General features: G+C 70.0%; 57 protein-coding genes and 1 pseudogene (1 of these 58 cut by a window edge). 32 read left to right on the forward strand and 26 right to left on the reverse strand.

From position 1 onward, the window contains the following. Positions 1-114: 114 nt before the first annotated feature. On the reverse strand, positions 115-705 hold the full coding sequence (locus EBN03_RS22845) for a DUF3159 domain-containing protein (protein ID WP_233608576.1): 591 nt from the start codon (positions 703-705) through the stop codon (positions 115-117). A 329-nt stretch (positions 706-1,034) separates the two neighbouring features. Between EBN03_RS22845 and EBN03_RS22850 the strand changes: the two genes are divergently transcribed. Beyond that, the gene (locus EBN03_RS22850) at positions 1,035-1,751 is read left to right on the forward strand and encodes an alpha/beta fold hydrolase (protein ID WP_122190149.1); all 717 of its coding nucleotides are present in this window, start codon (positions 1,035-1,037) and stop codon (positions 1,749-1,751) included. A gap of 75 nt (positions 1,752-1,826) precedes the next feature. Here the strand turns inward: EBN03_RS22850 and EBN03_RS22855 are convergent, their stop codons facing one another. Both EBN03_RS22855 and dut read right to left on the reverse strand, forming a co-directional pair. Continuing rightward, positions 1,827-2,735, reverse strand: a complete 909-nt coding sequence (locus EBN03_RS22855; RefSeq protein ID WP_122190150.1) for a DUF3710 domain-containing protein — start codon at positions 2,733-2,735, stop codon at positions 1,827-1,829. 3 nt (positions 2,736-2,738) lie between these two features. Next, positions 2,739-3,239, reverse strand: a complete 501-nt coding sequence (dut, locus tag EBN03_RS22860) for a dUTP diphosphatase (protein WP_407671223.1) — start codon at positions 3,237-3,239, stop codon at positions 2,739-2,741. Between the two features lie 177 nt (positions 3,240-3,416). On the opposite strand from dut, the gene EBN03_RS22865 reads away from it, so the two are divergent. After that, positions 3,417-3,935: a DUF3093 domain-containing protein gene (locus EBN03_RS22865; protein ID WP_122190151.1), complete on the forward strand. Its 519-nt coding sequence runs from the start codon at positions 3,417-3,419 to the stop codon at positions 3,933-3,935. 167 nt (positions 3,936-4,102) lie between these two features. On the opposite strand, the gene EBN03_RS22870 is transcribed toward EBN03_RS22865, so the two are convergent. Next, positions 4,103-4,405 carry a DUF4193 domain-containing protein gene (locus EBN03_RS22870; RefSeq protein ID WP_122190152.1) on the reverse strand — a complete coding sequence of 101 codons (303 nt, stop codon included), beginning with the start codon at positions 4,403-4,405 and terminating at the stop codon, positions 4,103-4,105. A 469-nt stretch (positions 4,406-4,874) separates the two neighbouring features. Between EBN03_RS22870 and cei the strand changes: the two genes are divergently transcribed. Beyond that, entirely contained in the window at positions 4,875-5,552 is a 678-nt protein-coding gene (cei, locus tag EBN03_RS22875; RefSeq protein ID WP_122190283.1) for an envelope integrity protein Cei, read from the forward strand. Positions 5,553-5,555: 3 nt separating this feature from the next. Here cei and EBN03_RS22880 read toward each other — a convergent pair whose 3' ends face one another. Then, the gene (locus EBN03_RS22880; RefSeq protein WP_122190153.1) at positions 5,556-6,479 is read right to left on the reverse strand and encodes an inositol monophosphatase family protein; all 924 of its coding nucleotides are present in this window, start codon (positions 6,477-6,479) and stop codon (positions 5,556-5,558) included. A 139-nt stretch (positions 6,480-6,618) separates the two neighbouring features. Here EBN03_RS22880 and ppgK point away from each other — a divergent pair, with 139 nt between their 5' ends. From ppgK to EBN03_RS22915, 7 genes are all read left to right on the forward strand, one after another. Further along, the gene (gene ppgK / locus EBN03_RS22885; RefSeq protein ID WP_122190154.1) at positions 6,619-7,377 is read left to right on the forward strand and encodes a polyphosphate--glucose phosphotransferase; all 759 of its coding nucleotides are present in this window, start codon (positions 6,619-6,621) and stop codon (positions 7,375-7,377) included. Positions 7,378-7,531: 154 nt separating this feature from the next. Then, a complete protein-coding gene (locus EBN03_RS22890; protein WP_122190155.1) occupies positions 7,532-8,932 on the forward strand; it encodes an RNA polymerase sigma factor in 1,401 nt (466 codons plus the stop codon). Between the two features lie 171 nt (positions 8,933-9,103). After that, entirely contained in the window at positions 9,104-9,895 is a 792-nt protein-coding gene (locus EBN03_RS22895) for an MHYT domain-containing protein (RefSeq protein ID WP_122190156.1), read from the forward strand. A gap of 27 nt (positions 9,896-9,922) precedes the next feature. Further along, positions 9,923-10,729 (forward strand): MHYT domain-containing protein, encoded by an 807-nt coding sequence (locus tag EBN03_RS22900; RefSeq protein ID WP_122190157.1) that lies wholly within the window; start codon positions 9,923-9,925, stop codon positions 10,727-10,729. A 66-nt stretch (positions 10,730-10,795) separates the two neighbouring features. Beyond that, complete coding sequence (locus tag EBN03_RS22905; protein WP_199742928.1) at positions 10,796-12,385, forward strand: Na+/H+ antiporter; 1,590 nt, start codon at positions 10,796-10,798, stop codon at positions 12,383-12,385. Between the two features lie 331 nt (positions 12,386-12,716). Beyond that, positions 12,717-13,484 (forward strand): MHYT domain-containing protein, encoded by a 768-nt coding sequence (locus EBN03_RS22910; RefSeq protein ID WP_122190159.1) that lies wholly within the window; start codon positions 12,717-12,719, stop codon positions 13,482-13,484. A gap of 22 nt (positions 13,485-13,506) precedes the next feature. After that, the gene (locus tag EBN03_RS22915; protein ID WP_122190160.1) at positions 13,507-14,250 is read left to right on the forward strand and encodes a rhomboid-like protein; all 744 of its coding nucleotides are present in this window, start codon (positions 13,507-13,509) and stop codon (positions 14,248-14,250) included. A gap of 10 nt (positions 14,251-14,260) precedes the next feature. Here the strand turns inward: EBN03_RS22915 and EBN03_RS22920 are convergent, their stop codons facing one another. Further along, positions 14,261-14,638: a DUF952 domain-containing protein gene (locus EBN03_RS22920; protein ID WP_122190161.1), complete on the reverse strand. Its 378-nt coding sequence runs from the start codon at positions 14,636-14,638 to the stop codon at positions 14,261-14,263. A 447-nt stretch (positions 14,639-15,085) separates the two neighbouring features. Between EBN03_RS22920 and EBN03_RS35200 the strand changes: the two genes are divergently transcribed. Then, a complete protein-coding gene (locus EBN03_RS35200; RefSeq protein WP_033087939.1) occupies positions 15,086-15,280 on the forward strand; it encodes a DUF7455 domain-containing protein in 195 nt (64 codons plus the stop codon). An 87-nt stretch (positions 15,281-15,367) separates the two neighbouring features. Here the strand turns inward: EBN03_RS35200 and EBN03_RS22930 are convergent, their stop codons facing one another. Continuing rightward, entirely contained in the window at positions 15,368-16,126 is a 759-nt protein-coding gene (locus EBN03_RS22930; protein ID WP_122190162.1) for a TetR/AcrR family transcriptional regulator C-terminal domain-containing protein, read from the reverse strand. Between the two features lie 118 nt (positions 16,127-16,244). On the opposite strand from EBN03_RS22930, the gene EBN03_RS22935 reads away from it, so the two are divergent. Together EBN03_RS22935 and EBN03_RS22940 are read left to right on the forward strand one after the other, a co-directional pair. Next, positions 16,245-17,981 (forward strand): DEAD/DEAH box helicase, encoded by a 1,737-nt coding sequence (locus tag EBN03_RS22935; RefSeq protein ID WP_122190284.1) that lies wholly within the window; start codon positions 16,245-16,247, stop codon positions 17,979-17,981. Further along, positions 17,982-18,569: a hypothetical protein gene (locus EBN03_RS22940; protein WP_122190163.1), complete on the forward strand. Its 588-nt coding sequence runs from the start codon at positions 17,982-17,984 to the stop codon at positions 18,567-18,569. On the opposite strand, the gene EBN03_RS22945 is transcribed toward EBN03_RS22940, so the two are convergent. Beyond that, positions 18,535-20,241, reverse strand: a complete 1,707-nt coding sequence (locus EBN03_RS22945; protein ID WP_122190164.1) for a DEAD/DEAH box helicase — start codon at positions 20,239-20,241, stop codon at positions 18,535-18,537. The genes EBN03_RS22940 and EBN03_RS22945 overlap by 35 nt on opposite strands. Positions 20,242-20,330: 89 nt before the next feature. Continuing rightward, positions 20,331-21,380 (reverse strand): alpha/beta fold hydrolase, encoded by a 1,050-nt coding sequence (locus tag EBN03_RS22950; protein WP_122190165.1) that lies wholly within the window; start codon positions 21,378-21,380, stop codon positions 20,331-20,333. 379 nt (positions 21,381-21,759) lie between these two features. Here EBN03_RS22950 and EBN03_RS35585 point away from each other — a divergent pair, with 379 nt between their 5' ends. From EBN03_RS35585 to EBN03_RS22970, 6 genes are all read left to right on the forward strand, one after another. Continuing rightward, on the forward strand, positions 21,760-21,894 hold the full coding sequence (locus EBN03_RS35585) for a hypothetical protein (protein ID WP_267899305.1): 135 nt from the start codon (positions 21,760-21,762) through the stop codon (positions 21,892-21,894). 114 nt (positions 21,895-22,008) lie between these two features. Further along, positions 22,009-22,143: a hypothetical protein gene (locus tag EBN03_RS35590; RefSeq protein WP_267899306.1), complete on the forward strand. Its 135-nt coding sequence runs from the start codon at positions 22,009-22,011 to the stop codon at positions 22,141-22,143. A gap of 75 nt (positions 22,144-22,218) precedes the next feature. Then, a complete protein-coding gene (locus EBN03_RS22955; protein WP_199742929.1) occupies positions 22,219-23,460 on the forward strand; it encodes an FxsB family cyclophane-forming radical SAM/SPASM peptide maturase in 1,242 nt (413 codons plus the stop codon). A gap of 2 nt (positions 23,461-23,462) precedes the next feature. Then, positions 23,463-25,106, forward strand: coding sequence for an aKG-HExxH-type peptide beta-hydroxylase (locus EBN03_RS22960; RefSeq protein ID WP_158675713.1), 1,644 nt, complete (start codon positions 23,463-23,465; stop codon positions 25,104-25,106). After that, the gene (locus tag EBN03_RS22965; protein ID WP_122190167.1) at positions 25,100-26,329 is read left to right on the forward strand and encodes an MFS transporter; all 1,230 of its coding nucleotides are present in this window, start codon (positions 25,100-25,102) and stop codon (positions 26,327-26,329) included. Before EBN03_RS22960 ends, EBN03_RS22965 begins: the two co-directional genes overlap by 7 nt. 184 nt (positions 26,330-26,513) lie before the next feature. Next, positions 26,514-27,317 carry a GNAT family N-acetyltransferase gene (locus EBN03_RS22970; protein ID WP_122190168.1) on the forward strand — a complete coding sequence of 268 codons (804 nt, stop codon included), beginning with the start codon at positions 26,514-26,516 and terminating at the stop codon, positions 27,315-27,317. 9 nt (positions 27,318-27,326) lie between these two features. Here the strand turns inward: EBN03_RS22970 and EBN03_RS22975 are convergent, their stop codons facing one another. Then, entirely contained in the window at positions 27,327-28,637 is a 1,311-nt protein-coding gene (locus tag EBN03_RS22975) for a DUF2786 domain-containing protein (protein ID WP_233608558.1), read from the reverse strand. A 261-nt stretch (positions 28,638-28,898) separates the two neighbouring features. Here EBN03_RS22975 and EBN03_RS22980 point away from each other — a divergent pair, with 261 nt between their 5' ends. Next, positions 28,899-29,519, forward strand: coding sequence for an acyl-homoserine-lactone synthase (locus EBN03_RS22980; protein WP_122190169.1), 621 nt, complete (start codon positions 28,899-28,901; stop codon positions 29,517-29,519). A 4-nt stretch (positions 29,520-29,523) separates the two neighbouring features. Here EBN03_RS22980 and EBN03_RS22985 read toward each other — a convergent pair whose 3' ends face one another. Further along, positions 29,524-30,588 (reverse strand): alpha/beta hydrolase, encoded by a 1,065-nt coding sequence (locus EBN03_RS22985; RefSeq protein WP_122190170.1) that lies wholly within the window; start codon positions 30,586-30,588, stop codon positions 29,524-29,526. Between the two features lie 230 nt (positions 30,589-30,818). Here EBN03_RS22985 and EBN03_RS22990 point away from each other — a divergent pair, with 230 nt between their 5' ends. From EBN03_RS22990 to EBN03_RS23005, 4 genes are all read left to right on the forward strand, one after another. Then, positions 30,819-32,240 carry a condensation domain-containing protein gene (locus EBN03_RS22990; protein WP_122190171.1) on the forward strand — a complete coding sequence of 474 codons (1,422 nt, stop codon included), beginning with the start codon at positions 30,819-30,821 and terminating at the stop codon, positions 32,238-32,240. After that, a complete protein-coding gene (locus tag EBN03_RS22995; RefSeq protein ID WP_147471677.1) occupies positions 32,237-33,739 on the forward strand; it encodes an MFS transporter in 1,503 nt (500 codons plus the stop codon). Before EBN03_RS22990 ends, EBN03_RS22995 begins: the two co-directional genes overlap by 4 nt. Positions 33,740-34,071: 332 nt before the next feature. Next, positions 34,072-35,568, forward strand: coding sequence for an ArnT family glycosyltransferase (locus EBN03_RS23000; protein ID WP_158675714.1), 1,497 nt, complete (start codon positions 34,072-34,074; stop codon positions 35,566-35,568). Between the two features lie 43 nt (positions 35,569-35,611). Further along, positions 35,612-36,574 carry a glucosyl-3-phosphoglycerate synthase gene (locus EBN03_RS23005; protein WP_122190174.1) on the forward strand — a complete coding sequence of 321 codons (963 nt, stop codon included), beginning with the start codon at positions 35,612-35,614 and terminating at the stop codon, positions 36,572-36,574. A gap of 8 nt (positions 36,575-36,582) precedes the next feature. Here EBN03_RS23005 and EBN03_RS23010 read toward each other — a convergent pair whose 3' ends face one another. The 3 genes from EBN03_RS23010 to EBN03_RS23020 form a co-directional block, all read right to left on the reverse strand. Next, positions 36,583-37,848, reverse strand: coding sequence for a PucR family transcriptional regulator (locus EBN03_RS23010; protein WP_122190175.1), 1,266 nt, complete (start codon positions 37,846-37,848; stop codon positions 36,583-36,585). 140 nt (positions 37,849-37,988) lie between these two features. Next, positions 37,989-38,399, reverse strand: a complete 411-nt coding sequence (locus tag EBN03_RS23015; RefSeq protein WP_122190176.1) for a hypothetical protein — start codon at positions 38,397-38,399, stop codon at positions 37,989-37,991. 143 nt (positions 38,400-38,542) lie between these two features. Continuing rightward, positions 38,543-39,520, reverse strand: coding sequence for an alpha/beta fold hydrolase (locus tag EBN03_RS23020; RefSeq protein WP_122190177.1), 978 nt, complete (start codon positions 39,518-39,520; stop codon positions 38,543-38,545). A 56-nt stretch (positions 39,521-39,576) separates the two neighbouring features. Here EBN03_RS23020 and EBN03_RS23025 point away from each other — a divergent pair, with 56 nt between their 5' ends. The 5 genes from EBN03_RS23025 (at position 39,577) to EBN03_RS23045 (ending at position 42,837) form a co-directional block, all read left to right on the forward strand. Beyond that, the gene (locus EBN03_RS23025; RefSeq protein ID WP_122190178.1) at positions 39,577-40,431 is read left to right on the forward strand and encodes an SDR family NAD(P)-dependent oxidoreductase; all 855 of its coding nucleotides are present in this window, start codon (positions 39,577-39,579) and stop codon (positions 40,429-40,431) included. A gap of 111 nt (positions 40,432-40,542) precedes the next feature. Next, positions 40,543-41,169, forward strand: a complete 627-nt coding sequence (locus EBN03_RS23030) for a TetR/AcrR family transcriptional regulator (RefSeq protein WP_122190287.1) — start codon at positions 40,543-40,545, stop codon at positions 41,167-41,169. 40 nt (positions 41,170-41,209) lie between these two features. Next, a complete protein-coding gene (locus tag EBN03_RS23035) occupies positions 41,210-41,566 on the forward strand; it encodes a hypothetical protein (RefSeq protein WP_122190179.1) in 357 nt (118 codons plus the stop codon). 47 nt (positions 41,567-41,613) lie between these two features. After that, the gene (locus EBN03_RS23040) at positions 41,614-41,916 is read left to right on the forward strand and encodes a hypothetical protein (RefSeq protein WP_199742930.1); all 303 of its coding nucleotides are present in this window, start codon (positions 41,614-41,616) and stop codon (positions 41,914-41,916) included. Positions 41,917-42,021: 105 nt separating this feature from the next. Continuing rightward, positions 42,022-42,837 (forward strand): alpha/beta fold hydrolase, encoded by an 816-nt coding sequence (locus EBN03_RS23045; RefSeq protein ID WP_122190180.1) that lies wholly within the window; start codon positions 42,022-42,024, stop codon positions 42,835-42,837. Here the strand turns inward: EBN03_RS23045 and EBN03_RS23050 are convergent. Then, positions 42,806-43,642, reverse strand: a complete 837-nt coding sequence (locus EBN03_RS23050) for an MmyB family transcriptional regulator (RefSeq protein WP_158675715.1) — start codon at positions 43,640-43,642, stop codon at positions 42,806-42,808. The two genes, EBN03_RS23045 and EBN03_RS23050, sit on opposite strands and share 32 nt — an antisense overlap. Before the next feature lie 623 nt (positions 43,643-44,265). On the opposite strand from EBN03_RS23050, the gene EBN03_RS23055 reads away from it, so the two are divergent. Then, positions 44,266-44,556 (forward strand): DUF6221 family protein, encoded by a 291-nt coding sequence (locus EBN03_RS23055; protein ID WP_122190182.1) that lies wholly within the window; start codon positions 44,266-44,268, stop codon positions 44,554-44,556. A 45-nt stretch (positions 44,557-44,601) separates the two neighbouring features. Here the strand turns inward: EBN03_RS23055 and EBN03_RS23060 are convergent, their stop codons facing one another. The 8 genes from EBN03_RS23060 to EBN03_RS23095 all read right to left on the reverse strand — a co-directional run bounded on the left by EBN03_RS23060 (position 44,602) and on the right by EBN03_RS23095 (position 52,005). Next, positions 44,602-45,198 carry a cupin domain-containing protein gene (locus EBN03_RS23060; protein WP_122190183.1) on the reverse strand — a complete coding sequence of 199 codons (597 nt, stop codon included), beginning with the start codon at positions 45,196-45,198 and terminating at the stop codon, positions 44,602-44,604. After that, a complete protein-coding gene (locus tag EBN03_RS23065; RefSeq protein ID WP_122190184.1) occupies positions 45,188-46,303 on the reverse strand; it encodes a 4Fe-4S binding protein in 1,116 nt (371 codons plus the stop codon). The genes EBN03_RS23060 and EBN03_RS23065 overlap by 11 nt, the downstream gene beginning before the upstream one ends. Beyond that, a complete protein-coding gene (locus EBN03_RS23070; RefSeq protein WP_122190185.1) occupies positions 46,300-47,274 on the reverse strand; it encodes a 4Fe-4S binding protein in 975 nt (324 codons plus the stop codon). Before EBN03_RS23070 ends, EBN03_RS23065 begins: the two co-directional genes overlap by 4 nt. 67 nt (positions 47,275-47,341) lie before the next feature. Beyond that, entirely contained in the window at positions 47,342-48,292 is a 951-nt protein-coding gene (locus EBN03_RS23075) for a LysR family transcriptional regulator (protein WP_122190186.1), read from the reverse strand. Between the two features lie 50 nt (positions 48,293-48,342). Next, complete coding sequence (locus tag EBN03_RS23080) at positions 48,343-49,491, reverse strand: GGDEF domain-containing protein (protein WP_122190187.1); 1,149 nt, start codon at positions 49,489-49,491, stop codon at positions 48,343-48,345. Between the two features lie 32 nt (positions 49,492-49,523). After that, positions 49,524-49,856, reverse strand: a complete 333-nt coding sequence (locus EBN03_RS23085; RefSeq protein WP_122190188.1) for a hypothetical protein — start codon at positions 49,854-49,856, stop codon at positions 49,524-49,526. A gap of 268 nt (positions 49,857-50,124) precedes the next feature. Further along, on the reverse strand, positions 50,125-51,207 hold the full coding sequence (locus EBN03_RS23090; protein ID WP_158675716.1) for an AraC family transcriptional regulator: 1,083 nt from the start codon (positions 51,205-51,207) through the stop codon (positions 50,125-50,127). Positions 51,208-51,591: 384 nt separating this feature from the next. Beyond that, positions 51,592-52,005, reverse strand: a complete 414-nt coding sequence (locus EBN03_RS23095) for a carboxymuconolactone decarboxylase family protein (RefSeq protein WP_122190289.1) — start codon at positions 52,003-52,005, stop codon at positions 51,592-51,594. Positions 52,006-52,120: 115 nt separating this feature from the next. On the opposite strand from EBN03_RS23095, the gene EBN03_RS23100 reads away from it, so the two are divergent. Next, complete coding sequence (locus EBN03_RS23100) at positions 52,121-53,023, forward strand: LysR family transcriptional regulator (protein WP_122190190.1); 903 nt, start codon at positions 52,121-52,123, stop codon at positions 53,021-53,023. A 21-nt stretch (positions 53,024-53,044) separates the two neighbouring features. Here EBN03_RS23100 and EBN03_RS23105 read toward each other — a convergent pair whose 3' ends face one another. After that, entirely contained in the window at positions 53,045-53,494 is a 450-nt protein-coding gene (locus tag EBN03_RS23105) for a carboxymuconolactone decarboxylase family protein (RefSeq protein WP_122190191.1), read from the reverse strand. 82 nt (positions 53,495-53,576) lie between these two features. On the opposite strand from EBN03_RS23105, the pseudogene EBN03_RS35860 reads away from it, so the two are divergent. Then, positions 53,577-53,921: pseudogene (locus EBN03_RS35860) on the forward strand (hypothetical protein); the annotation flags it as partial. Between the two features lie 235 nt (positions 53,922-54,156). On the opposite strand, the gene EBN03_RS23110 reads toward EBN03_RS35860, so the two are convergent. Next, positions 54,157-55,098: a LysR family transcriptional regulator gene (locus EBN03_RS23110; RefSeq protein WP_122190192.1), complete on the reverse strand. Its 942-nt coding sequence runs from the start codon at positions 55,096-55,098 to the stop codon at positions 54,157-54,159. A gap of 51 nt (positions 55,099-55,149) precedes the next feature. Continuing rightward, positions 55,150-55,817, reverse strand: partial view of a GGDEF domain-containing protein gene (locus EBN03_RS23115; RefSeq protein WP_158675717.1) — the 3' portion only. Its footprint extends 469 nt past the window's final position; only the last 668 of its 1,137 coding nucleotides appear in the window; the start codon falls outside the window, past its right edge; it ends in the stop codon at positions 55,150-55,152.

The following is a 55,817-nucleotide window of genomic DNA, read 5'->3' on the forward strand; positions in this document are numbered from 1 at the left end:
CCTTTCGCCGATCCCTGTTCTCACAAGTAATCGTGCGAGCTGCGGACCCCGGAAAACAGGCACCCAAGGGGTGGCATCACCCCACCCCCCGCCACCACCCGAAGGCGGCCCGGATCAGTCGATCTCGGCGGATTCCTCGTCGGCGGCGTACTTTTCGGCGCGGCGGACCGCCCACACCGTGACCAGGAGCGCCACCCCGGTCAGCGGCCAGCCCATGGCGATGCGGGTGACGGCCAGCAGGCCGGTTGCGTCGGAGTTGTACAGATGCGACTGCACCAGATAGCGGGCACCGAACACCAGCACCCAGGCCAGGGTCGCGAGGTCGTAGAGCCGGATCACCCGCTTGTCGCGATGCCAGGCGGTGCCGTGCCCGTTCAGCGCGCCCCAGATCAGGCCGGCCAGCGGCCAGCGCACCACCAGCGAGGCCAGGAACACGCCCGCGTACAGCAGGCTGGCCCAGATGCCGAACAGGAAGAAGCCCTTCGCCGACCCGGTTCGGTAGGCGACGAACGCGCAGACCCCGACCCCGAAGAAACCCGAGATGGCCGGCTGGATCGGCGACTTGCGCACCAACCGCCACACCAGGATGGCGGCCGCGATGCCGAGCGCCACGAAGATCGCGACCGTCAGGCCCCACAGCGAATTGGCGGGCACGAACGCGGCGACCGGCAACGTCGAGTAGACCAGGCCCGCGATACCGCCCATCTGCTCGAGCAGGGTCTGCTCGACCGCGTCGTCGTCGGCCGCCAGTTGCTCGGCGTCCAGGTGCGCGGCCTCCAGGTCGGCCGGATCCGGTACCGGCATCTGGACGGTGGGTGCGTCGAATCCGTCGGTGCGGTGTGCGCCCTGGTCGTTGCTGGGGATCGGCATGCGCGTGAGGTTTCCCGGAGTGTCGGCGAATCGGACAGGTACGGTTCGGGCGCACTGTAGCGCGTTCCGGGCCGCTGCGAACCAGCTTACGGCCTGCACCTGATCACCGGCCTGCCGCGACATCGTCGTGCGGCCCGGAATCGGTGCTGCCGTACGCTCGGCGGATGCCCGATCTGCCTACCCCGGCGCTCGTCGTCGCCCTCCCCGGAACCGGGTCCGACGGCCTGTTCGTCACCCGAGCGTTCGGTGCCGCCTGCGCGGCCCGCGACCTGCCGTTGCTGGCGGTGGAACCGGATCCCTACCGGGTCGTGGACAGCTACCGCGCGGCCCTGGACGAGGCGGCCCGCCGCGGCCCGGTGATAATCGCCGGTATCTCCCTGGGCGCCGCCGTCGCGGTGGAATGGGCGGCCCAGCACCCCGCTGCGGTCACCGGTGTGGTCGCCGCGCTCCCGGCGTGGACCGGTGCCGACACCACCGGCTGCCCGGCCGCGCTCAGCGCGTCGGCGTCGGCCGCGCAGTTGCGGGCGGACGGGCTGGCGGCGGTGCTGGAACGGATGCGCGCGAGCACCCCGGGCTGGCTCGCGGACGCGCTCACGCATTCCTGGACCGCGCAGTGGCCCGGACTGCCCAACGGGCTCGACGAGGCCGCGGCCTACCGCTGGCCGACCCCGGAACTGCTCGCTACTGTCACCACCCCCACCGCCGTGGTCACCGCGGTCGACGACCCGGTGCACCCGTTGTGGGTCGCGCAGGAGTGGGCGAACCGGATCCCGGGCGCGACCCTGGCCCGGACCTCGCTCGACGACATCGGCGCCGACCCGGGCGTGCTCGGCGAGCTGGGCATGAGCGGATTGCTGCCACTGCCCACCGGCAGCCGCTGATCTACTGTTGCTGTCCAACAATACGACTGCGGCGGCCGAGGGTTCCCGGCCGCCGCAGTCGTCGTTGTACCTAGCTCAGATCTGGCCCAGCTGCTGCATCGCCGAGCCGCCCGCGCCCTGACGCGGACCCTGCGGTTCCGTCGGCGCGGCCACCGCCTGCGCCGCCGCGGCCTGCGCGACCACGGCCTGCTGGGCGGCCTGCACCTGCTGCTGGTGGGCGGCGACCAGCTGGTCGGCCAGCTCCTTCGGCAGCACGACCGGCAGCGGGTCGCGCACCGGGAGCGGGTCGTCGCCGCGCCGGACCACTGTCTCGGACAGGATCGCCCGCGCCACAGCCACCAGCGGCTTGTCCTCGTCCACCGACCCGGTGGGGCCGGCCGCGACCAGCCGCACCATCCAGCGGTAGCCGTCCACGCCGATGAACCGCAGATCGGCGCCGGCGGTGACCGCGTGCAACTCCCGCCCCCACGGACCGTCCTGCATCGAGACCGTCGCGCCGTCGTTGCGCAGCGACTCCGCGAGGTCGGTCGCCACGGTCCGCCACTGGCCCGCGGTCTTCGGCGCGGCATAGGCCGACACCGTGATCCGGCCCAGCTCGGTGGCCAGGTGGACCGCCTGCGGCGTCCCGTCCGGGGTCATCTCGACCTGCAGCTGACCACCCTGCGGCACCGGCAGGATCACCGAACCCAGGTTCAGTCGCTGGTCGCCCACCTCGGCCAGCAGGTCGGCGACGTCGTCGTAGTCGTAGGGGCCGCGACGCTCACCGGGAACACCGGCGGCCGGGTCCGCGTCCTCGTAGTCGTCGGCCTGCGATCCCTGCGCCGCGCCGTACGCGGCGACATCGGCGACCCGGAAGCTGTCGGTGTCGTAGTCGTCGGACGGGAAGTAGTCGTCGTCGAAGTCGTCGTCGGCGCTGTAGGCGCGGCCGTTGTCGCCGTCGTCGTAATAGCGGTCGTCGGAGCGGTTCTTCTTGCGTCCGAACATGTTCTATCCCTCCTCACCGGCCGGGCCGTGCCCGCCGGCCTGTGTGTTCAGACTGGCATGCCCGCCACTGGATCCGTAACCACCGGCACCGCGGGCGGTGTCGTCGAGCGCCTCGACCTCGACGAAGTCGACCAGTTCCACTCGCTGCACCAGCAACTGCGCGATGCGGTCACCGCGCCGCAGTTCGATCGGCGTGCGCGGATCGTGGTTGATCAAGCAGACCTTGATCTCGCCGCGGTAGCCCGCGTCGACCGTGCCGGGGGTGTTGACCACCGACAGACCGGCCTTGGCCGCCAGCCCCGACCGCGGATGGATCAGCCCGACCGTGCCCATCGGTAGCGCCACGGCGATGCCGGTGCCGACCAGAACCCGCTCGCCGGGCTCGATCACCACATCTTCGGTCGTGCACAGATCGACGCCCGCATCACCGGGATGCGCCCGGGTGGGCACTGGGACACCGGGATCGAGCCGCAACAGGGGTACGGGAAGTCCGCTCACGTCCAGCCAGCCTACGCGCTTTCCACAGCCCTCTTCACCGGGCACGCTCCCCAGCCACCGACCCGACCTGAGGTGGCGAACGGTAAGTCCGGCTCAGCCGAATTCAGCCAGCCTACGCGCTTTCTACAGCCCTCTTCACCGGGCTCGCTCGGAGCGAAACAGCCGGTGTTCTAGGCTTGGGGCGTGTCCGAGCAGCCCCACCCGGTGAGTCCGTCGGCGACTTCACCCGCTACGTCCACTCCGCTGTACTCCGAACGGCTGTGGGTGCCGCTGTGGTGGTGGCCGATCGGTCTGGGGATCGCGGCGCTGCTCGCCTACGAGGTCACGATGGGGATCCCGGCGCTGCCGCAGTGGCTTCCGTATCTGCTGTTGCTGCCGGTGCCGGTGTGGGCGCTGTACTGGCTGAGCCGCCATCGCCTCGAGGTGCGTCCGGACACGGACGGAACGGCGGAATTGCGCGTGGACGCGGCCCACCTGGCGGTAACGTACGTGGCCAGGGCCGCGGCGGTACCGGCGAGCGCCAAGAGCGCAGCACTGGGACGCCAGCTCGACCCGGCCGCCTTCGTCCAGCATCGGCCGTGGGTGGGGCCCATGGTCGCGCTGGTTCTGGACGACCCGGACGACCCGGCGCCCTACTGGCTGGTCAGTACCCGCCATCCGGACCGGGTGCTGGCAGCGTTGAACCTGCCTGCACAGAACTGAACCCGCGCAGCCCCGAATCCGCCCGCGCGGGACCGCCCGGTCGGTTACCGCCGGGCATCGCGCGCACCGGCGCCACCGCCGGTGGTTCGCGCTCTGGCGTGCTGTCGGCACAGCCGTGATCCTGCCTGCGACGTCGGCGCCGCAGGCAGGTTCGGGCAGCTATCGGATCAGGCGGCGCAGTCCATGCAGATCAGCTGCCCGCCCGCCTCGCTGGCGAGGCGGCTGCGGTGGTGTACCAGGAAGCAGCTGGTGCAGGTGAACTCGTCGGCCTGCTTCGGGATCACCCGGACCGAGAGCACTTCCTCGGACAGGTCCGCGCCGGGCAGCTCGAACGACTCCGCGGTGTCGGATTCGTCGATGTCCACGACAGCGGACGCGGCCTCGTTGCGACGAGCCTTCAGCTCCTCCAGCGAGTCCTCCGACACCTCGTCGGTCTCGCTGCGCCGCGGTGCGTCATAGTCGGTTGCCATGTCGTCTTCCCCTCGTCCTTACTCCGTATATCCCGGACCGGCGCCGCCGTCGGTCTCCTGTCGGAGGCCGGTTCGGCCGCTGCCGCCCCGCCGTGGTGTACATCACCTGCACACCGGTCGCCGTCCCGTCCGGATCTGTGGATCCGTATGAGGATCGCGCTCGGTCAACGCAGGACACGCCTACGTTGTTCCCGCCCGGAGCCACCAATTTCCGCCGCGGTGGTTCGTATCGGCCGCCAGACAATAGCGGACACCGGGGGAAAATTCGCAATCAAAACCCAGATACGCCGAATCTGAGGGGCAATCGTCACACCCAGCTACCTTCCAGCATGACACCGCCGCCGAGTGGCCGGCGAATCGTTACCACTACGCGACCTGCCCCGAAATCCCGCCGAATCCGGCGCCACGCCGAGACGAACACGCGATGCCGGAGCGAACCGGTCGCGGGCCGAACCCCTATGGTGTCGGTGTGGTTTCACTGATCACGGAAGGCAGCGCCTCCGACGCCCAAGGGCGGCCGTTCCCCCGCCGCCGCCATCAGCCCTGGGTCGCCGTGGTGGCCGTTCTGTTCCTGATCTGCGCGGTGGTGTGGATCAAGGCGTTCACCACCACCGAGCGCAGTCACGCGGCACCGTCGTGTGCCGCGCCCACCGCGCCCGCCAACCCGACCGCGGCGCCGCCGGCCCCGCTGGGCCAACGCGTCTCGAACTCGCGGCTGCATGATGTGGAGCCGGCCGCGCTGTCGCAGTCGAAGGTCCGGGTGTTCAACGCGTCCGGCAAGTCGGGGCTGGCCGAGCAGATCGCGACCCGGCTGCGCGACTACGGTTTCGCGAGCCCGCCGCCGCCCATGTTCGCCAACGACCCGGTGTATGTGAACAACGACCTGGAGTGCGTCGGCCAGATCCGCTATGGCGTCGACGGCCGGCCCGCGGCCGCCGCGGCCCAGCTCATCGCGCCCTGCGCCGAGCTGATCGAGGACGGGCGCACCGACGACACCGTGGACCTGGCCCTGGGTTCGCTGTTCGGCAACGACCTGCGGCCGGGCAACGACGCCGAAGAGGTGCTCAAGGCGTTGAAGAACGCGCCGCCCAACGGCGCCTCGATCGACTCCACGCTGCTCGCCGCCGCCCGCAACGGCAACTGCTGACGGTCAGTCCACGGGGATCGGCTCGGTGACCCCGAGCCGGTCGAAGAGCTCGAACAGCTCGTCGGCGATACCGGGTGCCACCGCCGCCACCAGCTCGCCGGGCTGCGCGCCGGAATCGGCGGCGGGCAGCCGGAGCCGGGCACCGGCCTCGGCCGCGATCAGGGCGCCGGCCGCCCAGTCCCACGTGTTGAGCCCGTGCTCGAAAGTGGCGTCCACCTGCCCGGATGCCACCATGCACAGGTCGAGGGCCGCGGAACCCACCCGTCGGATGTCGCGCACCCGCGGCAGCAGTTCACCGATCAGGCGGCCCTGCCGGGCCCGCCGTTCGGTCCGGTAGGCGAAGCCGGTGGACACCAGCGCCATGGCGACCGAGGTGACCGGCGTACAGCGCAGCGGTACCGGTTCGGCACCCGGTGCCACGCTGACCGCGCCCGCACCGAGCCCCGCGTGGTAGACGATCCCGCGCGCCACGTCGGCGACCGCGCCGGCCAGCGGCTGCCCGTCGCGCATCGCCGCCACCGACACCGCGTAGGCGGGCAGCCCGTAGAGGAAGTTCACCGTCCCGTCGATGGGGTCGACGACCCACACCACCTCGCCGGGCCCGCCGATCGATCCCCCGCCCTCCTCACCGAGCACCTGCTCGCCGGGACGTTCCGCGCCGATCAGGCGGCGGACCAGATCCTCGGTCTCGGTGTCCACCACTGTCACGGGGTCGGTCGGCGTGCTCTTGGCCTGGACCGCGGTGGCCGGGGCGCGGTCCGGCCCGAACACCTCGGGCCGGCGTAGCCGCACGTGCGCGGCCGCGGTCTCGGCGAGATGGACGGCGACACGCCGCAATTCGGCGATGGTGGCGGGGTCGCCGGGCGTGGCGGCCCCGGCTGGCCGGGACACGGAAGCGGAAGAATTCGATGCGGGCACGACCTCCATCGGAACACAGAACCGTGACGCCGCGCATTAGGCTTGTCGCGCACGACACAGAGCAGCGTCGTCGCGCACTCACCACACCAGCGCCAGGGGACGTGCCGTGCTCGCGCAGCACCGGGCACGCCGCAACAAGGAGTCGCCAATGTCCGCGGAAGGGCTCGCATTCGGGATCGACATCGGAGGGAGCGGCGTGAAAGGCGCCGCGGTCGACCTCGCGACCGGCGCGCTCGCCACGGACCGGATCAAGATCGCTACACCGCAACCGGCCACACCCAACGCGATCGCGGAGACCGTCGCCACGCTCGTGGAGAAGGCCCAGTGGACCGGCCCGGTGGGTCTCACCATGCCGAGCGTGATCGTCAACGGCCTGGTCCGCACCGCGGCCAATCTCGACCCCAGCTGGATCGACACCGATGCCGTCCAGTTGTTCTCGCTCGCGCTCGGCGGCCGCCCGGTGGCGGTGCTCAACGACGCCGACGCCGCCGGACTCGCCGAATGCGCCTACGGCGCGGCCCGCGGGATCGAGGGCGTGACCTTGTTGCTGACCTTCGGCACGGGAATCGGCTCGGCGCTGCTCAACAACGGTAGGCTGGTGCCCAACACCGAACTGGGGCATCTCGAGGTCGACGGCAAGGAAGCCGAGCATCGCGCCGCCTCCTCGGTGAAGGAACGAAAAAACCTGTCTTACAAGGACTGGGCCGCACAGGTGACACGCGTTCTGGTCGCATACGAGAATTTGTTCTGGCCGTCGGTGTTCATCGTCGGCGGCGGAATCAGCCGCGAATCCGAGCACTGGATCCCGCTGCTGGGCAACCGAACTCCCGTCGTGCCCGCCACATTGCGCAATACGGCGGGCATCGTGGGAGCCGCTATGACAGCACATAACGGCATCGCGCCGTAAGCACCCTGCGACGATCGTTACAATGGTCATCGAACCCGGCGGTGAGCCGGAACCGACCCCGGCACGAGAGCCGGGATACCCCCGACAGAAACCGCTCCGCCGGATGTGATCACTCTGGCGTGACGCCGCACGAGACCGTCACGAAAGGGCGTACGTGGTAGCCACGAATACCCGACAGACCGCCGACCCGGCCGACGAGGCCGACGCCGCGGACACTCCCGCACGCCCCGCCAAGAAGGCTGCGGTCAAGAAGGCGCCGGCCAAGAAGGCCGCCGCCAAGAAGACCGCGGCCAAGAAAACGGCGGCCAAGGCACCGGCCAAGAAGGCCGCCGCCAAGAAGACACCGGCGAAGAAAGCCACCGCCGGTGCCGCCGACCCCGACGGCCCCGCTGACGAGGTCGTCGACGACGAGGCCCTCGACCTCGACGACCTCGAACTGGACGACGAGGACCTCACCGCGGACCTGGTCGAGGAGGAAGACGCCGTCGAGGAGGCGGAGGAGCCCGAGGAGGCCGAGGCCACCGACGAGGCCGCGGACGAGCCGAGCGCCAAGGACAAGGCCTCCGGCGACTTCGTCTGGGACGAGGAGGAGTCCGAGGCGCTGCGGCAGGCCCGCAAGGACGCCGAGCTCACCGCCTCCGCCGACTCGGTTCGGGCCTACCTCAAGCAGATCGGTAAGGTCGCGCTGCTCAACGCCGAGGAGGAGGTCGAGCTCGCCAAGCGGATCGAGGCCGGCCTCTATGCCACGGAGAAGCTGCGCGAGTTCGCCGAGAAGGGCGAGAAGCTGCCCGTGCAGAGCCGCCGCGACCTGCAGTGGATCATGCGCGACGGCAACCGCGCCAAGAACCACCTGCTCGAGGCGAACCTGCGTCTGGTGGTGTCGCTGGCCAAGCGCTACACCGGTCGCGGCATGGCGTTCCTGGACCTGATCCAGGAAGGCAACCTGGGTCTGATCCGCGCGGTCGAGAAGTTCGACTACACCAAGGGCTACAAGTTCTCCACGTACGCCACCTGGTGGATCCGGCAGGCCATCACCCGCGCCATGGCCGACCAGGCCCGCACCATCCGCATCCCGGTGCACATGGTCGAGGTCATCAACAAGTTGGGCCGGATCCAGCGTGAGCTGCTGCAGGACCTGGGCCGCGAGCCCACGCCCGAGGAGCTCGCCAAGGAAATGGACATCACCCCGGAGAAGGTGCTGGAGATCCAGCAGTACGCCCGGGAGCCCATTTCGCTGGACCAGACCATCGGCGACGAGGGCGACAGCCAGCTCGGTGACTTCATCGAGGACTCCGAGGCGGTCGTCGCGGTCGACGCGGTGAGTTTCACGCTGCTGCAGGACCAGTTGCAGTCGGTGCTGGAGACGCTGTCCGAGCGGGAGGCGGGCGTGGTCCGGCTGCGCTTCGGCCTCACCGACGGCCAGCCGCGCACGCTGGACGAGATCGGCCAGGTGTACGGCGTGACCCGCGAGCGGATCCGCCAGATCGAGTCCAAGACGATGAGCAAGCTGCGGCATCCCAGCCGTTCGCAGGTGCTGCGCGACTACCTGGACTGAGCTCCCGAACACGCTTCGGCCCGGACATCACCCGTGATGTCCGGGCCGTTTCGGTGTTGCGGGACCTCTTCATAATCTGAAACAGACGTAACGTACTTCCCGACTCGGCAGATTCACTCCTCGAACGACCTCGAGTGGTCGCTGTCCCACAGATCGTCGGGGGGAGCCCGCGTGCTGCATATCCATCAGATCTCCTACGGCTGGGAGGGTCTGGTCGTCCCGTACCTGATCTCGGTACTCGGGTCCTATCTGGGGCTGCAGTGCGCGGTGCGTGCGCGCACGACCGAACGCCCGCGCACCTGGACCGCGGCCGCCGCACTGGCGATCGGTGGCGGTGGCGTGTGGACCACCCATTTCGTCGCGATGCTCGGGTTCGCCATCGACGGCACCTCGATCCGGTACGACGTGCCGATCACGTTGCTCACCGCGATCGCCGCGGTCGCGGTGGTGTGGGTGGCGCTGCTGATCGTGCAGGCCGACGATGCCGCGTGGCGGCTGCCGGCCGCCGGGTTGCTGACCGGTTCGGGCGTCACCGCCATGCACTACTTCGGTATGTACGCGATGAACACCGACGCCCAAATCCGGTACTCTTGGCCACTTGTGGGGCTGTCGGTGATCATCGCGATGATCGCCGCCACCGCCGCACTGTGGTTCACGCTCAACGTGCGGGGCGTACCCGCGGCACTCGGCGCCGCCCTCATCATGGGTGTCGCGGTGTGCGGCATGCATTACACCGGCATGTACGCCATCAGTGCCCAGCATCTGGCCGACGCCCGTAATCCGAGCGGCGCGGACGCCCTTGACCTACTCGCGCCACTCATGCAGTGTGCAAGTGCCGTCACACTAGTGTTGCTCATCTACGTCGGTCTCACCGACGCGGACGAGTTGCGTCGGACGCATCGTTCCGAACCCTCGGCGAAGACCCCGGACTCGCACCCCGGTGGATCGGATGCTATTTTCTAGCAACGCTTTACCCTCTGGAGTTACCCCATGCTCGAAATCCATCACTTCACCTACGGATGGGTGACCCCAGTCATCGCATACATCATGTCGGTTACCGGATCGTTGCTCGGATTGCAGTGCGCCGCCCGAGCCCGAGCCACCGAAAAGCGGGCGGGCTGGCTCGTGGCGGCGGCGGTCGCGATCGGCGGAACCGGTATCTGGGTCATGCATTTCATCGCCATGCTCGGGTTCTCGATCGACGGCGCGACGATCCGCTACGACGTCCCGCTCACCCTGTTCAGTGCCGTGCTCTCGATGTTCGTTGTGTGGCTGGGCATTTCGACGGTGATGAACGATCCGAAGTCGTGGTGGCGGTTGCTCGCCGGTGGCGCGATCACCGGCAGCGGCGTCGCGATCATGCACTACTCGGGCATGTACGCCATGAAAACTGATGCGAGCGTGGGTTATTCGGTCGGCATCGTCACCGTGTCCGCGATCATCGCCGTGGTGGCCGCGACCGTGGCGCTGTGGTTCACGCTCAATGTGAAGGGCATGCCCGCCACCGTCGGCGCCGCGCTGATCATGGGTGTCGCGGTCTGCGGCATGCACTACACCGGCATGTCGGCGATGAGCGCGCACCGCATGGACGACCCGCCGCTGCCGCACGGTGCCGGTGCTATGCAGTTGCTGGCGCCGCTGATGCTGATCGTCAGCACCGTGACCATCGTGCTGCTGATCTATGTGGGCCTCACCGACATCGAGGACGTGTCCGCGGCCAAGCAGCGCGCCGACGCGATCCGCGCCCGCGCCCAGGCCGCCAAGTCCGACCCGAAGGGCCCCGGCAACCTGCGGTAACCCCGCCGCCGCGACACCCGCCCGGTTCGGTGACTTTCCGGGCGGGCCAGCCCACACTGGATCGTCGTGGACCAGTTGGTGCTCGTCTTCGTGCTCGCCCTGGCGACGATCCTCGCGCAGCCGCTCGGACGGCGGACGGGGCTGCCGCCCGCCGTCCTGATGACCGTGCTCGGCATCGTCCTGGCGCTGATCCCGGCGGTCCCGAACATCGATCTGCGGCCGGAACTCATTCTGCCGCTGGTACTTCCGCCGCTGCTGTACGGCGCCGCCCGCCGCACCTCGTGGCAGCAGTTCGCCGCCAACAGCGGCGCGATCTTATTGCGGGCGGTGGGTCTGGTCGCCGCGACCGCGGCCGCGGTGGCCTTCGCCGCGCACGCGTGGTGGCCGGGTCTGCCGCTGGCGAGCGCTTTCGCGCTGGGCGCGGTGGTGGCCCCGCCGGATCCGGTGGCGGTCGGCGCGATCCTGGGCAAGCTCGGCCTGCCACGCCGGCTCACCGCGCTGCTGGACGGTGAGGGACTGTTCAACGACGTCACTGCCGTGGTCCTCTACGAGGTGGCGGTGGCCGCGGCGGTCACCGGCCACTTCTCGGCCTGGCACGCGCTCGCCGACTTCTCGGTGTCCGCGCTGGTGGCCGTAGCGGTGGGCCTGGTCCTGGGCTGGGCGGGCAGTGTTGTGGTCCGCCGGTTGGACGAGGCGATCTGGCAGGTCGGCTTCGGGCTGGTGCTGCCGTTCGCGGCGTACGGACTGGCCGACTCGTGGCACGGTTCCGGAGTGCTGGCGGTGCTGATCTGCGCGCTCTATCTCACCGACGCCGCAACCGATTTCAGCGATTCCGCGTACCGGATCGTAGGCGAGTCGGTGTGGGAGGTCATCGACATGATGGTCACCGGGCTGGCGTTCGGGATCATCGGCCTGGAGTTGAGCACCGTGCTGGCCGCCGCGGGCGAGCATTGGCCGCGCCTGCTCGGCGGCACGGCGGTGGTGGTCGCGGTGGTGGTCGGGCTGCGTCTGGTCTGGCTGATGGCGACCTACCTACTGCTGGGCGGCTATTGGCGGCGTCACGACACCGACGAGCCGTACACCTGGCGCGAGACGGTGGTGACCTGGTGGGCCGGCATCCGCGGGGTGGCGACTGTGGCTCTGGCCCTTGCGGTTCCGCTGGGCACCGACAGCGGCGAACCGTTCCCGGGCCGGGCCGAGGTGTTGTTCGCCGCCTTCGGGGTGGTGCTGTTCACGCTGTTGGTGCAGGGGCCCACGCTGGCCGTGGTGGTGCGGCTGACCGGGGTGCGGGCCGACACCGAGGCCGAGCGCGCGACGGAACTGCGGTTGTGGACCAGGATCCTGCGGGCCGAACTGGACCGGCTCGACGAGATCACCGCGGAGCAGAACCTGCCGCCGGAGGTCTACCGGAAGGTGCGGGCCGGGATCGAGCAGCGCCTGACCCGCGCGGATCCCGATGCGGCGGAACAGGATGCGGACGCCGAACGGGATCGGCAGCGGGCGTTGCGGATTCGCGGTCGGCTGGCCGAGATCTCGCACAGCGTCCTGGAAGCCGGTCGCACCGAGGCGCTGCGGGCGCGCCGCGAGCCGGGTTTCCCGCCGCAGGTGGTGGACCGAGTCATGATGCGACTCGACCTGCGCCCCAACCTGTTCTGAGCCGGCACCGCGGCGAGCCCGGCACACCGAGTCGAGCATCGCGAGGAATTTGCCAGGGTCGCAACGATTGTCGCTTTCAACTGCCCAGGGGCCTCGACAGTTCTTTTTCGGCAGCCAGAACGCCATCGGGCGTTCGCACAGGTGCCGGACCTGCGACATCCGCTGTTCCTGCGCCCCAGCAATTTTCCCTCAAACGCATGCGGGAAATTTACTGCCTGCGGTTATCTGAGTATCGTCCGGCTGTACCACCCACCCTCGGCCACGGATCCGCTACCGCGATCCGCGTCCGGCAGCCGGGCGGCAGAGCAGAGACAACTCCCCAGGAGTCCGCATGCTGGAAATCGACCAATTCACCTACGGCTGGGTGACACCCGCACTCGCGTACCTGATGTCGGTGGTCGGATCACTACTCTCGCTACGCTGCATGGTCCGCGCCCGCCAAAGCAGCGGTCACGGCTGGCTCACCACGGCCGCAGTCGCGTTGGGCGGCACCGGAATCTGGGTGATGCACTTCATCGCGATGCTCGGATTCTCGGTGCGGCACGCCACCATTCGCTACAACGTGCCCATCACGCTGATCAGCGCGCTCATCGCGATCGTCGTGGTGTGGGTCGGGCTGTCGATCGTGGTGCGCGGCCACGGCGGCCCGGTCGCGCTGGCCATCGGCGGCGCGATCACCGGATTCGGGGTCGGAGCCATGCACTACGCGGGCATGTACGCCATGCGGACCGACGCCACCGTGGAATACGACCCGTGGATCGTCACCCTGTCCATCCTGATCGCCGTCGTCGCGGCCACCGCCGCCCTGTGGTTCACCATGCACGTGCAGGGCCTGCTCGCCACGATCGGCGCCGCGCTGATCATGGGTGTCGCGGTCTGCGGCATGCACTACACCGCCATGTACGCCATGCACGCCAAGGCCGCCCAACATCTGCACGCCCCGGTCGGCGCCCAGGCCGGCCAGCTGCTCACCCCGCTGATCATCGGCGTCAGCATGGTGACGATGCTGTTGCTGCTACAGGTCGGGATCAGCGACGTCGACGAACCCGACCTGTCCCGGATCGCCGGCCAGCACGCGAGTCGCTACTGGCCCAGCTGATTCCGGCGGGCAGACTGTCGGAGTGTCGTTCCTGCTGCGCCACTACCGGTCACCGTGGGATCGCACGATCGATCCCACGGGCATCCCGGCCGCTGTCGCGCGGTGGTGGCGGCAACCGCACCGGACGGTCCGCTTCGTCGAGCTGATCCGCGCCTTCTACGGCCGGGCACCGGGCAGCTGCGCGTACGCGTTCACCGTCTTCGTCACCTGGTGGACGCTGCGGGGCATCAGCCCGACCGCGGCACACCGGCTGATCCTGTCCGCGTCCACGAATCTGCACAATATGCGCCAGGATCCGGTCCAGGTTCTGGTCGCGTCCGCGTTCTGGACCGAGGGTGGCTTCCCGTGGAGCGTTCTGGCCACCTGTCTCACCGTGATGGCGCTCGCGGAGGGCTGGCTGGGCACCGTGCGCTGGATCACGGCCTTCGCGGTCGGGCACATTGGCGCGACACTGGCGGTGGCGACCGGCCTGGCCTTCGCCGAGCATCGGGGGCTGCTGCCGGTGCGGGCGACTGTGGTATCCGATGTCGGTGCGTCCTACGGCTTTTCGGCGGTGTTCGCGGTGCTGACCTTCCATCTGGGCGGCCGGTTGCGGGTGCTGTGGGCGAGCGGGCTGCTCGCCTGGGCGGTGCACGGGGTGTGGCACGGGCAGACCTTCGCCGATTACGGCCACCTGACCGCGGTGCTGCTCGGTTTCTGCTGGGGCGCGCTGGCGGTGGCCGGTTCGCATCGGCTCGAGCGTGCCCGCGACCGGGCCGTGGTCTGACGAGCGACGGTCAGGGCGCTACGGGCGCGGTGAATCGGCCGTCCGGGCCGGGCCGGTAGGCGGTGACCGCGATGACGGCCGGTACCGGCAGCGGCCCGTACAGGTGCGGGAACAGCATCGCGTCCGGGTCACCGGGCACGCCGGGTTCCCAGCGGACCGGCGCGGTGAGCCCGGCGGGGTCGATCCAGAGCAGCACCAGATCGGCGCGACCGGCGTAGAGCCGGTTCGCCGGCAGCGCGACCTGCTCGGGCGCGGACAGGTGGATGAACCCGGTCGTGGAGAGGTCGGCGGTGCGGTACTCCCCCGTCGCGGCCGCCGCGGCCCACTCGGCGTCGGTGCAGATGTGCAGCAGACGGGTGTCCCGCGATGCGTCCGGTTCGGTGCCCATGCGGCCCAGGTTACCGACACGGTGACGGGAACCACAGTCGGCGGAGATCCGCACGCCGTAATGGTCATGTGACCACCGGAAACGGTCGGGATGACCACAAGCCGGGTGTGAGTGTCGGTCCCGCCGGGTAATCTTCGGATAGACAACTGGATCGGCCTGTTTTAGGAAATGCGTCTCGGAGTTTCCCGACCGCCTGCACACGGCCCGCGCAGTAGCCACGAGCCTCGGGCAGGCACCCTGCCAGGCATGTTCGCGCTCAGCGAAATGCCTGGTCATGTTAGGGAAAACACAAAGAAACATTCCCGGGAACAAAGCCCCCGTCCCGAACGTCTGACAGAGTAGTCAATACCACTGCTGGGAAGTAGCGGATGCGAGCCCGCGGTAGGGACCGCGGGCCCCACACCCAGGCAAACGGTGTTCCACGCCGGGAGCCAGGACGGAGGAGTCATGCCAGGAACCCTGACTAGCACCCCACTGACTGCGGTCGACCGTTGCGACCGCTGCGGTGCGGCGGCACGGGTACGTGCCACCCTGCCCGCAGGTGGAGAGTTGCTCTTCTGCCAGCATCACGCCAATGAGCACATGGATCGCTTGCGCGAGCTCGAAGCCGTGATCGATACGGAGTCGGCACCGGCGCTGTAATCCAGCTCCTGAGTCCTTCGTCCGAACCAGACAAATGAATACCCCGACGGGCGGCCCGGTAAACGGACCGCCCGTCGGCGTGTGTGCTCACCCGCGGCCGAGGCCGGCCGTCAGGCCGGCCACCAGGGACCGCAGCCCGTACTCGAAGTCGCCGTCCGGGTCGGCCGGCGCCTGATAGATCTCCCCCACCGCCGCGCCGACCCGGTCCGCCAGCGGGAACCGGCCGGCGGGCACCACCCGGCCGAGCAGCGGGCCGAACAGTTCCCACCAGCGCGCGTCGGGCATCTCCGCGATCGCGCGCCGCCGGGCCACCGCCGTGCGGGCGTTCCCGGCGGCGAATTCCGACAGCACCGCGATGGTCCGGTCCATCTCCAGATCGGACAGCCCGGCACCTTCCAGGGCCGCGAGTTGTCGCTCGTAGCGGCCCATTCGGCCCGGACCGAGCACCTGTCGCCAGGGCGGCACCTCCAGCAGCCACGGGTGCGCGAGCAGTTCGGCGCGGATCCCAGCGGCGATGGCCCGCATCCGCTCGGGCAGCGGCAGGGCGGGGTCGATCGGCTCGTCCGCCGCCGCGACCGCGTCGACCATGAGCACGATCAGGGCGTCGCGGCTCGGGACGTAGGTGTACAGGCTCATGGGCCGGACCCCGAGTTCGGCGGCGACCGACCGGATGGACACCCCGTGGTAGCCGTCGCGGGCGGCCACTGCGAGACCGGCGGCCACCACCTCGTCCACGCTCAGGTGCTGTTTGGGTCCGCGCGCACCGGTGCGCGGGGGCAGGTCGTGCCGCCACAGCAGTCGCAGGAGCTTCTCCGACTGCGCTACCTGCCCGTCGTCCGCGGTCATCACACACCTCCCGATTTTTCAGTACAGTGTACGTTATTCACGTAACTACGTACACCGTACGCCTATGGGAGGGATCGCGCTGCCCACCACCCAAGCCACCTACCTGCCCGATCGGCACATGTTCGCGCTGTGGACCTGGACCGGCACCGGGCTCGGCCCCGCACCGGGGCCCGGTCACGAAGCCGTCCGGCTGGCCGTTCCGGCCGCCGACGGCACGGCACTCGAGATCGACGCCGTGGACTGCGTCGTCGTCGAGGCCGACGCCCTGCCCGCACCGGGACCGGACGACCGCTCCCTGACCGCCTGGCGTGCCGTGCGCGGCGGTACAGCCGACGTCACGCTCCCGCCCGCCGCGCACGCGGTGCCCAACGCCACAGGCACCGCGGTGATGTCGGCCGAACGCGCCCTCACCGCCTACACCGGGACCGAATCGGTCGGTGCCGAACTCGAATCCACGCTGGCCGTGCGCCTGCGGCCGTATCAGGTCCGCGGGGTCGCGTGGCTGCGGGAGGCGGCCGCCGCGCACGGCGGAGCGGTGCTCGCCGACGAGATGGGCCTCGGCAAGACCGCGCAAGCCATCGGATTCCTGCACGGCAGAAGCGGATCCGGGCCACAGCTTGTAGTGTGCCCCACCTCGCTGGTCGGCAACTGGGTGCACGAGATCGGCCGGTTCGCCCCGGACCTGCGCGCGGTCGGCTGGCGCGGCGGCGAATTGCCCACCGCGCCGGGCACGATCGTGGTCACCGGATATCCCACCCTGCGGGCGCACGGTCCCCGGCTGCTGCCGACCCGTTGGGCCAGTGCGGTTTTCGACGAGGCGCAGGTGCTGAAGAATCCCCACACCCAGGTGGCGAAGGCGGCCCGGGGCCTCGACGCCGCGGCCCGCGTGGCGCTCACCGGTACGCCGGTGGAGAACCGGCTCGACGAACTGTGGGCGCTGCTGAACCTCGTCGCGCCCGGTACCTTCACCCATCGCGCGCAGTTCCGCCGCCGCTTCGTGCGGCCGATCGAGTCCGGCGACGCCACCGCGGCGGCCCGGCTGCACGACGCCGTCGAGCCGATCATGCTGAGCCGCCGCAAGATTCAGGTGGCCGCCGCCCTGCCACCGAAGATCCACTGCGACCTGCGCTGCGATCTCACCGACGAACAGCGCGATCTGTACGACCGGGTCCTCGAGCAGGCCGTGGATCAGGGTTTCGGCGCCGGCGTGCAGCGGCAGGGCCGGGTCCTGGCCGCCCTGACCGCGCTGAAACAGGTATGCAACCACCCCGGCCTGGTCACCGGCGAGGTAGCCGAATTATCGGGCCGCTCCGGCAAATTCGACGTCTGCTTCGACATCCTCGCCCAGAACCTGGCCGGCGGGTCCCCGACGCTGGTGTTCACCCAGTACCGGGAGACCGGCGAGCTGCTCGCCCGGCACTGCGCGCAGGCGTTCGGGGTGGCCGCGCCGTTCCTGCACGGCGGGCTGGATCCGGCCGCGCGGGCGGAGATCGTGGCCGGGTTCCAGCGCCCGGACGGCCCGCCGATCCTGATCCTCAGCCTGCGGGCCGCGGGCACCGGGCTGACGTTGACCCGCGCCGCTGACGTCGTCCACTTCGACCGCTGGTGGAATCCGGCGGTGGAGGCACAGGCCTCCGATCGCGCCCACCGGATCGGCCAGACCCGCCCGGTCACGGTCACCACCCTCACCACCGGCACCACACTGGAAGAACACATCGCCGACATGCACGACCGCAAGAGCGTGCTCGCCGAGCTCACCGCGCCGGGCGCCACGGGCCCGGCGTCCGTCGCCGCCCTCGCCCGCCTCGACGACGAACATCTGCTGGGCGTCCTGCGCCGGAAGCGAGGAAACTGAATGCCGGACAACGAATTCGGTTACACCCTGTGGGGCCGGGACTGGGTCCGGTTGGCCGAGCCGCTTACCGCGACCCGCCCCGAACCGCTGCTGCCGCGCGCCCGCAGTATCGCCCGGCACGACGGCGTGGACCTCGAGATCCAGGGCCGGCACGTGCGCGCCGGCATCCATCGCGGCGGCCAGGCCTCGGTGACCTACCTCGAACTCGCCCCGCTGACACCGGCGGCGCTCTGCGCGGTGGCCGAAACAGTTACCGGCGCAGTGGAACTCAGCGATACCGTCTACCGGACGGTGACCGAGTCCGGCCTGTCGCTGGCACCGCGGCCGACCGTCGTCGACTGCTCCTGCAGCGCGCGCAAGGATCGGTGCCTGCACATGCTGGCCACCTGCTACGCCGTCGCCCGCCGGATCGACGAGAACCCGTGGCTGGCCCTGGATCTGCAGGGCTTCCGGGAGGACCCGCCGCCACCGGAGGCGAACCTCACTGCGCCGCGCTGGACCCCGCTCGCCGCGATCGCGCCGGACAGCTACTTCGGCGGGGCCGCAACGCCGGTCACATCCGCCGCAGGGCGGCGATACGCTCGGTGAGCTGGTCGGCGGTGGCCAATGCGGTAGGCGGGCCGCCGCATTCGCGGCGGAGGTCGCCGTGGATGACGCCGTGCGGCTTGCCGGTGCGGTGGTGGTGCATGGCGACCAGGCTGTTGAGTTCGCGGCGCAGCTCCCCGAGTTTGCCCGAGGTGGAGACGCGTTCGGTGGCGGCGACCTGGGGGCCGGGCGCGGCGGCGACGGCGGCCGAACGCTCCTTGATCTGGCGGGCCTGCCGGTCGCGCAGCAGGGCGCGCATCTGGTCGGCGTCGAGCAGGCCGGGGATGCCGAGGTAGTCGGCTTCCTCGTCGCTGCCGGCGACGGTGGCGGTACCGAAGAAGTCGCCGTCGTAGATGACCTGGTCCAGCTCGGCGTCGGCGGCCAGGGCGGTGAACTTGCGTTCCTCCTCGCCCGGCTCGTCCTTCTGCTTGTTGGCGTCGACCAGCAACTCGTCCTCGAGCGCGTTCTTCTCCCGGTGCGGCTTGCCGATCACATGGTCGCGCTGCACCTCCAGCTGCGCGGCCAGATCCAGCAGCACCGGCACCGAGGGCAGGAACACGCTCGCGGTCTCACCGGGCTTGCGGGCCCGCACGAACCGGCCGATCGCCTGCGCGAAGTACAGCGGCGTGGACGCGCTGGTGGCGTAGACGCCGACCGCGAGCCGCGGCACGTCGACGCCCTCGGACACCATGCGGACCGCGACCATCCACGGCTGGGTGCTTGCGGAGAACTCGCTGATCCGCTCCGAGGAACCCGGGTCGTCGGAGAGCACCACGGCCGGCTTGGCACCCGAGATGTGTTCCAGCAGTTCGGCGTACTCGCGCGCCTTCTCCTGGTCGGTGGCGATGACCAGGCCGCCCGCGTCGGGCATGCCGGTGGCGCGCAGCTGGCGCAGCCGGGTGTCGGCGGCGGTGAGCACCTTCGACATCCAGTCGCCGGCCGGGTCGAGCGCGGTCCGCCAGGCGCGCGCGGTGTGTTCGGCGCTGAGCGGTTCGCCGAGGCGCGCGGTGTATTCGTCGCCCGCGCTGTCGCGCCAGTGCGCCTCACCGGAGTAGGCCAGGAACACCACCGGGCGCACCACGTTGTCGGCCAGCGCCTCGGAGTAGCCGTAGGTGTAGTCGGCTCGCGAGCGCGGGAACCCGGACTCGTCGGGTTCGTAGGTGACGAACGGGATCTGCGAGTCGTCGCTGCGGAACGGGGTACCGGTCAACGCCAGTCGGCGGGTGGCGTCACCGAACGCCTCCTCGGTCGCCTCACCCCAGCTCTTCGCGTCACCGGCGTGATGGATCTCGTCCAGGATCACCAGGGTGCGCCGGTTCTCGGTGCGCACGCGGTGCCGGGTGGGGTGCGCGGCGACCTGCGCGTAGGTGACCACGACACCGTGATAGTCGCCGGACGTGCCGCCGGTGGTGTTGGAGAAGTTCGAGTCCAGCTCGATGCCTTGGCGGCTCGCCGACTGCGCCCATTGGTGTTTGAGGTGCTCGGTGGGCGCGACCACGGTGATCTGGTCCACCGTGCGGTCGGCCAGCAACTCCGCGGCGAGGCGCAGCGCGAAGGTCGTCTTACCCGCACCCGGGGTAGCGACGGCGAGAAAATCGCGTGGCTTCGTCGTCAGATATTTGGTGAGAGCCCTGCGCTGCCATGCACGTAAAGAACCGCCACCTGCCGAAGTCACCTGAAGAGGTTAACGGGCACCACCGACAAGACCCAACCCGCAGCAGGTCGGACTCGGCGCGTTGTGGTGGACGCCACGGAACGGCCCGCTCATGCCTGCTGCAGTCGCGCCGCGGCGAGGAAGTCGGCGACCGCGGCCCAGGTGGTGGCGGGCGCCTCGGCTCCCGCGATGATGCCCAGATGGCTGCCGTCGACCTCGACGAACCGGACCTCGGGCGAACCGGTCAGCACCCGGGTACCGGCCGCCACCGAGGCGGCGGAGGCGAGTTTGTCGCGGGTGCCGCCGACCAGCAGCACCGGAACCGCGAGCTTGGCCAGCTCGATCGCCTGGTGCGGGCCGAGGTGCACCGTGCCCTTGTTCATCTCGTTGCGCAGGATCAGCTGACGATAGGCCTGCCGGTAGAACCGGCCCGGATAGCCGGGCATCTCGGCCATGAACCGGTCCACGGACTCCATGCGCGCGAGCGCCTCGGTGTCGGCGATGTTGCGGGCGATGTAGAGCGGCTTGCGCAGCTCCCGGTCGAAGGACTGGGCCCGGAAGCCCGCGCGCACCGCGTATTTCGAGACGCCGCCGGTGATGCGCAGCGGCACGGTCAGTTCCACGCCGCCGGTGAGCCGGCCGAACTGGCGGGCCAGCGCGATCTGGCCGTTGCGGCGCTGGTCGAACGGGCTGCCGACGGCGGTGACCGAGGCGATCGGCAGCTCGGGGTGCGCGGCGGCGGTGAGCAGGCTCATCGTCCCGCCGAACGACCAGCCGACGAGGTCCACCGGCGCATCGTCGTGGTCGGCGCTGACGCGGCGGATCGCGCCGGGCACGATGTCGTCCACCCACTCCTCGAAGCCGAGGTGCCGGTCGGCGTAGGTGATCTCGCCGTATTCGACGACGGACACCTCGCGGCCGAGGCCCTGCAGGAACCGGACCAGGCTCTGGGCGGGCCGCAGGTCGTAGCAGGAGATCGTCACGGCCAGCGGTGGGACCAGGAGTACCGGATTCCCGGTGGGCGCGCCGGTGCCGCGGTAGCGGCGCAGCCGGCGGTGCGGTGCGTCGGAGACGATGACCGAGGGTGTCGGCTCGTAGGGCTCGATCCCGCGGCCGAACAATGCTCCGGCATTGCGCCACGCCACATCCCAGGCAACCATTGCTCTCCCTCCCTGCCCGGAACCCGCTTCCGGCGACCACACGGAACACTTACCCGAGACAGTCTGTCACAGAAATCTTCCCGCTCGGCACTACCTCGGGCTGTCGATTCGATCACCGCCGCACGCCGAAGGCCGAGGGCCACAGACCGCCCGTGGCTCGAAAATCACGCCGCAGGCCCGGCCGATCGAAAAGCCTTGTTAAATCACGTTAATTAACGACTCGCCGTTGATCGAGCCGCTATTCAGCGGTACGATTTCCCCGGAACCCTTCGAAGCCGAACCTTCGATCGATTCCGTTCCGGCCGTAGACATTTCACGCGCCACCACCGTGACGACGGGACAACAACTGCGGCCCAAGCCCATAAGGAAAGGATTCGCGATGAGTCTCATCGAACTCGCCGACATGCCCCTCGACCAGGTGGCCGAACTGAGCGGACCGCTCGCCCAGGCGCTGCGCACGCCCGACACCGAACCGGCGAAGTTGCTGTTCAACTCGCGGCACAACGGCGGGTAGTACCCGGCGGGCGGTGTCGCACGGTACCGGCGGCACCGCTCTCCACTCACGCCTATTGACCGCTATATATCGAACCGTCACAAAGAGGCTCGTTACCCTGGATAAGGATTCAGCATGAGTCTCCTCGAACTCGCCGGGATGCCGCTCGACCAGCTGGCCGAGCTCAAGGACGGCCCCCTTGCGGGCACTGCGGACGCCCGACGCCGCACCCGCCAAGCTGCTGTTCCGTCGCGGCACAACGGCATGTAGCACCCCACGGGCGGTGTCGCGGGACCCGCGGCACCGCTCACACCGCAACCCGCCCCGCCCGAATGCGAGACTGCCGTGGCCACCCTGCTTCCCCTGACCCCCGTTTCCGAATGGCCCGAGCGCGGCCTCGACATCGCTGCCCTGCGCGCCTCGGGCTGGCGTCCCACCCCCTTCGACCAGTTCGTGGTCAAGGTCCACAGTCGCTGCAATCTGGCCTGCGACTACTGCTACATGTACGAGCTGGCCGATCAGAGCTGGCGCGACCAGCCGGTCGTGATGACGCCGGAGATCGCCCGCGCGACCGCGCGCCGGATAGCCGAGCATGTCGAGCGTCACGAGCTGACCGCGGTCGAGGTGGTCTTCCACGGCGGCGAGCCGCTGCTGGCCGGACCGGACCGGATCGACACTCTCGCAAGGGAATTCCGCGCCGCGGTGGACTCCTCGGTGCACGTCGAACTGGGTGTGCAGACCAACGGCGCGCTGTTGACCCCGCCCATGCTCGACGTCCTGGCCGCGCACGACATCGGCGTCGGGGTCAGTCTGGACGGTGATCGCGCCGCCAACGACCGCCACCGCCGTAATCGCCGCGGCGACAGCAGCTACGACGCCGTCACCCGCGGATTGCGGCTGCTCGGCACCGACCGCTACCGGCACCTGTTCGACGGCATCCTCGCGGTGATCGACCTGGCCAACGATCCCGTCGAGACCTACACCGCGCTCGCGGAATTCGAGCCCCGCGGTATCGATGTGCTACTGCCGCACGGCACCTGGGCCGCACCACCACCGGGCAAGGCCGGCCCGAACGGCGAGGTGGACATCACCGACACCAGCTATGCGAGCTGGCTCGTCACGCTGTTCGACCACTGGTACGAGCTCGGGGATTCCGCGGTGGACATCCGACTGTTCCGTAGCGCGGTGCGACAGCTCCTGGGCCGCAACGGAACCACCGAACAATTGAGCGCCGGGCCCCTGTCGTTTCTGGTCGTCGAGACCGACGGATCGATCGAGCAGGTCGACACCCTCAAATCGGCGTTCGAAGGTGCGACCGCCACCGGATTGCACGTGCTGCGCGACGATTTCGATGCCGCCTTCGACCACCCCGGTGTGGCGGCCCGGCAGATCGGCACGGCCGCGCTGTGCGACGAGTGCCGGGCCTGCAGGCACGCCGGTGTCTGCGGCGGCGGCCTCTACGCGCAGCGATACCGCCCCGGCACCGGATTCCGCAACCCGTCGGTGTACTGCGCCGACCTGATGGCCTTCCTCGATCATGTCGCCGCCCGGCTGCGCGCCGACCTGATCGCGGCGCGAAAGGGATAGTCGTGGACGTCGAAACACTTGTCGCCCGCCTGGCCACCGCACCCGAGGACGTGGACCTGGTCGAGCTGCTGGGCCGCGCGCAAGCCGGTAAACGCCTGGCCCAGCTCGCCATGCTGGCGAAAAAGCAATCCGCCGAATACTTCTCGCTGTTGTCGCGGGTACAGGCCACCGCACCGGCCGCACTGCGCACCCTCCTGCTCGAACCGGGCATCGTCACGGCCGCACGCCGCGACACCGGACCGGTGGCCCTGACCGCCGCCGTGCTGGGCAGCGTTTCCGCCTCCGTGACGATCCGGCCCGATTCCGGCATGATCCGGCTACCCGGGCTCGGAACGATCAGCCTGCCCGAGCCTGGAGCCGATCCGGTCGTCTGCGCGGTGCGCGAGCGCGACGGTCGGCCGGAGGTGACCGTCGACGCTGCCGGTGGAACGGTCACGCTGCCTGCCGATCTCGCGGTCGCCACGGCCGAATGGCTACCGCTGCGGCGGATCACGACCGGGACCGTCGCGCCCGTCACGGTCACCGTCGCCACGGACGGACTGCTCGGCGACCTCTATCCGGTCCCCGCCGACTTCCGCGGACCCGACGCCGACGAGTGGACGCGCGCGTTCGAAACCGGCTGGCGGCTCCTGGAATCCGAGCGGCCGGGCCATGCGGCGGCGATCGCGGCCGGGCTGCGCGCGATCGTGCCCGTACCGCCGCATCCCGACGGCAATGTGGCGAGCTGCACGATCGAGGGCACTTTCGGCGCGGTGTACCTGTCGTTCCCACCGGACCCGGAAACCTTGGGAGTCACCCTCGTCCACGAGTTCCAGCACGGAAAGCTGTCCGCGGCACTGGATCTGGTCGAGTTGTACGTCGACGACGGCGCGGCCACCCGCTACGCGCCCTGGCGGCACGACCCGCGTCCGCTGGGCGCGCTTCTGCAGGGGGTGTACGCCCACCTCGGCGTCGCCCAGTTCTGGGACAGCCACCGCGAGGTCGCGGCCGAGCGCGCGCTGCGCGCGCACGTCGAGTTCAGCCGCTGGCGCGACGCCACCTGGCAGGCCTGTCACGGCGTCCTCGACGATGCCGCCTTCACCCCCGCAGGGCGAGCGTTCATCACCGCTCTGGCGGCCGAATTGGACGCGCTGAAAGCGCGACCGGTGCCGGGCGCGGCGTCCGACCTCGCCGACCGTATGGCCGCCGACGCGGTCGTGTCGTGGCGGTTGCGCAACTTCGATCTGGACCCGGCGGCCGCGCTCGGACTGGTCGACGCCTGGCACGCGTTGCGCCCGCCGAGCCGGACCGCGTTGCGTACCCTGGCCGCGCCGGCGGCGCGACCCCGCGCCGTCAGCGATATCCGCCAGCGCATGCTGCACCGTCGGCTCGCCGGCACCCTGTCGCCGTCGGCGCACGATGCCGACGCGCTGTGGGGCCTGGGCGACTACGCGCGGGCACGTAAGGTCTACTGCGACCGAATCCGTTGCGATGTCGGAGATCTCGATGCCTGGGCCGGTCTGGCGCTGTCGGTGGCGGCGGACGATCCCGCCCGGGGTCCGTTGCGGACCGCGCCCGAGGTGATCGCCGGAACGTACCGCGAGCTCGCCCGGACCGGCGACCGGCCCGACCCGTTGCGCCTGTCCGGCTGGTTCGCCGCGTGCTGAGCTCGCTGGTCCCGAAGGCATTGCGGATCACCGATCTCCGGCGATTCCTCGGCGGCCAGCTGACCTCACTGCTCGGTGACGCGATGGTGTCGGTCGCGATGGTCTTCGCGATCCTGGATCTGACCGGGTCCCCCACCGCGCTGGGCGTGGTGGCCGCCGCCCGCACGCTCGCCGTGCTGACCACCATGCTCGCGGGTGGCGTTGTCGCGGACCGATTCTCGCGTCGACGGGTGATGCTGATCAGCGATGTGGCGCGTGGCGGGGTGCAGGCCGCGGTGGCCGTGCTGCTGCTGACCGGGCACGCGCACGTGTGGGAACTCGCCGTGCTGCAAGCGGGCTACGGCTGCGCGACCGCGATGTTCGTCCCGGCGGTCACCGGGCTGCTCCCCGAGATCGCCGGAGAGCACCTGCAACAGGCGAACGCGCTGCGCGGCCAAGCCGATTCGATCGCGTTTCTGATCGGCCCGGCCCTGGCCGGAGTGCTGGTCACCGTCGCGAGCCCGGGCTGGGTGTTCACGGTCGACGCCTTGTCGTTCGCGGTCAGCGTCGCCCAGCTGTCGCGACTGCGCCCCATCGCGCCGGCGCCGCCACGGACAGCGTCGGTGCTGCGCGACTTCGGCGAAGGCTGGACCGAGTTCCGCTCCCGCCCTTGGCTGCTCACCTATGTGGGCACCGCCGCGCTGAACAACATGTTGTTCCCGGTGTTCATGATCCTGGGCCCAGTGGTACTGGGCCGGGGCCGGTACGGGCCGCTCGTCTGGTCGGTGCTGCTGGTGGCCGGCGGGGTGGGCGCGCTGCTGGGTGGGTCGCTGGCCGCGCGGATCTCCCCACAGTATCCGGCACGCATGGCGTCCGCGCTGATGGTGCTGTTCCCACTGCCGCTGCTCGGACTCGCCGCACACCTGCCCGTGCCGGCCCTGATCGTGGTGACGGTGGTCGCCGACGCCGCGATCACCGTGTCCAACATCCTGTGGATCACCCTGCAACAGCGTCACATCGACGCCGCGGTCCTGTCCCGGACCAATTCGTTCCTCGAATTCGGCTGCTTGGCGGCGCGGCCGATCGGCCAGTCCGCCACCGGTCCGATCGCCGCCGCCGCCGGCGTCGGTCCCACCCTGTGGGTGGCCGGAGTCGTCCAATGCGGGGTCGCGGCAGTGGCTCTGGCCTTGCCGACCACCCGTGATCTGCCGGCCGAGCCCCGCGATCGGGTCGACGCCACCTGACCGAATGTCTGTACCGGACAGTGCCTCCTGGACCCGGCGCCGAACACGAAGTCCCGTCCACCGCTCGGGCGGATGGTTGCCGATGCGGGACGAATTCTCAACCGGGAGAAGAACAGAGAATGTCCGGTAGCCGTCGCCGGTGGCACGCCGACCGTTCGGCCAGCGGCGAGGAGGAACACGCGGCATGCCCGAGGGATCACTCAGTGCGGCGTTCGCCAGGCTGGCCGGGCGCCTACAGGAGCGATTCGCCGGCGTGTCCGAATGGCTGGCCCGTGACCACTACACACCGGCTGCGGAGGTGCTCGAACGCGAGGTCGTGGGTGGGGGACAGGACGCGGAGGCGGGCGGCGCCGCCTCCCTGGCCCGCAAGACGGACACCGTCGCCGGGCAGGACTCGGTGGCCGCCGCGCCCGAACCGACCTCCGAACCACGGCTCTCGACGGCGTATTTCGACGACCTCGGACCCGCGCACCCGGTCACCGCGATCGGCCGTGCCTCGGCCTCCGACGGCCCCGGCATCACCCGGTCCCACGTCTTGGGCTCGCGAGACGCGTTGCGCAACAGCGGAACTCCCGAGCAGGTGCGCAATTTCCTCGGCGCCCGCTACCCGGACTGGACCCGCGCCTGGGCCGAGCGCGCCCGAACCGAACCGGGACTGTTCACGGCCCGCACCGCCGACGGCGAGGTCGCCGGATTCGTTTGGGCCACAGTCGAGTCCGAAGGCGTCGGCAAGATCCAAGGCCTCTATGTGCGGCCCCGCTGGCACGGACACGGCACCGGCGTCGACCTGCTGAACCACGCGAAAGCCCATCTGGCACAACAGGGGGTGACCCGCATCGAGCTGGAGACCACGGCGAGCAGCGACGCGCTCGGCTGGTACCGCCGGCGCGGATTCCGCCTCGACGGCCCGCTCACCGACACCCCGCCTCCGATGCGTGCGCACGGCCTCGTCGCCCCGCAGCAGCCGCTGGTGTGGACGAGCGAGTGAGCGCGTCGGTCAGTTCTCCGGCCCGTGCAAATGCGCGCGGTCGGCGGCGCTACGGCCGGCATCCCAGCCGTCGGCGCTGCGAATCGTGATGCCGCGGTTGCGGGACCGCGGGAACAGGTTCTCGAAGGCGGCGTCCACCGCGAGCTGCCGGGAGGCCAGCACCGGCAGCAGCCGTTCCCGGTCCACAGTGTCCGCTACCGTGGCGGCGGCCGTCTCGAGCCGCTCACCGATGCGGGTGGCGTAGGCGACCAGGAACGCCTTGCGGTAGTCGCGGGTCCGGGCGTCCTCGCTGCGCAGCTCCGCGTTGCCGCTCGCGATCATCGCCCGGGTGGCCTGCACGAGCAGTGAGGTGGACAGCAGTTCGACCGCGTCCAGGTCCGCCGGTTCGCCGACGACGGTCACGAAACCCCACTGCGCCGCGAAGATCGCCCGGCACCGGTTGGCGGCGGCGACCACGTCGATCAGCAGCGCCTTGGCATCCAGGTACGGGGTGTCGAGCCAGAGACGCTGCGCCCCGGGCAGATCCGGCTCCCGAGCGGCGGCGCCGAGCAGGGCGCGGTCCAGCGCGTACTTGGTCATCAGCTCCTGCGCCTTGGCGGACAGGGTTTCCGCTTCCTCCGGGTAGGAGGTCGATTCGGCCTTGGCGAGCAGCCCGCGCACCCGGCCCAACACCTTGGCGTCGAGGTGCCGGTGCGCGGCGGCCGGGAGTGCGGCACCGGGCAGCGGGCGGATCAGCTCCAGCTTCGGGAGCAGGAGCAACAGGGCGAGGGCTGCCACCACTGCCGTGATCGCCTCCACCGGGGTCAGCAGGTGCCGGGCCGCCCACTGGGCCAGGTGCGGGGACTGCTCGTTCCACCAGACGTGGGCGCCGAGCGCGGCGAGTTGCTCGCGCCAGGTCTCGTCGACGGCGTCCGCCGGGTACGGCTGCGCGTAGGCGGCGATCACATCGATCAGGAAAGCGGTCGCGAACTCGTCGGTGCGGCGGTCAGCGACCCGCTGGAGGTCCGCGGGCAGCCAGCCGTCGGTGAACGCCCGGGTCACGACCCGCTGACCGGCCTGCCGCACACCGGACTCGATCTCCGGTGTGAGCGAACCGTTTTGGGCCAAATCGGTGGCGAACCGCCGCGCCACGGCCACGTCACCGCGCGGCGTCTTGGCCCGCGCGCCGCGCTGGGCGGCTTCGGTCGCGGCCGCCACGATCGCGTCGGCGATCTCGGCGGCCGTGGGCTGTTCCCCAGCGGCCCGCCGCGCTACCAGCGCCGCGCCCGGCCCGGGCCCGGTCTGCTGTGCCGCCCGGCGCCGGCGACTCGACTTACCCACGTTCGACGCCTCCCACGGTCGTCGACCCTATGCCACGCCGCACGACCGGGCCGGGCCCGGCCGCCCGAACGGCGGATGCGCCAGAGTGCACACGATCGCGGCGGCGAGCGCCGCACGAGCGATGAGCGCTTGCGGAGCGTCAAGATCAATGTGGGCAATAATCTCGAGGGCAGCATTCAGCTCCGGTGTGCGCGGGCCGCAGTCGCCCGTTCCCGTACGACGTCTTTCCTCGGAAGTGGCACTTCATGAAGGGATTCGCCGATGAACAGCACAGGTATCACCCGATCGGATCCGCGCGCCGATCCGGAGCATACCGCCGCCCTCCTCGGGGTCGAGGTCGTGACCGGCGACCGGATCTCTCCCGATCTCCTCGACGCGATGTTCCGATTACGCAACGAGGTGTTCCACCGGCGCCTGAACTGGAAAGTGCAGTCCCGGAACGGCCGCGAATTCGACGAATTCGACCGCCTCGCACCGCATTACGTTCTCGTCGTGGACAACTGCACCGCGGAATTGCTCGGCTCGTGTCGATTGCTGCCGACCACCGGTCCGTACATGATCCGCGATGTCTTCCCGCAGTCGCTCGGCGATCTGCGGTCACCGGCCCACCCGCAGATCTGGGAGTTGTCCCGGCTGGTCGTGTCCCCCGGTCAGCCGTTCGCCGGCCCGCGGTTCGGTCCGGTCGCCACCCTCGTGGTCGACGCCGCGGTGCGCTGCCTGGCCGGGCTCGGCGCCCGCGAGCTCGTCGTGTTCTCCCACCTCGACGTCGAACGCAAGTTCCGCAACACCGGCTATCCGGTCACCCGGCTGGCCGACCCGATCACCATCGAGGCCAAGCTGTGCACCGCGTACTCCATGCCCGTCCCGGCTGCCGCACCCTGACTCGCTACTCGCCCAGCGCGGCCCGGAACAGCGGCCAGGAGTTGTGCAGCTCCTGCTGCCAGTAGCCCCACGAGTGGGTGCCGTCGGGGTGCAGGTCGAAGGTAGCGGGGATGCCGAGGTCGGCGAAGCGTTGTTGCAGCCGGCGGGCGCAGGTGCCGGCGATCGCTTCGATGAAACCGCCGCTGACGTCCTGGTCGACGAGTTTGATCGGGTCGCCGTCGATTCCGGGCCCGGCGAGGGTGTCCAGCGGACCGGGCACACCGGTGCCCGCGGATACGTACAGCGCCAGTCCGCGTAGGTCTTCGGCGTGCACATAGGGGTCCACGGCGGCCCACTGCGGGTCCCCCGGCGGGCCCCACATATTGGCCGCGTTGCCGGCCCACCGGGCGACGACCGCGTCGACGAACAACTGTCCGGTGAGGTCACTGGTCGGCGCGCAGCCACTGTAGGAGCCCACACCCCGGTACCGTCCGGGTGCGGCGAGCGCGAGCTGGAACACCGAGGTCCCGGCCATCGAGATGCCCGCCACCGCCGCGGCGCCCGACCCGTGGAACGCCGCGTCGATCAGCGGCGGGAGTTCGCGGGTCAGGAAGGTGGTCCAGCGCTGGTGCCCGAGCACCGGGTCGTCGGCCCGCCAGTCGGCGAAGTAGCTGCCGCGGCCACCCATGGGAACCACGACGTTCACCTGCTGATCCGCGAAATAGGTTGCGATATCGGTCTTCTCGGTCCAGCTACTGTCGCCGAGACCGCCGTTCGCCCCGTTGAGCAGGTACAGCGCGGGTGCCGCGGTCGCGCCGTCCGCGGCCGGCAGCACCTTCACCACCTCGACGGCGGCCATGGCGGTGGAGTACACCGACACGTCGACCTCGCGTCCCGGCCCGCTCGCCACGGCGGCGATCCGCGAGCCGTCCGGTGCCGGGGTAACGACCGCCGGATCGGGTAGCGCCGCACCGGGATCGGACGACGCGACCGTCGCGACCGCCGGCACGAGGGCCGCCAGTGCCACCGCGGGCAGGACCGATGCCAGCAACCGGTATACCCGGCCCCGGCGCACGACTTCGGCGGCCATACCGCATCTCCCTACTCTCGGCGGTCGTACCGGAAACCAAAGTAGGCAGCGTGTTACGGCCGAATCAGGTAATAGTGCTGTTTCTGGACATCCACCAGTGCGGCTCCGGGCGGATTGGGCACTTTCACAAACTTCACCGAGAACGGTGGCCGGTAGTCGATCGGCGGCGTTGACTCGCTGGAGGCGGCCGATGACCGTCCGCCGTTCTACTTCGACGAATCGAGGGTGTCGTGGTCAATTTCGGATTTTTCGAAGACTGGCATCCGGCGCCCGGATTGCTCACCAGCTGGTCGGCGTCCCCGAATGCCCGGGTCGCCGCGTATTCGGCTCCGGCCCATCCGATTCCACCGGCGCTCCAGCAGCGCGCCTACCTGCGGGCGGCCTGGCAGAATGCCACCGAGGCGGACCGCACGGCGCGACTGTGCATGATTTCCTTCGATATTCCCGGAGTTCCGGATTACGGCGCGATGACCCGCGCGGTGAACGGATTCCTCCGCCGGCACGACACTTTCTCCAGCTGGTTCACCTTCGAACCCGACGGGCAGGTCGTCCGGCATGTAATGAATTCCGACGCCATTGTGTTCGAGCCGAATCGGCACGGATTCGTCCGCGACAGCGCGACCGTCCGCGCGCACGTCCAGGCCGAGACCCCCGGCCCGCTGGAATGGAATTGCTTCACGTTCGGCATCATCGAGCACGACGATTCCTTCACTGTCTACGCGGCGGTCGACCACCTGCACACCGACGGGCTCGGCCAGGCGCTGACCTGTGTCGATCTGCTGTGGCTGTACGGCACCGAACTATCCGGCAGCACAGTCGAACTCGCGCCCACCACCGGCCACCTCGCCTACTGCGAGCGCGAGCACCGGTGCAACGCGGCGCTCGACCGGCAGGCCGCACCGGTACGGGAATGGATTCGGCTGCTGCGCGACAACGGCGGCGACGTACCGCGTTTCCCGCTGACCCTGGGTCCGGTGCCGACCGGCTACATCCACGGTGCGCAGGTGACGCTGCCGCTGTTCGACGAGGCCGTGGCGGACCGCTTCGAACAGGTCTGCGCCCGGCACGGCGGCCGCTTCGTGGGCGGGCTGTTCGCGGCGTTCGCCCTCGCCGAAGCCGAATTGACCGGGCACGACCGGTATTTCGTCCTGACCCCGGTCAACACCCGCAGCGCCCCGAGCGAGGACGCCTCGGTGGGCTGGTACACGAACCTGGTTCCGGTGGCACTGCGGACCGGGACCGCGGCCTCCTTCACCGAACTGGTGTCGCAGGCTCAGGAACAGGCCGACTGGGCCAAGACCTTCGGTGACGTCTCGCTGCACCGGGTGCTGGAACTGACCGGCCCGGCCGACGGCGTGTACGCCCGGCCGGGGTTCGCGGCGACCATGCTGTCCTACGTCGACATCCGCCGCAACGCCGGCGTCGAACTGTTCGACGCCATGAACGGCGGCCTGTTCGGGAACCGGGCCAGTTCGAGCGAGGTCTACTTCTGGATCAACCGGTTCGCGCACGAGACGACGTTCAGCGCGCTGTTCCCGGACACCCCCGACGCACACGAATCGGTGGGTCAGTACATCGCCGCCGTCCGCACCGTGTTCGCGGCGGTGGTCACCGAGGGCGATTTCGCGATCCGGATCGGCGCGCCCTCGTGACCCTTTCTCGCGTCGACTGCGAACCATCCAGTGCCACAGCGCCTTTGGCGGCCTGGGCGGCGTTCGCGGCGTGCCTGATCGCGGTGTTCATGCAGATGCTGGACGTGACCGTGGTGAACACCGCCCTGCCCGCGATCACCCGCGACCTGAAGGCTCCGGACACGGCGCAGCTGCTGGTGGTCACCGCCTACAGTGCGGCCTTCGCCTGCGCGCTGATCGTCTCGGCCCGCATCGGTGGCAGGTTCGGCCGGGCACCGGTGTTCCGCGCCGCCATGACGGGATTCGTGCTGCTGTCCGCCGGTTGTGGAATCGCCGCCACCCCGGTCGAATTGGTCGCCTCCCGGATCGGGCAGGGTGTGGCCGCGGCCGCCGTGTCGGCGCAGACGATCGCGATCGTGACCGCGGTCTTTCCCCGGCACCAGCGGGCGCGGGCGTTCGGGATCTACGCTGCGGTCGCCGGCCTGGCCGGGCTGCTCGGCCCGCTGCTGGGTGGGGCGATCGTAGCCGTGGACGCCTTCGGGCTGGGCTGGCGCGCGATCTTTCTCATGAACGTGCCGCTGGGTGCCGCGGCGATCGCGGTGGCGGCCCGGCATCTGCGGGCCGGCGGTTCCGGGGACGGCGAGCCGCTCGACCTGCCGGGCGCCGCGCTGTCGGTCGCCGGGACGGCGCTGCTGGTCGGCGCCGTGACTTTCGGCGGCGCCCACGGCTGGTCACGCGGATCGCTGACCGTGGCCCTCGCCGGTGTGCTCACCCTGGTCGCGTTCGCCGCCTACGAGCGCAAGGTCGAATCGCGCGGCGGGGTGCCGCTGCTGCGCCGGGCGCTGTTCGCCGATCGCGGCTTCGCGGTCGGATCCGTTCTGCTGCTGGGCTTCTCGGCGCTGTTCGCGGCGTTCCTGTTCACGGTGTCGGTGGTGGCGCAGACCGGTCTGGGCTTCTCGGCGCTGCGGACCGGCACGCTGATGATGCCGTTCGCGGCGGGCGCGGCGATGGCGGCACTGACCTCGTCCGCCCTGGTGGCGCGGGCCGGGGCCCGCGTGCTGACGCTCGGACTCACCCTGTTCGCCCTGTCCGTCGCCGATCTAGCGGCCTCGCTCGACCCCGCATCGGGCGAGATCGACCTGCACCGCCTCGGCGGGCCGATCCTGCTGGCCGGCGCCGGCATGGGCTGGTTCGTGGCCCCGCTGCCGGCGGTGATGCTCGCCGGCGTGGGCGATCTCGCGACCGGCTCGGCGTCGGGCACGGTCCCGACCGTCCAGCAGATCGGGACCGCCGCGGGTCCGGCGATCCTCGGAACTCTGTTGTTGCGCAAGGTCTCCGGGACCGCGACGCCGGCAGCCTATCTGTCGAGCATGGTGGACGTGCTGTGGCTGACCGCCGGTGCGGCGGGTCTGTTGGCGGCACTGACCCTGGCCGTGCCCAACCCGGCCGCGCCGACCGGCACCGCGGAGACGGCGGGGTCGGCATCAGCACGCCCCCGCGAGACTCGGCGGCACGGGTGAACACCACCGCGACAGGCGATCTCGGACCTACCGCACAGTTCAGCACCGAACAGCTCACTCCCGCGACGGAATCCGAGCCCGCCGCAGCCGACCGGGCCCGATCGCCACTGCCGGGTGCGGATCAGCCACGGCGCGATCGGATCGGACCGGTGTACACCGAGCACTCGGACTGCGGCGAGCTCGCCGATCGGCGCCTGGCAGATCGCGAATCCCACTGCGATGTGACCGAATCCGCATCCGAGATGCATCCGTACCCGGATCCGCGCGGGTACGCGGTCCGAGCCACCGATCAGGGCGGTGCCGGACACGGACAACGAGGTGTCCGATCGGCGATGACGGATCGAATCGCGTTGCCACCGTTCGCCGCTCGCTCGATCGCGGCGGTCGCGGCGGTGACCGCGGCCGTCCTGGTCGGCCGCGCCGGGCGCTACGGCTGGTTCGGTGACGAGCTGTATTTCCTGGCTGCCGGGCATCGGCCCGCCTTCGGGTACGTGGATCAGGGGCCGCTGATCCCGCTGCTGGCCCGCGCGGCGGACCTGGTCGATCCGGGATCCGCTGTGGCGCTGCGGCTCCCGTCGATCGTGGCCACCGTCGCCGCGATCCTCGTCACCGCCGCGCTGGCTCGCGAGATCGGCGGGGGGCCACGTGCCCAGCTCGCCGCGGCAGTGTCCTACGCGACCTGCCCGTTCGCCGTCACCCAGGCCGCGACCCTGTCGACGTTCGCGCTGGACGCCACCGCGACCGCGGCACTCGCCTGGCTGGTCGTGCGCTGGTCGCGGTCCGGGGAGTGGACACCGATCCTGTTCGCCGCGGCCGTGGCGGCGGTCGACGTGCAGGTCAAACTGCTTGTCGCGGTGCCGATCATCGGTCTCGCGGCCGGGCTGGCGGGCCGCCGGCCGACCCGGACCGCGCTGCTGCAGCTCGCCGCGGCGGGGTCGATCCTCGCGGTCGCGGCGGCGCCCGGGCTCGCCTGGCAGATCGAGCACGACTGGCCGCAACTGGCGATGGGCCCGGTGATCCGGGCCGAACAGCTGGCGGCCACCGGCGGGGTGCCCGGGTTGCCCGTCCAGTGGCTGCTGCTCGCCGGACCGGCGGGCGCGTTGTTCGGGGTGGCCGGTCTCTGGGGTCTGCTGCGCGCGGAACGGTTGCGGCCCTTCCGGTTTCTCGCGGTCACCGTGGTGCTGCAGGCCGCATTCGTGGTGGTGACCGGTACCCGGCCCTATTATCTGGCCGGGCTGTTCCCGGTGCTGTTCGCCGCGGGCGCCGTCCGGATGTCCCACACGCGCTGGTCGCGGATATCGGTACCGGCGGTCCTGGTGTGCGCCACCGCCGTCGCGCTGGGCTTGGTGACCGCGCTCCCGCTCCCCGCGTCGTCGCTGCACCATCCCACCCGGACCCGGGCCGAACTGTCGGCGCGCCTGCGCCTGTACGGCACCGACGGCTGGGACCGGCTCGTCGACGCCACCGCCGCGGCGGCGGCCATCCACCCCGCAACCGCGGTGGTGACCAAAACCTATTGGCAGGCAGCGGCTCTCGACCAGCTCGGCCGGCACCGGCTGCCCCCGGTCTACAGCCCGAACCGCGGCTTCGCCGCCTTCGGCCCGCCCCCGGACGCTGCGACCACGGTCCTCTACGTCGGTGACGACGCCACCGAGGTGGAACTGCGGACCCGGTTCGCCACCGTCGTCCCGGTGGGCCGGCTCGACGACCCACTCGGTTTCCCCGGCATCGACCGCACGGTCACCGTCCTGTCCTGCACCGGCCCGGTCCGCCCCTGGTCCGCACTCTGGCCGCAACTCACCACGAACGAACTCGACGACGGATTGTGATGCGTCACAACACGTTCCGCCGTCCTGACGAAGGGATCCCCACATGCCGTACCCGAGTAGGCGGGTCACCTGGTTCGATCGAGCCTGGACCCCGGCCGAACTGCTCGAGCACAAGGGCGAGCGCACCGTATCGGTCGTCGTTCCGGCCCTGGACGAGGAACGCACCGTCGGCGAGGTGATCGCCTCGATCCGGCCGCTGCTCGGCGGGCTCGTCGACGAACTGCTGGTGATCGATTCGGGCTCGTCCGACGACACCATCCGGGTCGCCCGCGCGGCCGGTGCCACCGTCTACACCCGCGAGCAGGCCGTGCCGACGGTAGCGACCCGCCCCGGGAAGGGCGAGGTCCTGTGGCGGTCATTGGCGGTGGCGTCCGGCGACCTCATCGTGTTCGTCGACGCGGACCTGCACGCCCCCAGCCCGAAATTCGTGCCCTCGCTGCTCGCTCCCCTGCTGTTCGATCCGCAGCTGCGGCTGGTGAAGGGCTACTACCGGCGGCCGCTGACCACGGGCGGCACCGACGAGGCCGACGGCGGCGGCCGGGTGACCCAGCTGGTGGCCCGCCCGCTGCTCACCGCGCTCGCCCCGGCGCTGGCCGACGTCCTGCAACCGCTCGGCGGCGAGTACGCGGCGACCCGGGAACTGCTCACCTCGGTGCCGTTCGCGCCCGGCTACGGCGTCGAGATCGGCATCCTGATGGACACCTGGCAGCGGTTCGGCGCGGACGCCATCGGCCAGGTCGACCTCGGGGTCCGGATCCACCGCAACCGGACGACCCCGGAACTGGCGGTGATGAGCCGGCAGATCATCGCGACCATGCTGGACCGGCTGGGCATCCTGGACTCCGGCCGCGGGCTCATGCAGTACCTGCCGGACGGCGATACGTGGCAGCCGGTGCTCAGTCCGCTGTCGCTGCAGGACCGGCCGCCGATGGAGAACCTGCTCGGCCCGGCCGGGCCGTACGTCCTGGACCCGCACCCGCCGGTACCGATGGAACGAGCCGGGTGAGCTCCGGGTCAGCGCGATCGGTAGGTGCGGGCGATCAGCGCCGACCGCAGGTACCACAGACCCGACGCCTGGCCCGGATCCAGGCCGGTGAGCTGGGCGACCCGCTTGAGCCGGTAGTCGACGGTGTTCATGTGCACGTGCAGCACCCGCGCGGTGCGCTTGCGGTTGAGGTCGTTGCTGATGTGGGTTTCCAGGGTCTGCAACAGCTCGGGGTACTCGTCGAGCGGGTCCAACACCGCCCCGAGCTGGTCGCGGCCCGGCCCGGGGCGGGTCAGCTGATATTCCAGCGCCAGATCGTCGAAGCGGAACAGCCCGTGTACCAGGCGCAGTCGCTGCAGCATGTCGAGCAGTTCGTGCGCGTGCTCGCTGGCGGCGGGGATGTTCTCCGGCGTGGCCGACACCATCGCCGCGGTGATCGGCACGCCCGCGGCCTGCGAGAGCTGTTCGGTGAGTTCCTCCAGCTCGTCGACGTCGACCGCGTCGGCCGGGACGAGGATCGTGCCGCCGTCGACGCTGAGCAGCGAGAGCACCTTCTCGGTCTGCCGGGTGGCGAGTTCGGCCTGGACGCGGCGCAGTTTGCGCCGCGCGACGACCCGGGCGTCCACCCGCGGATCGGATTCGTCCGGATGCGGTGGAAGGGCCACGGCCAGAACGTAATACGACTCCGCGATCTCGATCCCGCACTCCCGGGCCATGATCGAGGTGCTGTGTCCGCCGAGCAGGGCCGAGGTCAGGGTGTGGACCGCGGTGTGGTGTTCGCTCACCACCGCGCGCAGTTCGCGCAGGTAGGCCATCGAGACCGCGGTGGTCATGCGGTCCAGCAGTTCGATCACGAGCTTGGCCCCGTCGGCCAGGCTGGCGAAGTCGGCGACGGTGACGCCCATGGCCTCCTCGCCGCCGGGCGGTCCGGGCCGGCTCAGCGGGCCGGTGGTGACGAGATCCAGGCCGATCTTGAAGCCCTCGTGGATGGCGTGGTGGATGGTGTCGATCGGGATCCCCTCCCGCGCCCACTGCGCGGCCGCCACTTCCAGCCGCCGGGTCTGTTCCGGCACATCGCGGCCGTCGAGCAGGCTGACGGCGAGTTCGAGGCAGGTGCGGGTGATGGTGGTGACGTCACCGTGGATGGCGTCGCCGGGCAGCGTGCCGCAGGCGACCACGGTCTCCACGAAGTGCCCGACCATCTGACCGGCCAGGGTGCCGACATCCTTGAGCGGGGTGGACATCGGCGTGCCCGAGACGCTGAGTCCGGCGCGCGGCGGGCCCTCCACAGTCATGGCGACTCCTTCCACCCAGCGACTATTCCGACAATCGACGGTAGCTCGAGGCGGGGGCCGTCAGAAGGGGGAGCAGCGAGCCTGTGTACCGCGGGAACCGGCGGCCGTCGGCTTTGTGACCGATCACAGGCTCGGGCGGGTCAGTCGTCGAGTAGCAGGTCCGCGAGTTCCGTCAGCAGCGCGGTGGCGCGTTCGGCGGCCGCCACGTCGCTCAGCGTGCCGATCAGTTCTTCGCGGACCGGGCGCCCGGCCCGCCGCTCGACGTCGGCCATGGTCTCGGTGGTCGGCCACACCCCGACGCCGCCGCCCTCGACCGCCGTCATCTCCAGGATGCCGCTGGCGGTCATGCGATCGAGGAAGGCCGTGACCTCCTCGACGGTGATGCCCACGGCCTGCGCGAGGTCGGGCAGGGAGGAGCCGGGCGCGAGAACGGCCCGCTCGACGATCTGGCGCGCCACGGTGTCGGTCTCCCGGTCGTCGGACTCTTCGATGGCCTGCCAGGACAGTTCCACCAGACGGCGCCCGAGCAGCAGCATCCGCAAGACGTCCATAGGGGAAGGGTACCCACGGCCGGGTCGTTCGCCATGCGATAACGGGCCTGGGTCGCGCCGCGGGGCGCCGGTAACCATCCCGTTAGCTGTCAGATTGCCGACCGGCGCTCACTGCCGGATGTGCGGTGGTGCCGACGCGGTACCTACGTCCGGGTCAGGTGTGCGTCCAGCTCACGGAGGTGGTCGAGCAGGAACGCGTTCACCGCGTCGGTGCGTTCGAGCTGCACGAGGTGCCCGGCGCCGGGAACCATGGTCACCGCGCGCAGGTCGGGGACGTGGGCGCGCAGGGTGGCCAGCGGGTCGCGGCCGCTGAAGCCCTCCATGTCCGGGTCGTTCTCGCCGTAGAGGAAGTACGCGGGGACCTCGACGGTTGTGGGCAGGTCGGCGGTCAGCTCCCAGTTGCGGTCCAGGGCGCGATACCAGTCGAGCCCGCCGGTGAAGCCGGTGCGCTCGAATTCCGTTGCCAGCGTGTCGAATTCCTCGACGCTGAGCCACGGCCAGGGTAGTTCGGGCGCTTCGGGCAGGACGTCGAGGTAGCCGAGGCCGGGCGGGTTCTTCCAGGTGTCGAGGTAGTGGTAGTCGCCGCTGAGCGAGTAGTAGACCCGGGTCAGGAACTCGCGCGGGCGGGCCGCGAGTTCGGCGTCGGCCACGCCGGGGGTCTGGAAGTAGGCCAGGTGCAGGAAGTGCCGTTCGGCGGCCCGGGTCCAGAATTCCGACGGCGCCTTGGGTGGCCGGGGCGCGTACGGGTTGTTCAGCACGAAGACGGCGTCGACGCGTTCGGGCGCGCGCAGGGTCAGTTCCCAGACCAGCTGCGCGCCGAAGTCGAGGCCGACGAACACCGCTTTCGGGGCGCCGATGTCGTCGAGCAGTCCGAGCAGGTCGCCGATCACCGCTTCGTTGGTGGTGTGCTCGACGCCGCCGGGCGCCTCGGTGCGGCCGTAGCCGCGCAGGTCGGGGGCGACGGCCCGGTAGCCGGCGGCCGCGACCGCCGCCAGCTGCCGATCCCAGATGTGGGAGCCGTGCGGGAACCCGTGGCAGAAGATCACCGGGTATCCCTGCCCCTGTTCGGCGACATGCAGCCGAATTCCGTTGGTCGCCACGAACCGATGGGTCGTCTCCACGACACCTCCCGAAAAATCTAGAACACGTTCCACTTGCACGGTAGTGTCCGGAACCCATGAAGGGAATACTCTCCGGCCGAGTCGCCGTCGTCACCGGCGCGAGCCGTGGCATCGGCAAAGGCATCGCGTTGGAACTCGGCGCGGCGGGCGCGAAGGTCTATGTCACCGGCCGCACCCAAGCCGCCGGGCGGCTGCCCGGCACGGTCGCCGAGACCGCCGCGCGGATCGACGAACTCGGCGGCACCGGCGTCCCGTACGTCTGTGACCACAGCGACGACGACGCCGTCGCCGCCCTGTTCGAGACCGTGCGCGACACCGACGGCCGCCTCGACATCCTGGTCAACAACGTCTACAACTCGCCCGCCTCCGCGCGCTGGCTGGGCAAGCCGTTCTGGCAGGTGCCGCCGAAAGCATGGGACGAGAGCTTCGATATCGGCGTCCGATCACACTATGTGGCAAGCCATTTCGCGGCCCCACTGCTCATCGACAGCGACGGGCTGATCGTGAACGTCTCCTCCCCCGGCGCACGGCACTACACGCACAACACCGTCTACGGGGTCGCGAAGACCGCCGTGGACCGGCTCACCGCCGACATGGCCCACGACCTGGCCGACACCGCGGTGACCGCGGTGTCGCTGTGGCCCGGCATCGTCGATACCGAACTGCTGCAGCTGATTCCGGCCGACGCCGCCGGCCGCCGCCTGGTCACCCTGCCCGGCGAGGGCACCGTCGACCTCGCCGATGCCGAGAGTCCCCGCTTCCCCGGCCGCGCCGTCGTCGCGCTGGCTGCCGACCCCGCCCGGCGCGACCGCACCGGCCGGGCCTGGCGCACCCGCGATCTCGCCCTGGAGTACGGCTTCACCGACACCGACGGCCGTATCCCGCCGCCGGACCGTCTCAGCAACCAGTGACGGCCGGCTTTCCGCGTCTCCGCCGCCATGTTCCCGATTGATATCGTCGACGTTCAGGACCGGGCGCTCGACCAGCGTCCCGTCACCGAGCCCGGCACACGGAACAGGGTGATGGCGAAACGATTGACTCGATCGGAGTCGCAGGCGCAGACCCGCGCGCGGCTGATCGAATCCGCGACCGAGTTGTATCTGGCCGGCGGGTACGCGGCCACCAGCAACGACCAGGTGGCCGAGAACGCCGGGTACAGCCGCGGCGCGGTGTACTCGAACTTCGCCGGTAAGGAGCAGCTGGCGCTGGCCGTGCTGGACCGCTACCTCGACGGCGAGGTCGCCGCGGTCGAGGCGGCGCTGGGCTCCGGCTCGATCGACGACCGGCTCGACGCGCTGGAACAGTGGATGACCGCCGCGGCCGCCGAACGTCAGTGGGGCCTGCTCAAATCCGAACTCGCGGTGGCCTCGCGCACCAGCCCGCCGCTGCGCGCCGCCCTGGCCGAACGCGACCGCACCCTGCGCACGGCCGTACACACCTTGATCGACAACATCATTCGCGACGCCGGCCTGTCCTGGCTCCCCGTGCGGCCGGAGGTCCTCACCCGCCTGGTGCTGGCCACCGCCAAGGGCGTCGCCATGGATATGACGGTCGACGAGTCGTCCGCGGAATGGCTGCGCGAACTGGTCCAGACCCTGCGCGTGGGCGCGGCGATGCTCCCGCGGTCCGCCCCGGCGCGCAACGATTGACGCCGGGGTCCGGTGGTATCCGGCTCGTGAGGTGACGAGCATGGTCGACGACGTCGAGAAACGGTGGGTGAACAAGCCCGGCGGGCGGCAGGCGGTTCGCTTCGCGGTGACGGTCCTGGTGGTCGCGGGGGTGATCTTCGCGATCGGCGCGATCTGGGTGGCGAACCGGCACGTCTGCCCCGCCGGCGGCGGGACGGTGTGCGACACCCCGTCCCGGATCGCGGTGCTGTTCGCGCCGGCGACGGTCCTGCTGCTCGGCTGGCTCGGCGCGTTCGCCGAGACGGTGCGGCAGTGGCGGCGCGGCGGCAACTGGCCGATGTGGCAGGGGGCCGGCTGGTTCCTGCTCGTCCTGCTGATCGCGTTCGTGACGATCGGCAGCGGGGCGGCGTTCGGTTGATACCGTCACGCACGTGTAGCCCGGCCGCACTGGGGAATCCGGCATATATGTACGGATTTCGTTCCAGCAGAAACAATCTCGGCAGCGGCGTCGCCATGGCGCGGATCGTCTCCGCGGTGGGCAGCGCGTTCGCGCTGATCGAGGTGATCTACATCGTCCTGCAGATCGCGAAGGCCAACCCCGCCAACGGTGCCTACCAGTTCGTCCAGCGCATGGCCGATCCGCTGGCGCTGTTCTTCCCCGGGCTGTTCACATTCTCCGAACCGGATCTCACGGTGATGGCGAACTACGGTGCGGCCGCGGTGTTCTGGGTGATCGTGTCGGGTCTGATCGCCCGCGCCCTCGCCTGAGTACGACGGGTTCAGCTGCACCACTTCGGTTTTCGCGCACGCTTGCGCCGGACGGTAGCGCGCGAGTCGCGACAACTCGGGCATCGCCCGGCTAGGCTACGACCCATGCCGTACGTGAGTACCGATCGGGCCCGCATCTTCTACACCGACTCCGGGGAGGTGGGGCGCCCCGCCGTGGTGCTGGGGCACGGGTTCTTCATGGACCAGTCCATGTTCGACCCGCAGGTGGAGTTCCTGGCCGCCCAGGGTTACCGGGTGCTGCGCTGGGACGCCCGCGGGCACGGACAGACCGAATCCGCGCCCGGCGATGCGTTCACCTATTGGGATTCGGCCCGGGACCTGCTGGCCGTGCTGGACGCGGCCGGTGTCGACCACGCGATCGTCGGCGGCATGTCCCAGGGCGGCTACGCGGCGCTGCGCGCGGCGCTGCTGGCTCCGGAGCGGGTCGACGCGCTGCTGCTGCTCGACACCGAGGCCGGCGCGTCCGACGAAGCACAGCGGTCCGACTATCGGCAGCTGTTCGGCGCGTGGACCGATCCGGCGGTGCCGATCGAGATGCTGGCCGACAACCTCGCGCCGCAGCTGATCGGCGGGACGGCCGAAGACCAGCAACCGTGGCGCGCCAAATGGGCTGCCAGTGACCGGGCCGCCATCCTCCCGGCCGCCGACTGCCTGATCGAGCGCGAGTCGCTGGTCGACCGGCTGCCCGAGATCACCTGCCCGGCCCTGGTCGTCCGGGGTGAGTTCGACGGCTCGAGCACCGCCGAGCGGTCGGCGGAACTGGCCGCCGGCCTGCCCGGGTCCGGCCCGGTGGTCACCATCGCGGGCTCGGGTCACGCCGCGAACTGGACCGACCCCGAGCCGGTCAACGCGGCGATCGGCGGGTTCCTTACCCGGTCAGCAATTCTGCCGGGCCGCTGAACGGCAACCGGATCCCGATGAACCACTGGAAGGGCGCCTCCACGCCCGGGACATCGGTGATCCGGACCCGCACGCTGTAGGGCTCGCGGGTCTGCGGGTCGCGCAGATGCATCAGCGGCTGGTGCCGCTCGAAATCGACCCGCTCGGCGGAGTACATCGCCCGGAACGCCTCGCACGAACTGAGCCGGTCGAGCAGGTCCACGGCCCACTGCGGGTTGCGGTACCGGCCCATGTGCCAGCGGAACCAGTTGACGGTCAGGCGCGCCTCGTCCTCCCACTCCATCATCACCTCCCGCGACTCGGGCACCAGGAAGAACCAGACCAGGATGTTCTCGACCTCGAGCAGTCGCGGGTAGGCACGGTCGTAGACCTCGTTGGCCCACAACACGTTCCAGCGCTCGTCGACGTAGCCGGACAGGTGCGGGATCAGGCCGTCGGCGGCGGCGCGCAGATCGTCGGTGATCAGCCCGCGCATCTCCGATACCGGCATCGGCGCGTGGGTGCGCGGACCGGGCGTCTTGGGCGCGGCCAGGTTGTGCATGTGCTGATGCTCGGCCGGGGTCAGCCGCAGCGCGCGGGCGATGGCGTCCACCACTTCGGGGCTGGGCGCGGTCTTCTCGCGCTGCTCGATCTGCGCGATGTAGCTCGCGCTGACGTCGCACAGTGCCGCCAGCGCCGGCCGGCTGAGGCCGCGCTGGTGATCCGGCAACGGCGCGCGACGGTGGGTTCGGACGAAGTCGGCGAGGTTCGGGGCCGGCAACGGGTCGACCGCACCCCCTACCGAAACAAGGTCACCGGAATTCACGCGGAGAACAATACCCGCCCGGCGCCGCTCCCACCGGACGAGCGGAACCGGATCAACGCGAAATCGCCACTGCCGCTTCGGAATCCGTAATTTAGACGAACAACCACCGGCCGGAGGTACCTCCACACAGTGTGCGCCGGACACCTTTACCCTACGCGCGCGGCATGTTGTCATGATGTCCGGTTCGCCTCAAATGACAACGTCGTCGACGAGGCGGCCTTTCACTCTGTTGTGGCGCCGGATATTTCCGTAATCCCATCGAGGAACGGCTGTCGGGGAGCTGCGCGGAGGGGGCGCAGTTCCCCGACGACCGCCACACTCGGACCCTGCGCCCCGCCGGACGGCCCAGCACCGACGACCGTGCGGGTGGCAAGCGCGGCACCGGCCATCACCCAGCGGAACGACCGAGTCGCACCATCCCCGCGGTCTGCACCGCGTCCAGCAGGTCGTCGCGAACGGCGTCGACCGAGCGGCGGCCACCGGATTGCGCACCCGCCGCTGTCACGGCGTAAGCGCAGGTGGAAGATTGCCGGACGAGCCGGGACCGCCCGCCGGCCTGCACCCTCCGACCGGCGCGCGGACCCCCGATCCGGAGCTCACGAGGACGAGTGGAGGCCGGCGCAATGACCATCGACGATTTCATCGACGCCCGGGTCGCCGAGATCGAACAGGCGGCCCTGGACGCCGGCGGCGAACCGGATCGGGTACTCGCCGACTGCAAGGCCAAACGCCGGATCGTGGCCTTCGCCCGCTACGCCCAGACCATCGCCTATGGCGAGGGCCACACCCAGGGCGACCCCAGCTACCGCCTCGGCCAGTGGCACGGCTACAAGGCGGTCCTCGTCCAGCTCGCCTCGATCTGGTCCGATCACCCCGACTTCCGCACCGAATGGGCCGCCGACGCCCTGCTGTGAACTGGATCGACGCTGCCACCGCCCGGGTCAGCCCCGGATCCCCGGTCAGCCGAAGATGTGGTCGCGTAGGCCCGCGGCCGGGGCGTACCCACGGCGCCGGGCCAGGCGCGTGGCTACCGGCAGCAGGATCCGCCGCTGTACGGGCAGCGGGATGCCGGCCGCGAAGGTGACCGAGCCCGGCGACCCGAGCATCAGCAGCAGGTGTGGGAGGCGTAATTCCTGGTGCGCGTCCACTTTTCCGTCCCTCAGGGCTTGGCCGAGGGTGCGGGCGAACGCCAGCAGCCAGACCGGCCCGGGCGAGTAGAGGCTGCGCACGACGATCGGTTGGTCGGAGTCGTTGTACGGATCGGTGTGGGGCACACCGGGTTCCACGATCAGGTCGTCCCCCGGCGCCAGGGTGCGCGTGCGGCGGCCCAGCCGGTAGGTGGCCCGCTCCCCCGCCAGCAGGAACGAGTGCTGGGTGATGCCGACGTGGATGTGGGCCGGGGCCTTCCCGGTGCCGGGCGGCAGCACCCGGGTGGTCCCCAGGTACTGCCGCCCGGCGACGAAGAACCACGGGTGGATCTCGAGGCGTGCCCCGTTCGCCCCCGCATAGATCTCGAAGACCGGGAGATCACGCCGGAGTTCGATCTCACTCGTCATGGTGTTCGGGCACCGGATCGAGCGCGGGTTCCGGCACGTCCACGCGGCGCGGATGCCGAATCACCTTGTGCGGGAACCTCGTTCGGACGTGTTCCGCCGCCGCCGAATCGGCGTCGACATAGACGTACTCCGGCTTGCGTCGCAGGGGTTCCACGATGTCGCGAGCGTGAGCCTCCGGGTCGGTGAGATACGCGCCGACCACGTCGCTGCCGGCCGGACAGACCGCCACGCAGTAACCGGCGCGGAACTGCGGCTGGAACGACAGGCTCTGCCACACCGCCAGGGTCTCGCTGGGCGTCACCCGCCGCCGGTAGTCGGCGGCGTCCGCGCTGTCCACCACCTCCTCGACCCAGCCCGCGAAATTGGACAACTCGTGATGGTTGTTGTGGGTGTAGCAGGCGTCGAAGTCGAAACCTCCGTCGGCGTGGATCGCGCCGACCGGGCAGGTGGTGACACACAGCCCGCAGTCGATGCACGGATTCGACGCGACGGGTTGCGCATACCGGGTGACCGGCCGGTCCAGCAGAATCGTGCCCAGCACGACGAAGGTGCCGAACTTCGGGTGAATGACGTTGCGGTGCAACCCCATCTGCCCCAGCCCGGCCGCCACCGCCACCAGCTTGTGCGACACCACCCAGCTCCGCTCGGGGAATCGGTGGATCTCGGCCGGGAGCCCCGACGCCGGATACAGCGCCCGCACACCGTGCCGCTGCAATTCCAGGCAGATGCGGCGCGCGGCCTCGTGCGCGAGCTCCTGGGTGGTGGCGACGTCCCGGTTGGCGGCGCTGGTCGACCGGCTCTGCAGGTTGTCGCGGCTGGTGCGCAGGCAGAAGCCGATCAGGGCGCGGGTGCCGGGCAGCGCCTCGCGGACGTAGTCGCGTTCGCCTTCGAGCCCCGGCGTCTCCAGCGCCACGAATCCGACATCGTCGACGCCGGCGGCCAGGCAGAGCTCACGCAGCCAGTCGGCGTCGAGTTCCGGCCGGGGTCGGGCCGCCGGCTGCGCCCGGGCCGCCGCGACGGTCGGGTGCGGCTGTTCCGGCGTGCCGCGGCGCACCGGTACGTGCAGCGGATTCCATTGCCGCTCAGGTCGGTTCAGGTCGCTCATTTCGGCTCCGGTCCCGCGTCGATGCCGTCGGGCGGCATGATCCCGGTGTCGACGTAGCGGACCGACTTGTCCTTGAACCGTTTGCGCACGTGGGCTTCCGCGTTCGATCCGGCACTCACGTACACGTTCTCGCGTTTGCGTTGCAGCGGCCGCAGCACCAGCTGCAGGTGCTGTTTCCGGTCCGCCAGGTAGGGGCCGATCACGTCCTCGCCCGCCGGGCACACCGCGACGCAGTAACCGGACCGGTACTGTCGCCGCGACTGCATCGTGGTCTCGCCCGGGCTCATTCGCTGCCCGTAGTCCGCGGCGTCGGTACTGTCGGCCATGGTCTCCACCCAGTCGGCGAAGTTGTTCACGAACTGGTTGTAGGTGTGGGTGTAGCAACTGTTGAAGTCGAAGCTGCCGTCGGTATGGATCGCGCCCACCGGGCACGCGGCCACACACAGATTGCAGCCCAGGCACGGATTCCAGTCCAGCGGAACGGAATACGGTGTGATCTCGGCATCGGTCAGTACCGTGCCCAATCCGATGAAACTGCCGAACCGAGGATGGATCACACAGCGGTGGATCCCCATGTGGCCCAGTCCCGCCGCCACCGCCACCGGCTTGTGCGACACCGTCCAGCCGCGACTCGGCAGCCGGTGCGCCTCGACCGGGAACGTCACCGACGGGTACATGGCGCGAAATCCGCGGTCCTGCAACCCGATACTGATGTCGTGGCCGATCCGGTCGAGCACCGGTATGGCGGTGTCGATCTCGGTGTTCACCAGGCTCGCCGCCCGGCTGCGAAAATTGTCCCGCGCCAACCGAACACACACCGCGATCAGCGAACGGGTGCTCGGCAGCGCTTCGCGCACATAGTCGACCTCCCCTTCGAGGCCCGGTGTCGTCAGCGCCACGAAGCCGACGTCGTCGGCTCCGGCCGCCAGGCACATCTCCCGCAGCTCCGCCGCGTCCAGCACTCCGGTCATGTCACTACCTCCCGCAGATACAGACGACGCCCGGCACCGAAACTGGTCGGTGCCCGGCGAATTCGGATCAGCGCCGCAGCGGGACCCTGCGGTCGGAGTAGTCCGGCTTCTCCAGTCGCGCAACCAGTTCCGGATGCGAGTCGCGCACCGTGCGGGCAACGTCGACAAACGAGCGGACCAGCGCGGTCTCGTGATCGGCGCGCCAGGCGACCGCGACCTCGTTCGGCGCGGTATCCGCGATCGGTACCAGCCGGATACCCGGGAACGGGATCCACCGGGCGCAAGCCACGGTGAGTACCACTCCGGCCCCGGTGGCCACCTGGTGCAACTCCTGCAGGATCGAGTTCGATCGGGTCACGACCGGCGCGCTACGCCCGTCGCGATGAGCGGCCAACTCCCAGAAGGCATTCCACACCGGGTCGGCCGACGCCGCGCTCAGCAGTGGTTCGTCGAGCAGCTCGTGCGCGAACACTTCGGCCCGCTCCGCCAGGCGATGCCGCACGGGCACCATGACCATCAGCGGCTCGGCGAACAACGTCTCGAACCGGATCCCGGTGTCCACGAACGGCCGTCGAGTGAAGGCGACGTCCACCGCACCGGAGGCGAGGCCGGCCGAGGGATCCTGGTAGGTGGATTGCCGCCACTCCACGGCGATTCCGGGATGCCGCTGCTTGAACACCGCCAGAATGGGTTCGGTCAGGGTCAGTGCCGCGCCCTCCAGTGTGCCCAGCACCAGCCGGTCCCGCTCGCCCCGGTGCGCCGACCGCGCCCGCTCGACCGCGGCGTTCAGGCCGGTCAGCGTGCCGCGCAGGTCGGTGAGGAATGCCTCACCGGCAGCGGTCAATTCGACGCAGCGGGTGGTGCGGGAGAACAGGACCACTTTCATCCCGTGCTCGAGCTGCTTGATCTGGGCGCTCAGTCCCTGCTGCGAGACGTGCAGCCGCCGGGCCGCCCGGGTGAAACTGAGCTCCTCGGCCACCGCGATGAAATAGTGCAGCTGGCGAGTGTGAATATCCATGGTGCGCAACCTGATCCGAACAGAGGTGAGATGTTGTCGTGGTGCCGCGGTCAGGACGCGACAGCCGCCCGGTTCCCGCCCGCGCGCTTCGCCCGGTACATCGCGGTATCGGAGCCGCGGACCAGGTCCTCGAGCCCCGCCGCCACCGTGCCGCTCACGGCCACACCGATACTCGCGGTCACGCCGTCCCCCGCGACGGCCCGGCACAGGCGACCCGCTTCGGCCATCGCGACCGGCCCGGACAGGCGGGCGAGCACGATGAACTCCTCCCCGCCGCTGCGCGCGACCACCGCGCCCGGCGGAACGGCCGCCCGCAGGCAGCCCGCGACCCGGACCAGTACGCGGTCACCCGCGGCGTGCCCGAAAGTGTCGTTCACGCACTTGAATCGGTCCAGGTCGATGGTCATCAGGCAGATCGGCCCGCGCGAACCGGGCCCGAACCAGGACGACACGTAGTAGTCCAGACCACGCCGGTTGAGCAGGCCGGTCAGCGGATCGGTCAGGGCGTCCATGCGCAGCACCCAGTAGCAGAAGTGCAGCGCCGGCATGAGCATGACCGTGACGGCGGCCATGGTCAGCACCACCGACGCGGCCTCGGCGGTGTCGCCGGTGCGCGCGTGGAGCACCATCGCCGTCAACGCCAGCACCGACAGCAGCGACCATCCGGCGTGCAGCGCCAGCACCCGCGGCCCGTGGAACATGGCCAGGTAACCGCCGGTGACGACCAGCTGCATCAGGCTCAGCGCCCCGAACAACCGGCAGCTCTCCGCCAGGCAACCGGCCGTGATGAGCACATCCGCGCCCGCCACCAGCACGAGCGACCGGCGCTCGCCGGGCCACGGCAGGACCGCCCAGCTCACCGCCCACACCACCGCCATGGCGGTATTGAAGACGGTGACCTGGCGGACCCAGCCGTGCGGGCCGGCGGTGGAGATCAGATTCAGTCCGGTGATCACGGCCAGCGCGGCGCCGGCCAGCGCGACGATGACCTTCATGGTGTGCAGCGCGCCACGGGTTTCCAGGGTGTGGACCAGCCAGCGGTAGTCGATCGGGTCGTGCCACCAGGCACGCAGCGTGTCCCAGCCGGCCCGCTGCCGAGCACCGTCGGCCCGCGACACCGGCGCGGACTCGGTGGCGGTGCCGGTCCACCGCACCGCCTCGGCCACCGTGAGCGGGTCGGTTTCGACGAGGTTCGGCATGGTGCTCCCTCCGGATCGGGCATCGTCGAGCATCAGGACGACAGTTCCCAGACATGGGCGTTGCCGCGGGCAGCGAGGAAGTCCAGCAGGCAGATTCGCGGAATCGCCATACCCCCGAGATGCCCGGGCAAGGTGAACACGGTGTGTGCGCCGGAACGCCGGCACTCGATGGTCAACTCCGCGAAAGCCTCCGGGAGGGCCGCGCTCTGCGGTGAATCCTCGTAGAAGACGGTGGCCAGTTCGTGCCCGTGGTCCGCGGCCGCCGCCGTCAAGCGGGCGACGGTCTCGGCCAGCCGCTGGGGCGCGACCAGATCGGTGCGAACGTAACCGTATGCCAGGGGAATACAAGTGAATGCGTAACTCATTGTTTCATTTCCGCTCTCGGTGCGGGACACAGCGATGCCCGCACCGAAATATCCGAGCGATCGAAATATCAGCGACGATCCGCCCCGTACCTGACGACTATCGCCATCGGATCGTATGTGTGCTACCCGAAAATCGTAGCTGCCCAACGCGATATCACCGCGAGCTTCCGAGGTGAACCAGGGTGATCCGAGAGTTATTCTCGATGTACGCAATTGCGTGTCACAGCATTTCCTGTAATGGTAGATGGATACCGAAAGCCGTCGATCCTCATCGTCCGGCAACCGTTCCCGCCGCCCGGGCATCCGCCCGTTCGGCACTGGGTGTCATCCCGGTCCAGCGTTGGTACGCCCGCCGGAATTCACGGCCGTCGCTGTACCCGACCTCCGCGGCCACCGCGGCGATCGGCAGATCGGAATCCCGCAGCAGACTCGTGGCGCGACGGTGCCGGACCCGATCCCGGATCGACTGGAACGTCTCACCCGAATCGGCCAGCCGTCGCTGCAGGGTGCGGGTACTGATCGCGAGTCGATCCGCCACCACCGCGGCGGTCACCGACTTGTGCAGGTCTTCCCGGAGCACACCCTCGATGGCCACCACGATCTCCGGCCGGTTCTCGTCGTAGTCCACCAGCAGTTGCATCGCCGCGAGGGTGGCGGCGAGCTGCGCCCGGTTCGGCGTCGGACCGGGCCGTTCCAGCATCGACGCCTCGAAGTACATGCGGGTGACGTCGGCGTCGTAGGTGATCGGGCAGCGGAACACCCGGTCGTAGAGGTGCGCGTAAAAGGGTGCCGGATAACCGAATTCGATCCGCTTCGGGGCTTCCCCCTCACCGAACCACAGCCGCAGCAGCGCGAGGATCGAACTGGTCGCCTCCTCGCACAGGAACGGCAGAATTTCCGGTTCGGGACAGCGCTCCAGGAATACCAGCGAGAATTCCTCGGCACCGTATTCGCCCTCGCAGTCGACCAAGCTCCCCGCGGCCTGATGCAGCCGCAACCCCAGTTCGAACGCGTCACCGAGCGTCGCGCAGGAACGCAGTGCCAGCCCGAGCAAACCCCACGACTGCACCACGTCCCGGGTGCCCACCGAAATCCCGACCGCGCCGGCGGGCAGCATGCGCAATGCCCGCCGAAGAATGGTCGAGGCCTGCGCGAACGACAGCCGGGTCTCGATCAGATCCAGGTCGGAACGCGCGACGGCGGTACCCGCCAGCCAGGAGTCGGTGTTCAATCCCATCCGCTCGCCGAGGTCGAATACGCCGATGAGCACCATCGGCGGAATCCGCGCGTCGTGCAACACCGGATCACCACCGTCGCGGCGCTGTACGCCGCGCTCCGAGCCACCGCTCACGACGTCACAATACATCGCCGACCTGGCCGATCACTTGTTCCCGAGACCGAGCAAACCATGACAGGAATACCTCACGCATCGCTCCGCAATAGGCCGTCGAAAACCGGTGAGCGCAGACCCCGACGGCCACGCGGATTTCATTTCGAACGCCTCGAACCTAATGTGCGGACCAAGTAGTACGAAGCGAACCGGCGAGGGGTGGCGGCACAGACCCCCCTCCGCGTCGCAATTGCCCCCCATGGGGGCGCTGATTACCTCGAGTCAGGCCGTGATGAGGGTCCTGAGCAGGCGATTGTCGTGCTCGACCGCCCGTGGGCGACGGGGGAATCTGCGCCACCCCGCCGCCGTTTCGGCCGGTTGCCGTGCCAGTTCGACCGCGCCGGGTCAGGCGATGTTGGAGACGGGAAGTAGCTCGCGGTCCGCGAACACCTTCTTCGCCACCAGCGTCGCGTTGATCGCGCGGGGCATTCCGCAGTACACCGCCGAGTGCAGCAGGGCCTCCGAGATCTCGACCGGAGTCAGGCCCACGTTCAGGGCGGCGTTGATATGGACCTCCAGTTCGATCTCGCAGCCGCCCAGCGCCGTCAGCACGCCCAGGGTGACCAACTGGCGTTCGCGCGCCCCGAGTTCGGGACGCGCGTACATGTCGCCGAACGCCCAGGCGACCACCTGGTGGCCGAGCTCGGGCGAGACGTCGGCCAGTGTGTCGACGACTCGCTGTCCGGCCTCGCCGTCGATCCGTTGCAGGACCGCCATGCCGTCGGTGTAGCGGTCGGCGCGGGTGTGGGTGGTGGTCATGGTGAGCTCCTTGCGAGTCATGGTTTCCGGGTGACGAACCAAGGTTCTCCCGCGACCGAGTCGGTACAGCCGATTAGGCTTGGGAAGGTATCGAACCCATGCTCGGGAGGCATTGATGCTGGAACTCCGGCTCCTCGGCTATGTGGTGGCCGTCGCCGAGGAAGGTGGGGTCAGCGGCGCCGCGCGCCGCCTCGGTCTCACCCAGCCGACGCTCAGCCGTCAGCTCAAGGACCTCGAAAATCGGCTGGGCGTAGAGCTTTTCGAGCGCGACGGCCGCCACCTCACCCCCACCGCCGCCGGGGCCGCGCTCGTCCGCCGGGCCACCTCGTTGCTCGCGGCGGCCGACGCCACGGTCGAGGAGGTCCGGCTCGCGGCCGACGGCCGCAGCGGACACCTCACCGTGGCCTTCGCCGGTTCCGGAATCAACGGTCCGCTGGGTGCCGCGCTGGGGCGCGTCCGGCGCGAACTGCCGCGGGTGGCGTTGCGGCTGGAAGAGAGCTTCAGTGATACCGAGATGTCGCAGGGGGTGCTGGACGGCCGCTTCGACATCGCGGTCCAGCGGCTCCCCCTGCGCGATCCGCGCCTGGCGGCCGAGCAGTGGTGGCACGAGCCGCTGACCTTCTTCCTGCCGGTCGGCCATCCCCTCGCCCACCGCGGCGGCCCGGCTCCGCTGTCGGATCTGGGCCGGATCCCGCTGGTGCTGTGGCCCCGCGACGTCTCCCCGCAGTCCCACGACGAGATCCATGCCCTGTGCGAGCGGGCGGGAGTCGTGCCGCGGATCGGTGCGGAGGGACGCAGCGTCCAGACGGTCTTGGCCCTGGTCGCGGCCGGTTTCGGCGGGGCGGTCATGTCGCGGTCGCACCGGACCTTGCGCCGCGTCGGTGTCGTCCCCCGCGACCTGGCCGGCACCCGCACCACACTGCACCTGGTCCGCCGGGTCACGGACCGCAACCCGGCGGTCGAGCGTTTCCGCGAGGTGCTGGCCGATGTCGCCGCCGGCCACAACCCGGACGAGTGACTCGCCGGACGCCCGGCACCGTCACCAGGGCTTGCCGGCCGGCTCCCGGATCGTGTGGTTGATCCGGTTGAAGAAGTTGGTGATCGCGATGTTCAGGATGATCGCGGACAGCTCCTTCTCGTCGAAGTGGGCGGCAGCGGCCGCCCAGATCTCGTCGCTCACTCCCGGCGCTCCGTCCTGGATCCGGGTGGCGGCCTCGGCCAGCGCCAGCGCGGCCCGTTCCGCGTCGGTGAAGAACGGGGTCTCCCGCCAAGCGACCACGCTGTGCAGCCGCTCCTCGGTCTCGCCGTGCTTCTTCGCCGCCTGGATACCGGCGAACACGCACGGACTGCAGCCATTGATCTGACTGGCCCGCAGATGGACCAGCTCGAGCACGAGCGGATCGACGCCACCGGCGTGAATCGCCTTCTGGAGATGCGTGATCCCGGTGATCAGGTCGGGATTCGCGATGGTCTTCATGCGTGCTTGCATGGGCCCTGCCCTTCGGTTCCGTGCGCCCCTCCGGGCTCGTTATATGTGTGACTCACGCATATAAACTAAGGCGATGTCGCACATGCAGTCAAGGTCTCGGAGTTCCTCGACAGCGGATCGGTCACCACGATCCGCAGCAGACAACCACCGAGCCGTCACAGAGCAGCGGTTCCGCGGTGGGCCGGACGGGAATTCGGCCCGCATCTTCGCCGAGCCGGTGTCGGGGTCCCCCTCCGGATCACGACACCGGCTCAGCGGCGACCATCTGGTCGAACTCGACCGGCGCGACTGGGAAACCGTGGGCGGCATCCTGCAACCGGACAGCACCGAAGCACTGGTCGAGGCGATGGCCGGGGTCGTACGCCACGCACTCGGCGCCGGCCGCAACCGCACGGCCGCATGCTACGCGTTGTTCCTCGAAGCAACGCGCATCCCGAACTGCGCGAACCGATCACCGACGGCCGCAAACCGTCAATTCGTGGATCACCCCATGGCTCGAACGCCTCGGCTCGACCGCCCCCCAGGAACACAGTCGCCTCCTACTCGACCACGTCGACGGCCTCCGAATTCGACCCGACACCCGGAATCCGAGCCCTGCTCACCGGGCCGCTTCCCCGACACTGACAACATCCGAAGGGCGATGCAGCGAGTCCGGGTTCGGATCACAGGTGGGCCGGGGCCGTTCGGTCCGCGAAGTCCGGCTTCTGTAGTCGCGCAACCAGTTCCGGCCGGGAATCACGGACGGTGCGCGCGATGTCGACGAACGACCGGACCAGCGGGGTCTCGCTGTCTTCGCGCCAGCCGACGGCGACCTCGCTCGGTGGGGTATCGGCGATGGGCACCAACCGGATTCCCGGGAACGGGATCCGCCGCGCACACGCCACCGTCAGCATCACCCCCGTCCCGGTCGCCACCTCCTTCAGCAGCGAATTCGACCGGGCCACCGACGGCGCGCCGCCCCCTCCCCGATGAGAATTCAACTCCCAGAAGGCATTCCACACCGGGTCGGTGGTCGCCGCACGCAGCAGCGGCTCGTCGAGCAGCTCGTGCGCGAAGACCTCCGTGCGCTCGGCCAGACGATGATCCGCCGGCACCATCACCATCAAGGGTTCGGCGAACAACGTCTCGAAGCGGATTCCGTCGTCCACGAACGGCCGCCGGGTGAAGGCGACGTCCACCAGGCCGCGGGTCAGGCCGGCCGACGGGTCCACATAGTCGAATTGCCGCCATTCCACTGTGATCCCGGGATGACGTTCGCCGAACGCCGACAGGATCGGCTCGGTCAACGTGAGCGCCCCACCCTCCAAGGCGCCCAGGACCAGCCGGTTCCGCTCACCTCGATGGACCGATCGCGCCCGATCGACCGCCGTGTTCAACCCGGTCAGCATGCCGCGCAGATCCTGCAGGAACGCCTCTCCGGCAGCGGTCAATTGGACATAGCGGGTCGTACGGGAGAACAAGACGACCTTCATCCCCTGCTCGAGCTGCTTGATCTGGGCACTCAGCCCCTGCTGCGAGACGTGCAGCCGCCGGGCCGCCCGGGTGAAACTGAGCTCCTCGGCCACCGCGACGAAATAGTGCAGCTGGCGAGTATGAATTTCCATGGTGTGCAACCTGAGACATCAGAAGGTAGAGGTGGACAGCGAGCCGCTCGGTCATCCCGCCATGCACACCCGGTTCCCGCCCGAGCGCTTCGCCCGGTACATCGCGGTGTCGGAGCGTCGGACCAAGTCGTCGAGGCCGCCGGCAGCGGTGGTAGTGGTGACGGCCAGACCGATGCTCGCGGTCACCGCACCCTCGGCTTCGATGGCCCGGCACAGCCGATCGGCCGCGGCCGTCGCGGCGGCCGCGGCGAGCCGGGCCGCGACGATGAATTCCTCGCCGCCACTGCGGACGACCACCGCGCCCGCCGGCGTGGTGGCCCGCAGGCAGGACGCGACCCGGGCCAGTGCCCGGTCGCCGGCGGCGTGACCCAACGTGTCGTTCACCCGCTTGAACCGGTCCAGGTCGACCGTCATCAGGCAGACCGGCCCGTGGGCGCGGGGCCCGAACCAGGACGACACGTAATAGTCGAGGCCACGGCGGTTGAGCAGGCCGGTGAGCGGATCGGTGAGCGCGTCCATCCGCAGCACCCAGCAGCAGAAGTGCAACGCCGGGAACAGCATGGCTGTCACCGCGGCCATGGTCAGGACCACCGACGCGGCCTCGGCGGTGTCACCGGTGTGGTCGTGCAGCAGCAGCCACGTCAGCGCCAGCACCGAGACCAGCGACCACCCGCCATGTAATACCAGCACTCTCGGACCGTGGAACATGGCGAAGTACC

Source organism: Nocardia stercoris (assembly GCF_003696265.1).
Lineage (GTDB): Bacteria > Actinomycetota > Actinomycetes > Mycobacteriales > Mycobacteriaceae > Nocardia > Nocardia stercoris.

Bases quoted from the DNA above. Each gene is read 5' to 3' on its own strand.
- EBN03_RS23080 (WP_122190187.1), bottom strand. From the start codon at position 49,491: ATGCCGAACCTCGTCGAAACCGACCCGCTCACGGTGGCCGAGGCGGTG.
- EBN03_RS22855 (WP_122190150.1), bottom strand. From the start codon at position 2,735: ATGTTCGGACGCAAGAAGAACCGCTCCGACGACCGCTATTACGACGAC.
- EBN03_RS22850 (WP_122190149.1), top strand. From the start codon at position 1,035: ATGCCCGATCTGCCTACCCCGGCGCTCGTCGTCGCCCTCCCCGGAACC.
- EBN03_RS23005 (WP_122190174.1), top strand. From the start codon at position 35,612: ATGCCGTACCCGAGTAGGCGGGTCACCTGGTTCGATCGAGCCTGGACC.
- EBN03_RS23035 (WP_122190179.1), top strand. From the start codon at position 41,210: ATGGTCGACGACGTCGAGAAACGGTGGGTGAACAAGCCCGGCGGGCGG.
- EBN03_RS22980 (WP_122190169.1), top strand. From the start codon at position 28,899: ATGAACAGCACAGGTATCACCCGATCGGATCCGCGCGCCGATCCGGAG.
- EBN03_RS23055 (WP_122190182.1), top strand. From the start codon at position 44,266: ATGACCATCGACGATTTCATCGACGCCCGGGTCGCCGAGATCGAACAG.
- EBN03_RS35200 (WP_033087939.1), top strand. From the start codon at position 15,086: ATGCCAGGAACCCTGACTAGCACCCCACTGACTGCGGTCGACCGTTGC.
- EBN03_RS22930 (WP_122190162.1), bottom strand. From the start codon at position 16,126: ATGACCGCGGACGACGGGCAGGTAGCGCAGTCGGAGAAGCTCCTGCGA.
- EBN03_RS22870 (WP_122190152.1), bottom strand. From the start codon at position 4,405: ATGGCAACCGACTATGACGCACCGCGGCGCAGCGAGACCGACGAGGTG.
- EBN03_RS22920 (WP_122190161.1), bottom strand. From the start codon at position 14,638: ATGGGCACCGAACCGGACGCATCGCGGGACACCCGTCTGCTGCACATC.
- EBN03_RS22845 (WP_233608576.1), bottom strand. From the start codon at position 705: ATGGGCGGTATCGCGGGCCTGGTCTACTCGACGTTGCCGGTCGCCGCG.
- EBN03_RS23095 (WP_122190289.1), bottom strand. From the start codon at position 52,005: ATGACCACCACCCACACCCGCGCCGACCGCTACACCGACGGCATGGCG.
- EBN03_RS23030 (WP_122190287.1), top strand. From the start codon at position 40,543: ATGGCGAAACGATTGACTCGATCGGAGTCGCAGGCGCAGACCCGCGCG.
- EBN03_RS22880 (WP_122190153.1), bottom strand. From the start codon at position 6,479: ATGGAGGTCGTGCCCGCATCGAATTCTTCCGCTTCCGTGTCCCGGCCA.
- EBN03_RS23070 (WP_122190185.1), bottom strand. From the start codon at position 47,274: ATGACCGGAGTGCTGGACGCGGCGGAGCTGCGGGAGATGTGCCTGGCG.
- EBN03_RS23105 (WP_122190191.1), bottom strand. From the start codon at position 53,494: ATGCAAGCACGCATGAAGACCATCGCGAATCCCGACCTGATCACCGGG.
- EBN03_RS35585 (WP_267899305.1), top strand. From the start codon at position 21,760: ATGAGTCTCATCGAACTCGCCGACATGCCCCTCGACCAGGTGGCCGAA.
- EBN03_RS23000 (WP_158675714.1), top strand. From the start codon at position 34,072: ATGACGGATCGAATCGCGTTGCCACCGTTCGCCGCTCGCTCGATCGCG.
- EBN03_RS22950 (WP_122190165.1), bottom strand. From the start codon at position 21,380: ATGGTTGCCTGGGATGTGGCGTGGCGCAATGCCGGAGCATTGTTCGGC.
- EBN03_RS23015 (WP_122190176.1), bottom strand. From the start codon at position 38,399: ATGGACGTCTTGCGGATGCTGCTGCTCGGGCGCCGTCTGGTGGAACTG.
- EBN03_RS22900 (WP_122190157.1), top strand. From the start codon at position 9,923: ATGCTCGAAATCCATCACTTCACCTACGGATGGGTGACCCCAGTCATC.
- EBN03_RS23040 (WP_199742930.1), top strand. From the start codon at position 41,614: ATGTACGGATTTCGTTCCAGCAGAAACAATCTCGGCAGCGGCGTCGCC.
- ppgK (WP_122190154.1), top strand. From the start codon at position 6,619: ATGTCCGCGGAAGGGCTCGCATTCGGGATCGACATCGGAGGGAGCGGC.
- EBN03_RS23110 (WP_122190192.1), bottom strand. From the start codon at position 55,098: ATGGAAATTCATACTCGCCAGCTGCACTATTTCGTCGCGGTGGCCGAG.
- EBN03_RS23025 (WP_122190178.1), top strand. From the start codon at position 39,577: ATGAAGGGAATACTCTCCGGCCGAGTCGCCGTCGTCACCGGCGCGAGC.
- EBN03_RS22970 (WP_122190168.1), top strand. From the start codon at position 26,514: ATGCCCGAGGGATCACTCAGTGCGGCGTTCGCCAGGCTGGCCGGGCGC.
- EBN03_RS23100 (WP_122190190.1), top strand. From the start codon at position 52,121: ATGCTGGAACTCCGGCTCCTCGGCTATGTGGTGGCCGTCGCCGAGGAA.
- EBN03_RS35590 (WP_267899306.1), top strand. From the start codon at position 22,009: ATGAGTCTCCTCGAACTCGCCGGGATGCCGCTCGACCAGCTGGCCGAG.
- EBN03_RS23065 (WP_122190184.1), bottom strand. From the start codon at position 46,303: ATGAGCGACCTGAACCGACCTGAGCGGCAATGGAATCCGCTGCACGTA.
- EBN03_RS23045 (WP_122190180.1), top strand. From the start codon at position 42,022: ATGCCGTACGTGAGTACCGATCGGGCCCGCATCTTCTACACCGACTCC.
- EBN03_RS22910 (WP_122190159.1), top strand. From the start codon at position 12,717: ATGCTGGAAATCGACCAATTCACCTACGGCTGGGTGACACCCGCACTC.
- EBN03_RS23075 (WP_122190186.1), bottom strand. From the start codon at position 48,292: ATGGATATTCACACTCGCCAGCTGCACTATTTCATCGCGGTGGCCGAG.
- EBN03_RS22985 (WP_122190170.1), bottom strand. From the start codon at position 30,588: ATGGCCGCCGAAGTCGTGCGCCGGGGCCGGGTATACCGGTTGCTGGCA.
- EBN03_RS22940 (WP_122190163.1), top strand. From the start codon at position 17,982: ATGCCGGACAACGAATTCGGTTACACCCTGTGGGGCCGGGACTGGGTC.
- EBN03_RS23010 (WP_122190175.1), bottom strand. From the start codon at position 37,848: ATGACTGTGGAGGGCCCGCCGCGCGCCGGACTCAGCGTCTCGGGCACG.
- EBN03_RS23060 (WP_122190183.1), bottom strand. From the start codon at position 45,198: ATGACGAGTGAGATCGAACTCCGGCGTGATCTCCCGGTCTTCGAGATC.
- EBN03_RS23085 (WP_122190188.1), bottom strand. From the start codon at position 49,856: ATGAGTTACGCATTCACTTGTATTCCCCTGGCATACGGTTACGTTCGC.
- EBN03_RS22935 (WP_122190284.1), top strand. From the start codon at position 16,245: ATGTTCGCGCTGTGGACCTGGACCGGCACCGGGCTCGGCCCCGCACCG.